This is a genomic window from Arthrobacter sp. 10N44_2 (genome assembly GCF_056394385.1).
On the sequence record NZ_JBFTHT010000014.1, the window covers coordinates 57,672 to 113,772 of the forward strand.

Below are 56,101 nucleotides of genomic sequence, written 5' to 3' on the forward strand. Positions count from 1 at the left end.
CAATGGCCGCGTGGCCGTAGGGCAGTCTCGCGATCAGGTCCGGCTCCCCCGTCGCCGAAGCCAGCCGGACGCCGTCGGACTTCAATGCCTCCTCAAGATCCGTCAGCGGCACCACATCCACGTGCGCCACGGACAGCGCCCAGCCGCGGTCGTCACGGTCCGGCTCGTCAAAGACCTGCAGCTGGCGCGGCACCCGCCCGGAGATGCCGGCCTTCTCCCGCAGACACCGCAGCACCGCGTCCGCGAGGGTCTCGCGTTCGCGCAGGAACGTGCCAGGCAGCGCCCACTTTCCGTGCTGATGATCCTCTTCGCGCCGCACCAGCAGCACGCACACGCTGCCGTCCGCCACCGTCAGCACGGCCGTATCCACCGCCACCGAGGGTCGCGGGTAGTCGAGCAGGGACGAGCAGGGACCGTTCATGGAATCCTTCACATAATCATTTAACGCAGTATTGCGCTAAAGATGCAAGCCGTGCATACTGAAGTTAATTAGCGCAGAAGTGCATTAAATCAACTGGAGGTCCATCATGAAGGTTCCACAGCTCCACGTCGGCGCCGGCAGCAGGCTCGGCCCGCTCAGCATCTTCCCCGTCTGGACCTCCGGCTCCGGCAGCCTCGGCATCAGCACCGGCACCCACGCCGACGTCGCCGTGACCGAACTCGCCAGCGGCCCCCAGGTCGCCCGGCTCACCGTCACCAACAACGGCCCGCACCCGGCGCTGCTGCTGGAGGGCGAGCTGCTCGAGGGCGGACAGCAGCACCGGACCTGCGCCCGCGACGTCGTCCTGGGCCCAGGCGAAACCCGCGACATCGACACCTTCTGCGTCGAGGCCGGCCGCTGGGAAGCCGGCAAATCCAGCCACCGCCGGCAGGCGCGGCGCGCACCACTGAACGTCTGGTCCGAGCTGGCCATCGGCTCGAACGGCCGGCGCGGCGGCGACCGGCAGGGACGGATCTGGGAGCGGGTCAGCCGCTTCGACGCCGCGCGGGGAGCCTCGGTGACCAGTTCACTGCTCGACCACATGGACCGGTTCAAGGAGGACGTGCACAACCGCTTCGACGCCTCCGACGCACCGGCTGCGCTGGAAGGCCAGCGCGGCGTCGTCATCGGTCTGGGCCAGCAGCCGCTGCTCCTGGAGGTCTTCGGCACGAACACGCTCTTCCGCCGCCACTACCGCCAGTTGATCGATTCCGCGCTGCTGGATCTGGAACTCCTCTCGCCCCAGGCACTAGCGTCGGGCCCCATGCCGGGCCAGCGGGCCCGCGACTTCGCAGCCCACGTCCAGGCGATGGACTTCGGCACGTTCGGCGACGGCGCCACGGCTGTCGAAGTCCGGAACCACGGCGCCCTCCGGAGCCGCAACGTCTCCCGCGCCGCCGGCAGCGTCTCCGCCGCCGGCGTCGCCGTCGAGTTCCCCACACGCCGCCCCCAGCTGGCCCACCTGACCGGCTGGAACACCAAACACCCCCTGATGGAGCTGGCATGAAACTGACCCCTTTGCAGAATGATCGCGCGGCCGGAGTCCTCGTCGCCCTGGCCGCCGGCGACGCCCTCGGAGCCGGGTACGAGTTCGGCGCACCGCTGCCGGACGGCGCCGAGGTCACCATGAAGGGCGGCGGGCCGTTCGGGTTCGCGCCGGCCGAGTGGACCGACGACACGTCCATGGCAATCCCGATCGCCCAGGCGTTGCTGGCCGCGGCGTCCGACGCCGGGTCCTCCTCCCCCGCGGCGCTCACCATGATTGTCCGCGCCTGGACGGCCTGGGCCGGCGAGGCCAAGGACGTGGGCGCACAGACCAGCTCCGTCATCGCGGCCGCCCGACGGCTCGCTTCCGCGGCCGGCCGGAGCAAAGTCCATGCCGCCGACTTCAGCGCCGCGGCCGCGGACCTCCACGCCCGCACCGGCCGCAGCGCCGGCAACGGCTCGCTGATGCGCACCGCGCCGCTGGGTCTGGCATGCCTGGACCGTGACCCGGCCTCCTCGATGGCTGCTGCCGGGGTGCTCAGCGCCCTGACCCACGCCGATCCCGACGCGCAGGAAGCCTGCGGCCTCTGGTGCGTTGCCATCCGAGAGGCGGTTCTAACCGGGCGGCTCGACGTCCGGGTCGGGCTGCCGCTGTTGCCCGCCGACCGGACGGCCCTGTGGCTGGAACGGATCGAGGTGGCCGAGCGGTCCCGGCCGCGGGACTTCAGCCGCAACGGCTGGGTGGTCGAGGCCTTCCAGGGCGCCTGGAGCGCGGTCCACTTTGCCGGCTTGTCATCCTTCGGCCCGGCGCACCTTCGGGCAGCGCTGGAAGAGGCCGTCCGAGGCGGCCGGGACACGGACACCGTCGCCGCTATCGCGGGCGGCCTGCTGGGCGCGGCCTACGGCTACACGGCGGTGCCTTTCGAGTGGAGGCGGCGCCTGCACGGCTGGCCCGGGCTGCGGGCACGCGACCTCATGATGCTGGGCATGGAGCTGGGCCGCGGCGAGGGCCGCCGGCCCGCTTCCTGGCCGCGCGCCGAGCACCAGGACTACAGCATGTGGAGCCGCACGGACGCACTTGCCCAGCACCCGCACGATGACGGCGTGTGGTTGGGCGGCGTCTGCTCGCTGGGGCGCGTGGCCGAGTTGGGGATCGACACCGTCGTCTCGCTGTGCCGGCTGGGGACCTTGGATATACCGTCAGTTGCGCCGGAAGACCACGCCACGTTCTGGATCATCGACTCCCCGGTCGATGATGACAACGCCCACGCCGCGTTTGTACTGCGGGACGCGGCAGCCGCCGTCGAACGCTACCGCGCGGAAGGCAAGACGGTGCTGCTGCACTGCGTCCGGGCCGAGTCGCGGACACCCACCGTGGCCGCGCTGTACGGGGCTCGGGTGGCAGGCATTACTCCGTTGGAGGCTCTGGAGGATCTGCGGCGGGTGCTGCCCGGGGCGAATCCGAACCCGCTGTTCATGGAGCTCCTCGGTGCTGCCGACGTGAACGCGCAACATTCCGGTAGTTGACTGGCAGTTACGGAATATTGTCGTCACCCACTGATAAGAATGTGATCGCGAAAGACGGCGGCGCGAGGGCCGAGGATTCGCGGAAGTTGTTAGGCACAGCCGGCTTGGACCGGGGAAAGAAAGGGGCGCGAGTATGCCGAAACGTCGGCGTCACCGCCAGCCTGTGCAGCCTCCGGCTGCAGGCGAATGCACCACCGGCGTCGTGTCGTCAGCTGCGCTGACCGATCTCGGCCCGCAGGATTTGGCCACTCTCCTGCTGGAACCGGCCCGTGTCCGGCCCATTGTTGTTATCTCCCGGCTCGCCGATGATGATCAACCGCGCTTGGACGGTGACAGCATTGCCGTCGAATTGAAGGGCGTCGCGGACGTCGTAGCCGTAACCAACGGCTCTTTCACCTATGAGCTTGAAACCCTCCTGCCGGCTGACACCAATGTCTTCGGCAATGCTGCGAGAGTCTACCCGCCTGGGCTCGGATGGACTGAGGACCCCTATAGCAGCCCGCTTCGGTTGGTGCGGAGCCGGGCCGATATCGAGACCGTCACGGCCAGAATAGTCTCCGACGCTGAATCGGTCGCGTTTGCTGGCGGGTGGAATACAGCAAGCCCGGCCGAGAATGCCACATCCGCAGAGTACGGGATCGTTACGAGCGTTGCTCCCGACGGTTCACGGGCCGTCGTTGAACTGGACACCGGACTGCAGGTTTTCCTGCCCGTGGAATCTACCGGCCTCGACGTACCGTTGCATTGGATGCTCCGCGCTGGCGCATCCGTCCCCGGTATGTACGACGGGGAAAAGCGCGTATTTTCGATCTCTGGCATCGAACTTCCAGCGCCTGGCAATGGGTATCCAGAAGGTTGCGTGGTGCCTGCACTTGTTCACGCGGTCGAAACGCGTTCAGCTGAACTTTCGCTGATACCAGGAGTTGCCCACACCGTTGAGCTCAGTGATATCTCGTCCAATGAGCTGGATTCAGCCGCCGACCTGCTGACCGTCGGTGAAGTTGTCCCCGTCAGGCTTTATCACAGGGTCGGTCAGGTGAGGTTGTCGCTGCTGGACGTCGACGACTCCGAACCCATCAGGGATGCCCCGGAACTCATTCCGGGTGGCGGGCCGTGGCTGCTGCTTGGCCGTGATCTTGCCCAGCGAACCCCGATCCCGGCGCTTCCGGTTCCTCCTGTGCGCGAAGCACCGGACCAGAGCACTGCGGCCGGCACCAAGGCCCTCGAATCAGTGCAACTTGCCCTATCCACTGAACGGGCCAGACGGCAGCAGCTTGAGACTGAACTTCAGGTGTTGCGGGCGGCCAACGAGCAGTACCTCGCCCACGCGGCGCAGCTGGATGCGGAATACATGCTCAGCCGCCAACAGGCGGCGGAACTGTCCGGCCTGCAACAGGAAGTGGACCGCCTCCGCCGCGATGTGGCAACCGCTAACGGGCAACTGTCAGATCTTCGCAAAAAATTGCGCTCCGTCCGGAAAGAGGAGGCCATGCCGGCCAACGTCTTCCTGGATCCGGCGGAGGACTTCGACTTCCGGCTCACTCAAGCATGGGCGCTCCAAATCCCGGCTTCCGAAAAGGGCAGGCTGGGCTTGGGCCACTACCGAATGGGCGAAGACTTCCTGAGAACTCTCAGGGATCAGCCGCACGAGAAGCAGAAGAAGGCCTTCAAGGCGATCGTTGACCTCCTCATCAATGACCCAGCCAGACTCAACGCTCGTGAAGCCCACCAGTTGCGCACAAGCGCTGCCGGAGGATCAGAGCCAGTCAGTCGCCACGGCGGGCAGGACTCCTGCTGGCGACTCGCCATCGAACAGAACGTCCCGGCCGCCCGCCGTCTTCACTACTGGAAGTGTTCCGACGGCGTCATCGAACTTTCCAGAGTGGCAGTGCATGACGAAACTCAGCCCTAGCAGCGTGAAACGAAATAGACGCTTTTCTAGATCGCCCGGGTCCGTTGAGCGCCAGCCACTGCTCCGTCTTGTGCGTGCCGGGCACCCACGACAGGCAGATCAGAAGCACCTGCGAGACGGCGTCGGCCAAGGACCGGGCCGGCTCCGGGAGAAGGTCATGACAGGCCATCAGACCAAACCGCGCTCCCTCGACTCGAACACCACTGGCTCTGTGGCGCGGCCAAACCCGTTCTTCATGGAGTTGCTCCGTTATGTCGAAGCAGCGCCCCCACGCAATTAGCATTCGCAGGCCACCCCCGTCACCCTCATCAAGGCGCCCAAGCTGGCGGACATCGAAGACAACTCGGCCCCGGCACCTATCGGGAATTCTGAGACACGAGCCGGGGCCATGAATACAACAATGCGGGCGCTGCTCGGCCAGTAGTTCCGGTCCAAGCCCCGCCTCAAGTCCAATACCGCGCAGACTACCATTGAGCGCTGATCAACATTCCGTCCTTGGGCAAGATCTCCCGGAACAGCTGATGCTCACCACCAGCAGTGGCGGCACTCCGGGTTGTGGTACGACCATTTGGGCGTACCGAATTCTTCTTTCCCGCGGCAGGGTTCTCGCGAACCTTCATTTCGATGACGCAGCCACCGAACTCAGACTTCGGCATCGCTTGGCGCGCGGACGACAAGATCATCCGTAGGCAACCCGTTCCCAGGAGGCAAGCACCTCATCGAGCGTGCGGACAGTCACAATCGTCCAGTGTCTGCGGCCGCGATATTCACCAGATGAAGATCTCAGAGCCTCTCAGCACCGCCAAAAGACCGTTGTGCGACCTACTTTTTCTTCGCCTTCTTCAGGGCAGCGTTCTCTTTTTTTAGCGCCGCGTTCTTTTCCTTGAGTTTGCCTAACGCAATGGCGAAAAGCCCGTCTTTCTTGATCTCTCGCGGGGTGCGGTTTGTTGCGCCAGGTGTTCGTCCCATGGAATGTCCTAACTTATTTCGGGGAAGGTTTTTTTATAATAGTTCAGGCGGCGGCGAATACGAACGGTTAAGTCCGCGTGGTGACCGCGCTGGTCGCCCGTGAAGCTTTTCGGGTGGTCCCGGTCAGATAAGTCGGCGCAAGCGTCGGTCGGCTACTTGCGGTTCCGGACACTGATCCTGGCTACACATGCATTGCGGCCGACGACACTCGGGGGTGTCAAGTTTTCTGTGTAAGGCACCGGTATGTTGTCCGTTAGGCCGGGTGGTCAGATCGGAAGTCGGTCGGGGAACTGACTGGCGATCACCAGATCCCGGAAAAAATCGTCCTCGAGTCCGTCGAATCGCGATGCGCTGAAAGCTCAAGACGCTGCGCCAGTCCACCCTCGACGCATCCACTCGATGTTGCCCAAAGCGCGAGTACTGGACGCGCTGCAGCTCTTGGGTCAGTCGGCCTTCACACACTCACCACCAGCGGTGTCGGCACTTCGGGTTCTGGCACGCCCACTTTGGTGTGCCACATTCGACCATGCCGGTGGCTGGGTAGATGCGTTCCGTGTGCACGATCATGCAGCCTGCGAACTCGGTTTTCGGCATTTTTTGGCGCTCCAAGGGCATGATCTCCCCGTACGCAATCCGCCATGCCTCATGGTGGCACACCGGGCACCACCTAGTGGCAGCGCGCTTCGTCGTCGGTCCGGGGGTCGTTTCATCGGAAGTCATGGAAGCACCGTAGGCCGCCGCTCTGACATCCGGCCGCATTCGGAGAGTTACAAAAAGTTCTCAAGGCCTAAGAACTTTTTGTAACTCCCCGGCGAGACGACAAGCAGGGGTCCGCACCGGGACTGTGCCCCTGGGCGGAGCCCTCCCTGACAGCCATGCGACGGCTGCTTACGCTTCAAGCCATCGCGTCCGACTCCACCGCGCCGCCCAACCCGGTTCCGGCGACCCCGGGCCCGCCCGGCGAACAAGTCGGCGAATCTGTCGGCGAACAAGCCCTAGTCAGCTAGCCCAGACCCCAAAAAACCACCACCCACAAACGGCGACAGCCGGCACTCCCCCGTGCCACCTGGCAACCCGCCGCGATTCCGCATGCACCAAACCACCCGCACCACGCACTCGCACTAAACCCAAAACAAGGAGCAACACATGAGGCAGCGCCGCCGCACCTGGCAGACTCTTCTCGCCACCACCGCATCCCTGACCGTGGCCGCCGTCGCCCTCACCGGCTGCGGCGGGACCGCCACGGACGCGAAGAGCGCCCCGAAGGCCGCAACGTCCTTCGAGGGCAAGGGCCCCATCAACTACGTCTCCAACCGCGATGCCTCCGGCGCCGCGAACAAGAGCATCGAGGAATGGAACGCCGCCCACCCGCAGGAGAAGGTCACGTTCATCGAACTGCCGGACTCCGCGGACCAGCAGCGCCAGCAGCTCATCCAGAACGCCCAGATCAAGTCGGACACTTTCAGCGTGCTGAACCTGGACGTCGTCTGGACCTCCGAGTTCGCCGCCAACAAGTGGATCATGCCGCTGCCCGCGGACGCCGTCCCCACGGACAAGATGATCCCCGCCACCGTCAACGCCGCGACGTACCGGGACACCCTGGTCGGCGCCCCGTACTACACCGACGGCGCGCTGTTCTATTTCCGCTCGGACCTGCTCAAGGCCGCCGGCATCGCCGCCCCGCCCAAGACCTGGGACGAAATGAAGACCGCCTGCAAGGCCATCCTGGCCCTCCCCCAGGCCGCCGGCATGTCCTGCTACGCCGGCCAGTTCGACAAGAACGAGGCCCTCACGGTCAACTTCTCCGAGGCCGTGGCCTCCGCCGGCGGCACCGTGGTGGACGCCGAGGGCAAGCCCACCGTAAACACCCCCGAGGCCAAGAAGGGCCTGAACCTGCTGGTGGACGGCTTCAAGGAAGGCCTCTTCCCCTCCGACGCCATCACCTACCTCGAAGAGCAGGGCCGCCGCGCGTTCCAGGACGGCAAGCTCGTCTTCCTGCGCAACTGGCCCTTCCTGCACGCCTCCCTGAGCGCCACGGACGGCTCCAGCAAGGTGGCCGGCAAGTTCGGCATCACCTCCATCCCGGGCACCGACGGCCCCGGCGTCTCCACCCTCGGCGGCCGCAGCCTCGCCATCTCGCCGTTCACCGCCAACAAGGCCACAGCCCTGGAGTTCATCAAGTTCTTCACCAGCGAGGAGCAGGCCCAGAAGCGCCTGGCCCTTTCCTCCCGCGCCCCGGCGTGCGCCTCCCTCTATGCGGATCCCGCCGTCGTCGCCAAGCGCCCCTTCTTCCCCACCCTGCTGACCTCGTTGAAAAACGCCCAGCCCCGGCCCAAGGTGGTCCAGTACGGCGCCACCACCAAGGCGATCCAGGAAGAGGCGTACGCGGCCATCACAGGCAAGAAGGACACGGACACGGCCCTGAACGACATGCAGGCCAAGCTCACCGAGCTGTCCGCCAAGTAATTCCGCCCCAGAGCACCAGCCGGGCCGGCCGGTTCACCCCTGCCGGCCCGGCAGCTGCAACCCCAGTGAGGTTCCCAGAATGACGACGACGACCGCCCCGCCCGCCGGCGCGCAGACCGGCACGCCCCAACCAGCCAGCCCGCGCAAACGCGGCCACCGCACCCCCGGCGAAGGCCGCATGGCCGCGCGGCTGCTGTCCCCCACCATCCTGGTGCTGGGGCTGGTGATTGTGTACCCACTGCTCGCCGCGGTGCACCAGTCCCTGTTCCGCGCCGAATCCGGGCTGGACGCGGACGGTTTCGTGGCCGACGTCGAGTCCTTCGTGGGCCTGGCCAACTACGCCGACCTCTTCGCCGGCGAAACCGGGCGGCGTTTCCTCAACGCCCTCGGCAACACCACGTTCTTCACCGTCACCACGGTGTTCCTCGAGACCGTCCTGGGCCTCTGCCTGGCCCTGGCCATGAACCGCGCCTTCCGCGGCCGGTCCTTCCTCCGCGCCAGCATCCTGGTCCCCTGGGCCGTGCCCACCGCGGTCTCCGGCCTGCTGTGGCGCTGGATCTTCCAGTCCGACGGCATCGCCAACACCCTGCTGGGCAGCGAAATCCTCTGGACCGCCGAGGGCAACGCCTCCCGCGCGGCCATCATCATCGCCGAAGTCTGGAAGACCGCCCCGTTTTCGACAACACCCTGCTGCCGGCCCCGTTCTCGCTGGAGAACTACGCCAAGGTGTTCGACGGCTCCACCATGTTCGGCCAGGCCCTGCTGAACTCGCTGATCGTGGCCGGCACCACCACGGTGTTCGCCCTGCTGCTCGGCGTGTTCGCCGCCTACGCGATCTCCCGGCTGAACTTCCGCTTCAAGTCGGTGATCCTGGGCGTGATCATCGCGACGTCGATGTTCCCCGGCATCTCCGTGGTGGTGCCGCTGCTGCGCCTCTTCACGGACCTCGGCTGGATCAACACCTACCAGGCGATGATCGTCCCCAGCCTGTCCTTCGCGATCCCGCTGGCGGTCTGGAACCTCACCACGTTCATGAAGGCCCTGCCGTTCGACCTCGAGGAGGCCGCCATGATCGACGGCTGCACCAAGTGGCAGGCGTTCCGCCGGGTCCTGCTGCCGCTCGCCGCGCCGGGCGTGTTCACCACCGCGATCCTGACCTTCATCCACAGCTGGAACGAGTTCATCATCGCGCTGTCCATGATCAACGACCCCAAGATCCAGACCGCCACGGTCGCGATCTCCAAGTTCACCGGCGCCACCGAATTCCAGGCGCCCTTCGGCGAGCAGATGGCCGCCGGCGTGATCGTCACCGTACCGTTGGTGATTATGGTGCTGATCTTCCAGCGACGAATCGTCGAAGGCCTGACCGCGGGCGCGAGCAAATGAGCCCTGTTCCCGGCCCGCTCGAGGAGACCACTCTCGCGCCGGCCCCCGAGTGGTGGCAGTCCGCCGTCATCTACGAGGTCTACCCGCGCTCCTTCGCCGATGGCGACGGCGACGGCGTGGGCGACATCGCCGGGCTGATCGCCCGGCTGCCGTACATCGCCTCCCTCGGCGTCGACGGCATCTGGATGACCCCGTTCCAGCCCTCCCCGCAGGTGGACCAGGGCTATGACGTGACCGACTACTGCGGCGTGGACCCGCTGTTCGGCACCATGGAACAGTTCGAGTCACTGCTTTCTAAGGCGCACGTGCTGGGCCTCCGGGTCCTGCTCGACGTCGTCCCCAACCACTGCTCCTCGGAACACCCGCTGTTCCATGCGGCCCTCGCCGCCGGGCCGGGCTCACCGGAGCGGGACATGTTCCACTTTGTGCCGGGTCCACTGGGCATGTCCGCCGACGGCGGTGCCGGCGCGTCCGACGCCGCCGCTGATGCCGCCGACGTCCCGCCGAACAACTGGCAGAGCGTCTTTGGCGGCCGGGCTTGGAGCCGCGCCAACCCGGAGTCGCAGACGGACACGGACTGGTATCTGCACCTCTTCTCGGCCGGGCAGCCCGACTGGAACTGGCGCAACCCCGCCGTCGGCGATTACTTCGACGGCGTGCTCCGCTTCTGGTTCGACAAGGGCGTGGACGGGCTGCGGATCGACGTCGCGCATGCGCTGTTCAAGGCCGACGGGCTGCCGGACTCGCCCTCCACGGGCGGGGTGGTGGACGGGCTGCGGTCCAACCCGCAGGTCTCGGACCAGGAAGACGTCCACGAGGTCTACCGCCGCTGGCGCACCCTCGCCGAGAAGTACGAGCCGCACCGGCTGCTGGTGGGCGAGGTCAACCTGGAACCGGCACGCGCCGCCCGCTACACCCGCGCCGACGAGATGCAGCAGGCCTTCGCGTTCGCGTTCGTAAAACTCGGCTGGGATGCCGAGGCCTGGGCCGTCGTCGGGAACGAGCTCGAGGCCGCCCGGCAGCTCCACGGTGCCGCCCCCACCTGGGCGCTGGAAAACCACGACATCGTCCGTTCCGTCACCCGCTTCGGCGGCGGCGAGCTCGGCAGCACCCGGGCTCGGGCTGCGCTGGTCGCTTTGTTCGGACTGCCCGGCGCCGCGTACCTCTACCAGGGCCAGGAGCTCGGGCTGCCCGAGGTCGACGTCCCGGTGGAGGCCCGGGTGGATCCGATGTGGGCCCGCGGCGGCGTCTGCCGCGACGGCGCCCGCGTCCCACTGCCGTGGACCGAGGAGTCGGCGGCGAACCATGGCTTCTCGATTGCGGGCACCGCCGCGGATAAACCGTGGCTGCCGATCCCCTCCGGCTGGGGAACCCACGCCATCGAGCGGCAGGACCAGGACCCGCAGTCAGCACTGAACCTGACCAAAGCAGCGCTGGAGCTGCGTCGGCAGTTGTGGAAAAACGAGGTGTTCACCACGGACGACGGCGGCAATTGGCGTGTCGAAGCCGGGAACCTGCTGGTCTGCGAATGCAACGAGCACTTCCTCATCGCCGTCGCAATGGGCACCGAGCCGGTGCAGCTGCCCACCGGCACGGTGCTGCTCAGCGCCGCACCCCTGGCCGAGGACGGCTGGCTGCAGCCGAACAACGCGGCGTGGGTGCTGAGGGGCTGAGGCTCTGTCCCAAGCAATTTTTTGAATTCTTGTTTGGGCATTGGACTTTCCCGAAAAGGGCCCCCGAGTGAACTCGGGGGCCCTGCCGTCATGATGCTTAGAGGGAATTAATCCAAGCGGCCCGATCGGAGAAGAATGAAAAGACCGGCTCGTAGAGGACGACGAACTGGCCTGCTTCGGCGTTCTTGTTGTCAAAGCACACGTCACCGCTGGCCTTACCGCCCGGAGCGATCTCACCGGAGTTGAGCGTGTTCTTGCTGCCTGTGAAGCCAGGATTCAGGATAGTGCCAGAAGGAGTCTGAAGCTTCCAGTCGAACGCATTGAAGGAAATCGTTTCATTCGATCCGTTGCTCAGGGTCGTTGCCGTGCAAATGGTCTTCCCAAATGTTGCGTCACCTTTCGCAATTGGGGCAGACGTAACAGTGGCGTCGCCGACCTTGAGGGCGGAACCCGCTTTTCCAACGACGTCACTGTCCTTGGCGCCCGGGAAAGCCGCTGCTGCCGGCGCCGCAGCTGCTGCCGCGGGCGGCGCAGCGGCTGCAGCGGGCGCCGCGGCCGAAGCGTCTGTGGAAGGAGAGATGGCAGCAGAGGAGTCTTTCTTTCCGCCATTGGCAACCGAGGTAATGATGATAATCACGAGAAGGATCAGAGGCAAAAGAAAGCGCTTCTTTTTGAACCAAGGCCGCGATGCCTTGCGATACGCCTTGTCCGCGGCGGCCTGAGCCTTGCCGTCACGCTTGGCGTCCGGAATAGTTTGATTCTCTGTCATGGCAGTTCCTGTCTTACTTATTTGGCTGATTCCCTGGGTGGCTTCTCCGCCATGCGGTGTCACTGAGATGTAGCCCTGTGTCATACCAGACAGATCAATCCCCCACGAGGAACTATAACCACATAAAAGGAAAACCTGAGTATTGTCTGGGAACTTCAGGAGAGGGTCCCCTGAAGGGGCGGGAAAGGGACACAGAAGACGAGGGATTATTACGCCTCTGCTTCGCACCGGAGGGCATGAGCGAAGGGAAGCCCACCCCAGTTCCAATGTGCTGCGCACACGGGTGCCGCCGAATAACTTGATGTCCCGAAGCGCGCCCAGAGGTCAAGAGCCAGATCAACAACTTATGCCCCCGATCGGTCAGCGAAGGTTGTTCCCTCAGCGTCAAACGGTGTGCCCCACGCATGGCGAGCCCTCCGCATCCTAGGCTCAGCCGACCCTAGGATTGGGTGTCAAATGTGCGCATTAACAATTGGGACCCCATGAAATTCCGCTACACGCTTCCACTTCTCGCCACCACCTCAGTGTTGTTGCTCTGCAGCTGCTCAAACAGCCCTCAATCCGGAGCTCAGCCATCCCTCTCCGTGGCCCCTGCCCAGGCAACGTCGACGCCGTCGCCCGCGACAGTGGCAAAGACTGCCCGCGGCAACGTCCATAAGAAGATCGGCGAAACGGCCATGGCCGGCAAATCGGCGGCCGAAGCAACGATGAAGTTCAAGGTCACCTCGATCGAACCCATCACTTGCGACGCACCGTACGGGACGCCGCCAGCCGGCACAGCTGTGGCAGTGGCAATCGAGGTCGAGACAACAGCTGATTTCGAAGGAGGCCTGAATGTTAACGGCGCCCCCGGTCTGACCAGCTTCGATGCGCACTACTGGAAGGGCTACGCCGCCAACGGGACCCGCATGAACAAGATCAACACGACTGCAGCCCAAAACTGCGTTTCGGACGAGAGCCGACTTCTGCCCAGCAGCCTCGGCAAGGGCGAGAAGGCCAACGGCATCGTGGTATTAGAGGTCACCTCGCCGACGGGCATCGTCGCCTACGACGGTGCCGGCGCAGTCAGCAACGGATGGGAATGGGACTACCCGGGCAAGTAATTCAAGCGTTGCCAACTGACGGCTCCGGCCACGGTTTCAGCTCCGCGGCCGGAGCCGCTCTTGTCTCCAGGATGTCCGACTGCCGCGTTAGGAGTGCGATATGTCGCCGGAAACAGCTGAGACCGTCCCCGTTTGAACCGGATGTCGTGGAAGGGCCGGCCGGGACGGCCCCCAATGTGCCGCGCCCCTCGGGGGCGTCCGCCCGCGTCTCTGAGTCAACGACTCCAGCGAGTCATCACATTCACCGAACCAACGTCCCTGGGCAGTACAGCTAGCCCCGCACCTTGCCGCCCATTAACCCCGGCGGTAGCCTGAAAAACAGATGACGGGCAGGCCTCCCACCACCGGTTCCGAGAGTGCCGGCTCCGGCAGCGCCCCCAGGCTCAGACCCGCCACCGGGAACGGGGAGATGCGATGTCTACACTCGCACACAGCCGGGAAGCCTACGCCGAACGGCGCTGGACGGACGCCGTCGGGCAGTACACCGCTGCCGACCACGACGCCGAACTTCCGGCCAGCGACCTGGAACAGCTGGCCACCTCCGTCATCCTCACCGGCCGCGGCTCCGAAGGAGTGGACATCCTGGCCCGGGCGCACCTGAAATACCTCGCCGACGGCGACTACTCCGCCGCCGCCCGCTGCGCCGTCTGGACCGGGATGAACCTCATCCTGCTGGGCGAACCGGCCCGCAGCGCCGGCTGGCTCGCCCGCGCCCACCGGATCGTCGACGACCTGCCCGAGCCCTGCCCCTTCGAGGGCCTGCTGTCCATCCCCGCCGGGCTGGGCGCCCTCTACCAAGGCGACGGCGCCACCGCCACGGAAGCCTTCACCCGGGCCGCCGACCTCGGACGGGCACGCGGCGACGCTGACTCGGCGGCCCTCGGTACGCTGGGCCTCGGGCAGGCAAAGATCATGCTGGGTGAGTTCGACGGCGGCCTGGCCCTGCTTGACGAAGCCATGGTCGCCGTCACCGTCGGGGAAATCTCCCCGATCCCCGCCGGGATCATCTACTGCGCAATGATCGAAACCTGCCATCTGGCCTTTGACCTGCGCCGCGCCCACGAGTGGACGCGGGCGCTGGACAGGTGGTGCGACTCGCAGCAGAACGTGGTGGCCTTCAGCGGCCAGTGCCAGATGCACCGGGCCGAGCTGTACCGGCTGCACGGCGCCTGGACCGAGGCGATCGACGCTGCCAAAACCGCGCAGGACATCGCCTTCCACGGCGACCATATGGCCACCTACGGCGGCTTCTACGAACAGGGCGAAATCCACCGGCTCCGGGGCGACTTCGACGCCGCCGAGGCCTCCTACCTGCACGCCCAGGAGACCGGTTTCCCGCCGCAGCCCGGGCTGGCGCTCCTGCGCCTGGCCCAAGGCAGGCCTGACCAGGCCCAGTCCCTGCTCCGGCAGGCCATGGACGGTGCCGCCCCCGACTACCGGCGCGGGATGCTCGCCGCCCGGGTGGAGATCGAAGTGGCAGCAGGCGACGCTCTGACAGCACGGACCGCCGTGGAGGAGCTGGCCTCGCTGTGCGCCTCGATCGACAGGCCCATGCTGCACGCCCTCGCCGAGCAGTCGGAGGCCTCTCTCCTGTTCCACGAAGGCGACCCCGCGGCTGCCTTGATCCTGGTTCGCCGCGCGTGGTCGCGCTGGCTCAGCCTCGATGCACCGTTCGAAGCGGCCCGCTGCCGCGCCCTCATGGCCAGGCTGTACACCGCGCTCGGCGATGAGGAATCCGCCCAGCTGGAGCGAGAGGCAGCCCGGGCAGTATTCTCCGAGCTGGGAGCCGCGCCGGCGCTATCGGAGCTTGAGCAATCGGCGCCCCTTGCGCCGGACGCCTGGACAACCCCGGTGCCAGCCTCCGAGAACGACGTCGGTCACGCCGCCGGCGCCGGGCCGCTCACCGCCCGCGAAACCGAGGTGGTCCGGCTCGTCTCCGCCGGACTAAGCAACCGAAACATCGCTGCCGAGCTGTTCATCAGCGAAAAAACGGTGGCCCGGCACCTGAGCAATATCTTCACCAAGCTAGGCCTGACCTCCCGGGCCGCTGTCACGGCCTACGCCTACCAGCACGGACTCGCCCTGACCTCCCGCCCTGCATGAAATTACCCATTCCCGATTTCTCCCACGGCAGACGGGAAATGGGTGATTCGCCCGATTCGCCGCGACGAGACGAAAAATAGCGTTAATGGCATGAACGTTTCAGTGCTCGCAGGAATGGTCTCCACCGGTATCTTCGCGGTGGGCTACCTGCCCATGCTGCTCAGGGCCCTGCTGGTACCTGCGCTTCCGGAGCGTTCATAACCCACCCGCACGTGCATCACTAAGGAGGCACACCATGAACACCACCCCAGCAACTGACACCCACGGCGCCGCCGGCACTGCCGCCGTCGACACCGTCATCATCGGCGCCGGACAGTCCGGCCTGGCGCTGGGCTACTACCTGGCGCAGCAGCACCGGGACTTTGTCATTCTCGACGCCGGCACACGGGTTGGCGACGCGTGGCGGAGCCGCTGGGACTCGCTGCGCCTGTTCACCCCCGCCAAGTACAACGGTCTGCCCGGCCGGCCCTTCCCCGGCGACCGCCTCGCCTTCCCCACCAAGGACGAGCAGGCGGACTATCTGGAGGACTATGCCTCCCGGTTCCACCTGCCGGTCCGGCCCAACACGGCCGTCACCCGGCTGAGCCACGACGGGCAGCGGTTCCATGTCACGGCCGGGACGCAGCACTGGACGGCGGCGAACGTTGTCCTCGCCACCGGCGCCTGCCAGCTGCCCAAGACACCGGGCTTTGCGGCGGAACTGCCGTCCGACGTCGTGCAGCTCCACTCCCACAGCTACAAGAACCTTGCCCAGCTCAAGCCCGGTCCCGTCCTGGTGGTGGGGGTGGGGAACTCCGGGGCGGAGATCGCCCTGGAGACCAGCCGCACGCATGAAACCTGGCTGGCCGGCAAGCCGAGTGCCGAGATTCCGTTCCGGCACGGCCGGACCGCGGCCCGCTTCTTCCTCCCGGTGGTCCGCTTCGCCGGGATGCAGGTGCTGAACACCAACACGCCGGTCGGGCGCAAGGTGCTGCCCAAGCTTGCTGGCAAGGCGTCACCGTTGATCCGCACCAAGCTCGGGGTCCTGGGGGCCGCCGGCGTCCACCTGGTGCCGCGGGTCACCGGAGTCCAGGACGGCGAAGTAATACTCGACGGCGGTCGGCGCCTTCCGGTGGCAAACGTCATCTGGTGCACCGGCTTCACCGAGGCCTACCCGTGGCTGGACATCCCGGCATTGCCCGCGGACTGGCGGGAGCAGCAGCACCGCGGGATCGTGGATGCCCTGCCGGGCCTGTACCTGCTGGGGAAGGATCTCATCTTCGCCGCAGCGTCTGAAACCCTCCCGGGCGTGTGCCGGGACGCCAAATACCTGGCGAAGCGGCTTGCCGCCACCCGGGCTCCGCAGCATGCAGCGGAGGTCCGGAGCGGGCTGGCGGCATAACGCAGTTGTCGGGATGTCGTTGTCGGATTCAAGGTCGGGGACAATCTCGCCATTGTCAGGTAGTGAGTGGCGGCCCGACGATCTCGATGTTGTGGCGTGCAGCGATCGCGGTTAGTGCCGCGCCGTCGATGGGTTTGGGTTCCGGCAGTTCCCTGCGCGCTGCCGGCGCTCCTACCTCGGCGGTGAAGGTTTCGAAGCCGGCCGGCACGGTGATCACCAGGCAGCGGAAGGGCTCGTGAGGGCCCGCCAAAAAAGAGTGGGTGGAACCTTGGGGAAGAAAGGCGAAATCACCCCTTTGCACGGTGAAGCGCTCACCGTCGCTCTCGAAGAGAGCCGTACCCGAAATAATGTAGAAGGATTCATCCTCAACCAAATGCCGGTGCATCGGCGGAGAGTAACCCGCCGGATGCAGAATCTCTACAACGGTCAGCCGCTGCTTCGTCTCCGGGCCGCCTGCCTTGACCAAGACCAATGCATTCGTGAACCACAGTGCGGTCCCTTCGTCGGCTGCAAGTTTGTACGCCCTGCCCTGTACGAGGGTGGCCGGCGCGGTCGTTTCGTCGAACCTGTCCATGACGCTCCTCAGCTTGGAAGTGCCTGCAATGCTACTCAGGATCCCGATCCGATCAATGCCGTGCAGCTTACTGGCGTCCGCACCACCACAGGACGGAACCGACATAGCACCGTCGGGACCAAACCTCACGATGGGTCCCGGTCTCCCAGAAGGGCTGCCAGCCAGGCACCAGGTCAGCCATCACCCATACGAGAGTCAACGCGGCACGTTGCCGCCTCCTAACCCCCGCGCCAGCGGGTGGACCGCTCCCGCTTCGAAATGACACTGCCACGCCGAGCTGACTCCGGCCACCACCCGTGGGTAACAGCAGCGCCCACCAGGCCGAACAGCGTCCCGGCCGCCAATGCAATGAGGGCACGCTTCCTGGTGGGATACAGCCGGCGCACTGCGAACACGGCCACTGCCATGATGACCCCGTTGACGACGCTCAGGATCACCGCGACCCATTCGGTACCGGTGGCCACGCCGAAACCTCCGCCGCTGCAGCCGCTGATCCCGCACCAGGCCAAACTCGCCACCATCCACTGCGGAAGACTCAGCAAAACTGCCAGCGGCACGGTCCACCAAAGCTTTCTGCCGTCCGGGGTTACCCCGCGCAGTTTCACGCCCGGGCAATGAGGCGAGGCGCCAGGCATGCCAGCGGCCGGCACCCGTGCGCGCTTCCGGGTGCTGAGGACAATCCTTCGGAAGACACCTGCGTTGACCACCGCAAGGAGGACGTATCCCAAATAATAGAGAACAGTAGTCAGGCCCAACTCACCCCCGGAGCCGAAAGTGCCGATGATGAAATAGCCAACCGAAACGGGCAGTGTCAGAACCACCATGGCGAGCAGCAGGCCTTCCTTGAACTTGGCATCCAGGGCCAGTTCGAAGCCTGCGGTAAGCAGCGCGGCGACAACAACGGCAACCACCACCGACAAATAGACGACGACGGCGGTTCTGGCCCAGCGCGGCAGCGAACTTTCATTCGGCCGAGATCCCCTCATCACAACGCTCCCCCTTGACGTCGTTCCGGCCCAGTCTGCGCGCGCGGACCGATACAGCCGGCACACCCATGGGCTGCGGCACTTTGATGGTCGCACGCTAGGCACCCAAAGTGCTCGCAATCGGACTCGGGGGTCTTCGAGCAACTGGGGCACCCGCCCGTCGGGGGCAATCCTGCGGGCCCGTTGCCCGGACCGTGTGGCTGCTCCCCAAATGGTGCCGCCTCTAAGATGAGGCATGGACTTCGAGGACACGCTCTGGACGGTTCTGGGAGCCGGGCTGGTTCTGCTGATGCTCGTTGACGTCTTTCGTACACTCCTTTATCCGCACGGTTCCGGTCCCCTGGGCCGGGCGATCATGCGCGGATTCTGGCTTGTATCGAGAAAACTGCGAGGCCGGGGCTCCTTCATCGCAGCACCCTTGGCGATGGCCGCTGTCATTGGTGCCTGGGCCGGCTTGGCGGCCATCGGCTGGGCTCTGCTATACCTGCCCCATCTGACGGACGGTTTTGTTTACGGAGCCGGAGTTCCAGTGCGGGCCGACTTTGCCGAAGCCCTCTACATCTCCCTGGTCACTCTTTCCACCGTGGGGTTTGGCGATATCGTGGCAACGCAACCACTGCTCCGGCTGGTTGTCGCCCTCGAGGCCGTCACCGGATTCGGCTTGCTGACAGCAACGGTCACTTGGATCCTGCAGACTTTCCCGGCTCTGAACCGCCGCCGGGCCCTGGCCCACCAACTGACCCTGTTCCGGGAGGCTGCAGGTCCGGCAGGTGTCTTGGCCATGGATCCCAGTCACGCTGCCGGGCTGTTGGAGGCAATTGCCGGAAACGTGGCCACGGTGAGCATCGACCTGCTTGCGTTCCACGAAACCTACTACTTCCGTGAAATTGAGCAGCGCGGCTCCCTCCCCGCCACGGTGGCTTACGCCCAGGAGCTGGCATCCCAGGCCCAGCGCAGCGAGAACCCTGAACTACAGTTCGCTGGACGGATGCTCCACGCGGCGCTGGAGGGACTCGCGGACGTCCTCCGAGGCAAATTCGGCCATTCCGGAGCCACATCTTCCGACGTGTTCGACAGCTACGAGCTGCACCACCGGCACCGGCGGCCGGGGGAACCGCATACGAAATAGCGTGCTGATAACTGCTACTGCGTACCCTGCCGTGCTGACCGCGCTCTGAGCCCTGTCCGAGCTGGTAACCACGGTCAACCCGGCTCCCGCTTTAGTGGCGGGAGCCGGTTCTCTCCGGCTTCGTAGCCGGCGGCAGCGATGCAATGAGCCGTTGGTCGGGTGCCAGACTCCGGCCTATGCGCGCTGCGAGATGTTGAAGATGTTGTCCTCGCTGTCCAGGAACCAGGCTGCCTTCCCCCAGTCAGCGGTGGCGACGCCGTTCTCCGTCTTCAGGCCGGGAAAATCGTAGTCTTCAAAGACGACGCCGCGGCCCCGCAGTTCTTCCATCTCGCGTTCGAGATTGTCCGTTTCCCAGCCGATCTGGGTGTTCTTCGCGGTCCCGGCATTCTCTGTCTGGTAGACAAGGAAGCGGGTTCCCTGCCCGCAGCTGTACATGACGCTGCCCTCCTCCATGGATTCGGAGGGTTCGATTCCCAGCTTGTCCCGGTAGTACTCCTTCGCCCTGTTGATGTCCTTCGCGGGGAGGACAGCGATGATGTTTGAATCCTTGAGCATGATGATTCCCTTCAGTGCGTTGATGACCGCAGCGATGGCGATGCTCCCCCCGGTTTCGGTCCCCGGAATACCTGTCCGGAGCCCGTGACTGCCCCTGCGCCGAGCCGGGGGCAGCCACCTGGGACTCTTCAACGCCGCGCCACCCATCACCAGCGTGAGGGGTCCCCGAAGTTATGTGGCCATTATGGACCGATTTGGTCTTGCGGAAACAGGGGTGACTGGCATTGAGCTGAAGCGACGCTCTTCGAACAGGGAGCTACAAGGCGCCGGTCCAACAGGGCGTGACGGAAGGCAAGCTGCTGACGCCTGCGGCGTGACGGGCGGGGGCCGCCGGTCCACTTCCGCCGGTGGCCACACGATGCCAGAGTTGAAGGATGAATGCGGAGTCCGTTAATGAAGCAACCGGGAATGAGGAAACTGGCGGCCTGGTCCTGAACCTGGAGTGCATGCTCGCTGCTCTTCCGGAAGAAGTCTTCAGGATGCTGACGGAATCGGCCGAACTGGTGAAGTGGTGGGGTCCGCACGGCTTCATCATCCCTGCAGCCGAACTCAATCTCACCGAAGGCGGCCGCTACCGCTTCGCCATGACACCACCGGACGGCGAACCGTTCCACCTCTCCGGCGAGTTCCTGGAGATCGATCCCCCTTGGCGCCTGGTGTACACCTTCCGCTGGGAGGAACCGGCGCCAGACGACCGGGAGACCGTCGTCGACCTTTCACTCGGGAGTACCGGCACAGGCACGCGCCTGGTGCTCTCGCAGGGACCGTTCCTGACGGACGAACGCCTCGAACTGCACCGCAACGGATGGACCGAGTCGTTCGTGAAATTGCAGGCGGTCCTGGGTGGCGGCACCTAGGGAAGCCTCACCCGCCGCGGAGTTCCTGCAGGGTCATGATCCGTCCGGAAAACGAACGGTTTTTCGCGTCTCCAGTCCGGTCACCCTGCCCGGTTTCCTCGTGTTCACTCCCGGTCCAGCTCCCCGCACACAACAGTCCATCTCACCTCCCTACGGTGGTCGGGTCGCCGGCACGACGCCGGTAACGTCACCCGGGAGGAACCATCACCATGCGCACACCCCTGACAGCCGTGGCCACCGCCGCGCTCATCGCCTCGCTGGCGAGCCCCGCCGTCGCCGCTTCAAACCCCGAAGCCGGCTCGCCGTCGTCGAACGCCGCCACAACAAAGGCCGCAGAGGCAACAACGGCAATCAAGACCAACGAGAGCAACGGCTCCTTTGACCTGCAGGCCCACCGCGGCGGCCGCGGCGAGTGGACCGAGGAATCGCTGGCCGCGTTCGCCAACTCGCTGAAGCTCGGCGTGTCCACGCTGGAGCTGGACACCCACCTGACCACCGACGGCAAAGTGATCGTCTGGCATGACGACACCATCCAGGCGGACAAGTGCCGCGACACCGCGCCGGCGACTCCCGGCGACGCGCAGTACCCCTACGTCGGTGACCGGGTCGCCGACCTGTCGCTCGCGCAGATCAAGACCCTGGACTGCGGGTTCACCCAGTTGAAGGGGTTCCCGGAGCAGGACGTGGTGAAGGGCAACCGGATCGCCGAGCTCAAGGACGTCTTCCAGCTGGTGCGCGACGCCGACGCCAAGAAGGTCCGCTTCAACATCGAGACCAAGGTGGAGGACGGGAAGTCCGGCGGCGAGGGCATGGTGGCCCTGACCAAGGCCGTCGTCACCGAGATCTACACCGCCGGGATGGCCGGGCGCAGCACCGTGCAGTCGTTCGACTGGTCCTCGCTGAACCTGACCAAGAAGATCGCCCCGCAGCTGCCCCTCGTCGCCCTGTCCAGCGGCGACGCCTGGCTCGAGGTCGGCAAGCCCGGCGCCAGCCCCAACCTCGGCGGCATCGACATCGACACCTACGGCGGATCGCTCGCCAAAGCAGCGACAGCCCAGGGCTACGACGTCATCTCGCCCACCTTCAGCTCCGTCACCCCGGGCATGATCAAGGAAGCCCACGAGCTCGGCCTGCCGGTCATCCCCTGGACCGTCAACACCACGGCGGACATGACACGCCTGATGGACCTCGGCGTGGACGGCATCATCACCGACTACCCCACGCGCCTGCGCACCGTTCTGGACGAGCGCGGCCTGAAACTCCCCAAGGCCTACCCGGCTGCGAGCTAGCACCTCGATAAACGGGGCGGCCACTGAAGTGGCCGCCCCGCCGTCGTCGAAACCCCTACGCCTGGACCCAGGCCGGGCGTAAGCTCCTCGCATGGAGACCTCCTCGGGCCAGCATTCTCCCGGGATCGCGCTCCTCGCGCTTGGTGTACTGATCGAGGTGGTGGGCGGAGATGGACGCTGAAGTGGACACGCTCGTTGTGGGCGGAGGCCAAGCGGGTCTGGCCATGAGCTACTGGCTCGACCTGGCCGGCGTCGCGCATCAGGTACTGGAGCGGCGCGCCGCCCTCGGCGGTGCCTGGCAGGACCGGTGGGATGGGTTCTACCTGAACACCCCGAATTTCTCGCTGTCGCTGCCGGGCATGCCCTTCTCCGGTCCGGACCCGGACGCCTTTATGCCGCGCGATGCCGTGGTGGACTATTTCCGGCACTACGCGGAGGCCATCGGCGCGCCGGTCCGCACCGGCACGGACGTCACGCGCATCGCCGCGGACAGCGGTGCCTTCGACGTGGAAACCACCCAGGGCAGCTGGCGGGCGCGCAACGTGGTGCTGGCCACCGGCGGCTTCCAGAAAGCGAAAATCCCCGCGTTGTCCGCACGGTTGCCGGGGCACATCGTGCAACTTCACACCGACGAATACCGCAACCCGGGCCAACTGCCGGACGGCGCTGTGCTGATTGTGGGCACCGGCCAGTCGGGCGGCCAGATCGCCGAGGAGCTGCTGGCGGCCGGCCGCGAGGTCCATCTGGCGGTGTCCACCTGCCCGGAGGCGCCGCGCCGGTACCGCGGCAGGGACACCTTCTACTGGATGATGCAGCTCGGACTGCACGGTCCCGAGCACGGGCTGAACGGACTTTCCGTGGAGCGGCTGCCCTCGCCCGCGGCTCGGTTTGCCTGCAACCCGCTGTTGTCCGGCGCCGACGGCGGCCATGACATCCACCTGCGGGATTTGGGCCGCCGCGGCATCCGGCTGCACGGCCACCTGGACGCAGCCGACGACGGCGACCTCGTCTTCAGCGATGACCTCGCCGAACGCCTCGCCACCATTGAGGCCGGCTTCAGCCAGCGCCTCCGACCGATGCTCGATGCGTACATTGCCGCTGCTGGGATCGAAGCGCCGGAGGCGGAACTCCGGCCGGCCGACGACTGGCTTCCCTCAGAGCCGGCGCGGCTGAACCTGGCAGCGGAGGGCGTTACGTCCGTCCTGTGGGCCACCGGATACCGGCTCGACTTCGGCATCCTCGACATCCCCGTACTGGACGAATGGAACTACCCGCGCCACAGCCGCGGCGTCACGGACTACCCGGGCCTCTACGCCGTGGGCCTGCCGTGGCTCACCGGGCACAGCTCGGCGGTCGTGGCCGGTGTGGGACGCGATGCCGAGTACGTTGCCGGGCACATCGCCGGGCGCTGACAGCCCCTCTGATCGAACCGCCGTCGACGTCGAACGGCTGTCCGCGTTTCCCTGTGGGGAACGTGGACAGCCTTTTTATTGAGTGCTGATATTGCGTGTTCCGGCCGCGATCGCGCCGGCCCTGTTGTTTGTCGCCTGGTTCAGGCAACGGCCACGGCACCAATCTGCTGCATGAGGCCCAGGTTGTCCGTCGTGCCCCAGTGCTCGGCCACTTTTCCGTCCTCGACACGGATGATGTCAGTGCAATCGAACTCGACGCTCTTGCCCGTTGCCGGGATGCCGGCCAGGTCCCCGCGATGCGTACCCGTGAGAATCACATGGCATGCCTCCAGGTTTCCGGCCATCACCTTGGGCTCGATCTCTTTGACCTTGATGTCCGGGAAAGCCGACCGCATCGTGTTCACGAAGAACTTGACGCCGTCCTTGCCCGGCGGTTGCCCGGGCAGGGCCTCTTCGTGATCCACATAGCTGTCCGCGGCCAACTCATCAACGAGGGCGAGGTTTCCGCTCTCAATGACGTCCCTGTAGAACCGCTCAATCAATCCAACACCTTCAGACATTTCCGACTCCTTGTGGGCGCGAGACCGAATTTTGATCCCCCCAGCGCAGTGCCCCGGCAGCATGCGCAGACCACCCCGGAGGGACCCCCCGTTTTGACTCAGCAGGCAGGTCTGGCTCCGCAGGCAGGCATCAGCGATCCGCGTAGAGCGCCGAGCAACAGTGTGAAAATTCGAGTGAGGAACGGGCGAAACGCCTCGTTAAGGCAGAAGATATTCCGGTGCTTCGAGGGTGTCAAGATGCCTTGGGCTGCCGCCGCTCCCAGCCCTGCCGACGCCGTCACCCAAGAGCAACGCGGGGTCACTTTGCGCCCATCCCAGCTGCCGGGATGGGCCGTAAGTGACCCCGTGTTGCTGTTGGAAGGCAGCAGGCGCCGCACGCCACGTTCCAACCGTCCGTTGCACCTTCCCGTAGTATGCGCACGCCCGGAAAATACTCGGCGCCTAATCGTCCCGGGCCAGCGAGAACATGGCGCCGGCTGTTATTCCGGCAGGGCTCCGATCTGCTGCATGAGGCTCATGGTGTCCGTGCTACCCCAGTGCTCGGCGATCTTACCGTCCTGGACGCGGACGATGTCGGTCCCGCCGAATTCGACCGTTTTGCCGGTCGCCGCAATACCCATCAGGTCGCCCTTGTGGGTGCCGGTCATCACAACATGGGCAGCCTCAAGGTTTCCATCGGAGAGAGTCGGTTCGGCTTCCTTGACCGAGATGTCGGGGAATGCGTTTCGGATGGCACTGGCGAAGAACCGTGCGCCCTCTTTGCCGGGCGGCTGTCCGGGGAACGCCGGTTCATGGTCGATGAAGTCGTCCGTGATCATTTCATCGACGAGGGCGAGGTTGCCGCCGGCGAGAACTTCCGAGTAGAAGCGATTGATCAACGTGCTGGACATTGTGGGCTCCTTCAGGTGCAAGAGACCGTTGTGGCTGTCCGCCGGCACTATCCATGGGCCCCGGCAGATGCGCCCGGGCTGAGCGCTGAAATTGATGGGAAACGGGGCGAATTGCCTCGTTAAGGCAGAAGATATTCCGAGGCTTCAAGGGTGTCAAGATGCGCTGATTACCCCCGTTTGTTGTGCCCGCCCCAGCCCCGCCGAATATTGTCACACCGGCCACGTAGTCTGCCTTCACGAGCATGAACCGTCCGGCAGGGGATGACATGGCTGACCCAATCCACGGGGTAATCGGCAGGGCACCGTCCCTGCCCGCGGCAGGTGCTTGGGTCCCTGAAGCGTTCGATTCGGATGACGCTGGCCGGGCGCAACATCTGCAAGCCGGTGGCGGGTTGACCGATGACGCCGTCGCTGACTACCTGCGCCGCCTGGGCCAATACGATTTGCTCACCGCCGAGCAGGAAGTGGAACTGGCGCAAGAAATCGAGGCGGGGCTATTCGCGGAACGGCTCTTGGTGGATGGCACATCGCGGCCCGGCCAGGATACAGCCGACCTTCGGACCATCATCCTTCTGGGCCAGCGTGCCGCCGACACGTTGTTCCACGCCAACCTCCGGCTCGTCGTGTCGATCGCCAAGCACTACACCCACCGGGGCCTCGACTTTGAGGACTTGATCCAGGAAGGAAACCTGGGACTCCACACGGCTGTCTGCAAGTTCGACTTCACCAAGGGTTTCAGATTCTCCACCCACGCCACATTCTGCATCCGCGGCGGCATCCTCAAGGCGCTGACTGAACAGGCACGCCTGATCCGGCTGCCGGGCAACGTCGTCGACCAGCTGCAGAAGATACGGTCAGCGCAACGGACGGCCGCCATGACAGGGACCGTCTGCAACAAGGAAGATCTCAGCCAACTGACCGGAATTCCAATCGGAAAGGTTGAGTGTCTGCTTTCCGTGGACCGGCCGGCCTGTTCCTTGGACTCGTGGGTGCCCGACGGCCGGGGCGGGACCGAAGCCCTCGCCGAACAGCTGTTGGTTTCCTCCGACCACGACGCAACCGATGCGCTCTTCCATCAACAGATGAATACACAGGTACATGCCGTACTCAGCACGCTCGAGGTCCGGGAAGCCCAGGTCATTGCGATGCGCTTCGGCATCACGGGCGGCGGAGCGAAAACCTTAGCCGCGGTAGCGGAAACCTACGGCATGACCCGAGAACGCATCCGCCAGATCGAGGTCACCGCGATGGAGAAGCTCAGGCACCCGTCCCGGTCCGACGCCCTGCGGCAGTATCGGATTGAGAGTCAGGGCATATCCGGCAGGGAGTAGACGTTGGCTCGCGCAGCGCCGGACCTCAGGCCCGCCGCTCCCGCCACTGCAGCGACACGACAAGCACCACCGAGCCCAGCCCCAGCATCACGAACACCATCAGCCCCCAGTTCGCCTGCGTCACGCCGCTCCCATAGAAGATGCCGATCAGCACGGTGGCCGTGATGGCGCCGAGGTAGCGGCAGGTCTGGAAGATCCCGGCGGCCACCCCCCGCTCCTCCGGCCGGGTGGACACGTACATGCCCTGGCTCGAGGAAATGGCGACCACGCAGTACGGCACACCCAGCAGGGCGGTCAGCGCGAGCACCAGCGGGGCTGCGAGGGACACCGTCAGCAGCCACATCGCCGCAGACGCGACGAGGAGCAGCACGACGCCGGCGATCAGCACCCGCCGCACGCCGAACCGGTCGATCGCGCGGACCGCGAACGGCGTCCCGACCACGGAGATCGCGGCGAGCGGCAGCATCAGCAGGCCCACGACGCCGGGATTGTAGCCGCCCGCGGTCTGCAGCAGCTGCGGCAGCCCGAAGAACGCGAAGTAGTAGACGCCGTTGAACAGCGCAAAACCCAGGTAGACCAGCAGCAGCGGCCGGTTGCGGCCCAGCAGCCGCAGGTCAAGGAAGGGCGGGCTGAACCGCAGCTCCCGCCACGCGAACAGCGCCGCAAGGGCCAGCCCGCCGCCCAGCAGCCACCACCGGTAGTCGGGCAGCACATTCAGCATCGCCATCATCACCAGCACCAGGGCACCGATGAAGGCCCCAATCCCGGGCAGGTCAGAGTCGCGCACCAGTTCCGACACCCGGCCGCGTTCCCGGGCACCGTCGGCCGGGGCAAAGCGCCGGACCACAAGGATCGCCAGCAGCGAGAGCGGGACGTTGATCAGGAACAACGCCTGCCAGCCCACCAGGCTCACCAGCAGGCCTCCCACCACGGGCCCGACGGCGGCCGCCGACGTGTTCGCCATCTGGATCCGGCCCAGCGGCCGGGTGGACTTCACGTTCGCCTCCCGCGCCAGCGCGGCGACCATGACGACGGCGCTCGGGTACGCCGTCGCGGTGCCGAGGGCCATGAACGCCCGCGCTACGCAGAGCAGCGCGAAGTTGGGCGCAAAAGGCGCGAGCGCGCAGGTCACTGCCACCAGGGCCATGCCCAGCAGGAACAGACGCCGCGGGCCGAAGCGGTCCGCCAGCCGGCCCATCAGCGGCTGGCCGGCCGCGGAGGTGAGGTAGAACGCCGTGATCACCCAGGTGACCGTGGCGACGTCGAGCCCGAAGTCCTCGCGCAGCACCACCAGGGCGACAGCGATCATCGACGAATTCAACGGGTTCAGCGACGTGCCGAGGCTGAGGCCGGCGACGGCCAGGCCTGCACGGGGAGAGTTGCTCACGGCAACAGTCTGTCCTACGACGCCGGCCGAAATCGAACCGGACGACGCATGCCGCCGTCGTCGTCGATCTGGCGCCAGCCCTCCATGTCTAGCCGTTGTTCCCCGCGCTGACCGCCGAGGTGATGAATGACGTGACCATGCTGAGGACCGGGCCGGCGGGAACCAAGGTCTGCCCGTGGTTGCGGCCAGGCAGTGCCTGAAATTGGGCCCTGGGCATGAGCTGGGCCGCCCGTTCCGAGTCCGCATACCGAAGCGGGTCTTCCGTGCCGGCGAGCAGCAAGGTGGGGGTGTCCATTGTCCGAAGAACGGCCTCCGGGATTCCGGGCTCGTCCTCACTCCGCCGGAAGTAGGCGCGCAAGGCCGCGGGGTCGTTGGCCAGCAGCGCGGCGGCCGTCTGCGGATCAAGGTCACGGCCCGTGGCGATACTCCACTGGCGCAGAAATTCCGGCATGCCGCCCCGGTCCAGGGCCTGGTCATATCCAGGGAAGAAGATCGATTCGATTTGCCCGGCCGGGGAGCGGTACGTGCCGCCCGCAGCCGTAAATGTCTTGACACGCTCGGGGCTGCTGGCCAGCAGTGAGAATCCGACTCGCGAGCCGGCAGAATACCCCACGTAATGGGCTGCCTGCGCGCCGGCGGCGTCCAGGACTGCCACAACATCCCCGACGAGCAGGTCCATGCTGTAGGCATCTTCGTGCTGCGGCTTGTCGCTGCGGCCGTGTCCTCGCAGATCCAGAGTCACCACGTGAAAGCGCTCCTGCAAGGCCTTCGTGTAGCCCAGTCCCCGCCAAATGGCACGGGAGAGCCCTGAACCGTGCACCAGAACGATAGTGGGGCCGGCGCCCTGCTCCTGAAAGGAAATTCGGACACCATCCACGGCGTTGAAGGCATCACCCATAACGTACTGCTCCTCTCGGAGACCTCTTCGGTCGATCAGGTCGGGCGGAAGTCCTGCCGGATAAGGGTCTTGCCCGGCGTCAGGGTTTCCGGGCGATGACGTCGAAAATGTGCCAGTGCTTGGGACCGCGGAAGGATTGGCCGTCGGCGTCGTAGATCTCGAACGTGAGGATATCCAGTCCCTCGAACAAGGCCCTGGCCTCAGCTTCGGTGTGGAAGTTCCATTCGGGAATGGCGGCCCAGGAGTCCCGCTCGCCGAACAGATTCACGGCAATGACGCCGGAAGGGCCCAGCGCCCCCAGCAGCATCCGCCAAAGGCGGGCGAAGTTTTGGGGGTGGACGAAGGGCAGCGAATAGCTGGCCAGGATGAGCCCCGCCTCCGGGAGCGGCGGAAGGTCCTCGAACGGGCTTAGCTCGACGTCCAGCTGTTCGGCGAGCGCCGCGGGCACAGTTGCGAGCAGCTTGTCCCGGGTGTCCGGCTGTGAATCGACGGCGAGGACCCGCCAGCCGCCGTCGAGCATCGCCAGTGTTTCCTTGCCCGCGCCGCAGCCCAGATCTATGGCGCGGCGGCCGTTCCCCGGGCCGGCGAAGGCCATGGCGTCGAGGCACAGCGTGCGCACCCCGCGGGTTGCCTGGGCGGCGTTGTAGTCCGCCCAGATCTTGCTGTCCGCGGGGCTGTCCACGGATTCAGTTTTGCACTGGCGCGGCGGTGATGCCACTGCCCCCGAGAGGCCAGGGCTCACCGCCGCGCCGTCAACCCTCGGCGTCACAGCACCTTGGAGAGGAACGCCTTGGTCCGGTCGTGCTGGGGATCGCTCAGGATCTGGCGGGGAGCCCCGGCCTCCACCACCACGCCGTCGTCCATGAAGACCAGGGTGTCGGCCACCTCGCGGGCGAACCCCATCTCGTGGGTCACTACAATCATGGTCATGCCGCTCTTGGCCAGTCCCTTCATGACATCGAGCACCTCGCCCACCAGCTCCGGGTCCAAAGCACTGGTCGGTTCGTCGAAGAGCATCAGCTTGGGGTCCATGGCCAACGCACGGGCAATCGCCACCCGCTGCTGCTGGCCGCCCGAAAGGTGCGCCGGATAGGCATCGCCCTTGTCCCCCAGCCCCACGCGCTCCAGCAACTCCATGGCCCTTGCCGTGGCAGCGGCCTTGGAAATCTTCTTCACCCGCATGGGCGCAAGAATGATGTTCTCCACCGCGGTCAGGTGCGGGAACAGGTTGAACCGCTGGAACACCATTCCGATTTCCTGCCGCTGGAAAGCAGCTTCCTTGAGCTTGAGTTCGTAGAGCTTCTCGCCTTTTTGACGGTAGCCGACCAGCTGTCCGTCGACCGACAGCCGGCCGCCGTCAACCACTTCCAAGTGGTTGATACAGCGCAGGAACGTCGACTTGCCCGAACCGCTGGGCCCCACGATGCAGAGGACTTCCCCGGGGTCGACCTCCAGGCTGATCCCACGCAGGACTCTGTTGGATCCGAAATTCTTGGAAACCTTCTCCGCAAGAACCATTGGCACGCCCGTCATCCCTTACCTCCAAAATCTGTGCCGAGCGGTGCACCCGGCGCGCCAGGTCCGGCCGTCGGCGCCGGTTCGGGCGCGGCGGGTGCCTTGCCTGTCTTGATCCGTCCGGTTCCGCGGGAGAACCGCTTTTCGATGAAGTGCTGCCCGACCATGAGGACGGAGGTGAAGAGCAGGTACCAGAGCGAAGCAACAATCAGCAGCGGGACGGGGGTGAACGTCACGGCTGAAATGCCGCGGGACACCCCGTAGAGGTCGATGCTCAATGGGATCGCGGCCACCAGGGATGTGGTCTTGAGCATTGAAATGACTTCGTTGCCGGTCGGCGGAATGATGATCTTCATGGCCTGCGGAACCACCACATACCGCATGGTCTGGCCCCAGGACATGGCCAGGGCCGTTGAAGCCTCCGCCTGGCCCTCGTCCACGGACAGCAGGCCGGCACGCACGATTTCAGACATGTAGGCGGCCTCGTTCAAGGCCAGACCGATCACGGCGGTAATGAACAGGTTTGTGAAGATCTCGTTCGGGACGGTGACCCACGGCGTCGTGAACGGAATCCCCAGCGTGAACACCGGGTAGATCAGGGCCACGATGCCCCAGAACACCAACTGCACGTAGACCGGGGTTCCGCGGAAGATCCAGATGTACAGCCAGGCAATGCTCTTGAGTACCGGATTCGGTGAGAGCCGCATGATGGCCAGCAGCAGGCCGATGACGATCGCGCCGATCATCGAGTAGATGGTCAGCCACAACGTCACCCACGCGGCCTGGCTGATCCGGCGGTCAAAAATGTACTTCCCCACATCCGGCCAGCCATAGTCCGAGCGCTGGGCGGCGTCCAGGACAAATACCGCCAACCCAAGCAGCAGAACCACGGCAATCACGATCCGCCACGGGTGCCGCAGCGGGATCGCCACGATCGCCTCCGCCGGCGAGGTGTCCGTGTCCTGCCCGCCCCGGTCCCGAGGCTTCCTGTCAGGCTCCGACTCAATCATCCTGTCGGATTCCGGCTCGCTCATTTGCTATCACCCTTTGGCTGCCACGTTGAGAGTTGCTGTCTTGACGCCACCGGACTCGACGCCCCACTTGGACAGGATCTTGTTGTACGTACCGTCGTCGATCAGTGCCTGCAACGCCTTCTGCAGGACCGGGGTAAATTCGCTGCCCTTGGCCACGGGCATCCCGTACGGCGCCACCTCAAAGGCGTCGCCGGCGGTCTGCAGCTTGTCCTTGGTCTTGGAGATCGCATACAGAGTCACGGGCGAATCGGCGCTCATCGCATCGACCTGCCCCACCACGAGGGCGTTGGTTGCCTGGTCCTGCGCGTCGTACTTGAAGATGGTGATCGCCGGCTTGCCTGCATCCGTGCACGCCTTCGACTTGGCCGGCACCTCATGCGTGTCCTCATAGGTGGTGGCCTGGACGGCGACCTTAAGCCCGCAGGCGTTGTTCGGGTCCACATTCTTGCCCTTGGGCGACGCCCACTGGATACCGGCCGAGTAGTAGTTCACGAAATCGACCTGCTTTTCGCGTTCCAGTGTGTCGGAGAAGGACGACATTCCCATGTCGTCCTTCCCTGCCTTCACCGCCGGCAGAATGTTATCGAAGGTGCCGATGTCGAAGTTGACCTTCAACCCCATAACCTTGCCCAGGGCATTGGTGAGGTCCACGGACCAGCCTGCCGGTTCGCCGTTATCGTCCTTGAACTCGTTGGGCGGGTAGTTGTTGGCCATGCCGACGTTGAGCACGCCGGAGCTCTTCATTTTTTCCGGGAGCGAGGCAGCAATGGAGTCATTCTTTTGCACGTCGATGGCGTCAGCGGTACCGGATGCCGAGCCGGTGGCGGCGGGTTCGCTGTTGTTGACACAGCCCGAGAGCGAGAGCGCCGTGGCTATGGTCAGAACTGGAAGAAGGTATCGGGTGCGCATGGCTTCCTTATCTGTTCAGGGATTCTCTAGGCTCCCGCAACGCTGCGGGAGGGCACTGCATGACTGCTTATTCAAAACTCAAGAATTTGTGTTTTCCGACGCTCTTGTCTCAAGAAGTTCTCCGGAATGACGAATATCCCGAAGAATTTCCCCGCCCCGGGCCTTCAACTCGGAAATACTGGAGACGCCCACTAACGTCATCGTACGCCGCAGTTCATCCCCGAAGATGTCGATGATGCGTCCGACGCCCGGTGAGCCGGCCGCTACCAATCCGTACAGGTAGGCCCGGCCGATCGAACAGGCATCGGCTCCCAGCGCCAGCGCCTTGAGGATGTCGCTCCCCCGTCGGATGCCCGAGTCCACGTAGATCTCGATCGAATCGCCCACCCGTTGCCGCGATTCCTGGAGGACGTCCATGGGGCTCAGCATGTGATCGAGCTGGCGGCCGCCATGATTACTCAACTGGACGGCGTCCAGGCCAATCCGGGAGGCCTTCGCGACGTCGGCCGGGTTGACGCAGCCCTTGAGCACGATTTTGCCGTGCCAGGCCTGCCGCAGGGCCTCAAGTTCCTTCCAGCCGCTGCTGGCATCCGAGTGGCCCAGGATGTGCTGCCACATGGTCGGGGTCACCACGGAGGATGCGGCGGGGCTCTGCGGATCCAGGTTCGGGAAGCTGATGCCGTCCGACTTCAAAAAGTTGATCCACCAGGAAGGGCGCCGGGCGATGTCCGCGATGGTTGACAGTGTGAGCGCGGGAGGGGCGGTGAATCCGTTGTGGAGGTCGCGTTCCCTGGAACCCAGTGCCCGCGTGTCGACGCCGACAATCAGGGTGTTGAATCCGGCTGCCTTGCAGCGGGCCAGTTTGTTCTTCATCGCCTGGGCGTCGGAGGTGAGGCCAAAGTTGAACCAGCGGTCAAGGGACGGGTGGTGCTCTGCGATGGTTTCCATGGGCACGGTGCTCAGCCCGGCCAGCCCATAGGGGATGCGGGCCCGGTCCGCGGCGGCCGCGACGGCCAGCTCGCCCTCGGGATGGAACAGCCGGGTCGCCCCGGTGGGGGTCAAGGTCAGCGGCAGCGCGCTTTCTTTTCCTAGCAGGGTCGTCGTCGTATCGGGTCCGGACACCGGGCCCCAGCTGGGCATGAGGGCCCAGGCGTCGAAGACGGCCCGGTTGCGGCGGAGCGTCACTTCATCTTCGGATCCGCCGTCGAGATAATCGAAAATCCCGGCCGGCAGGACCTTGCGCGCCGCTTTCCGGAATTCCTCGACGTTGTAGGCGCCCGCCAGCACGCGCCGTTGGCGGGACAAGACGGGGGCCTTCACCTGGACGAGTTGCCTGGCTTCGCTGATTTTCAATGACGGCCTTCCGTTGAACTGTGCTGCGTTATGGTTCAGCGTAGGAAATGAAGCTCCGCATCACCATGGAGTTATCGACAAATTGAGGGGCCAATCATTAGTAGCGAATACCAAACAGCTTCTTGGGTGTCCCGGTGACGGCATCGGAGGTGAAGACGCACGCGCTGCCTACCCTGGCCGACGTCGCCCGCTCGGCGGGCTCGGAAATTCTCAGCCTCGTGGAAATGCCGTCAGATGACCGGCAGATTGTCGCCGGCTCGGTTCTCTACGACTCGACGGCGCGGCCCGCCAAGTTCCCGGGTGCCGTTGCCCTGGCCATTGGTTTGTCCCTTTCCGGGAAGCGTCTGGGCGCGAAAGTGCGGGAACTCAGCGACGCCGGGTACGTGGCGATCGTCTACAAATCCAACGGCACCTCGGACGAAGTCCTGCGGGCAGCCGCCCGGGACAATGGGATGGCGCTGTTCCGGGCCTCCGACTCGGTGCCCTGGAACCAGCTCGCGGAGATCATGGACGCCGCAGTGGTCCCGCACCGGCAATCGGGCCGGACCCTGGTGGACATCCGGCCCGGAGACCTGTTCGACCTCGCCAACACGGTGGCGGCCCAGGCCGGCGGTGCCATCGCGATCGCCGATCCCGAGCAGACGATCCTGGCGTATTCCACCCTCCCGGACCAGCCCATTGACGAGACGCGCCGGAGCTCCATCCTGAGCCTGCAGGTGCCGCATTCGTTGGAAACGGACAACGATTACCGCCGTGTCCATGCCTCCACCGATGCGCTGGATGTGGCCACGCAGGATCCCTCGCTCCGGCGCACGGCCATAGCGATCCGGGCCGGCGACTCCGTTCTGGGCTCGCTCTGGCTCCTTGAATTGGCGGACCACCACAACGAGGACGCCAACCGGATCCTGCGCGAAGCCGCCAACGTGGCCGCGCTCCACATCCTGCACAAACGGACCACCTACGTCTCGAACCTGACCCGCCAAATCGATCTCGTCCAGCCGCTGCTGTTCGATCCGAAACGCGCCGAACTGGCCGCCATCAGGCTCGGGATCTCGGCGCCGTCGATCCGGGTTGCGGCCCTGGGCGTCTGGCCGTCCGAGGCCATCGCGGCCGAAACGCTGCAGTCCCGCCTCCGGCTCTTCGACACCATCCGGACCGCCTGCGCCATCCGGCTGCCCTCGGCCGTCTGCGGGCTCTCGGACAACATCGTGTACATCGTCCTGCCGCAAACCACCGAAACCTCACGCCAATTCCAGCGCACCGCGCTTCTGAAGATTGTGCAGAATGCGCGGCGGCTGCTCGCACGCCCGGTCCTGGCCGCGCTCGGCGCCGCGGCGACGATCGACCGGCTGGAGGACTCCAGGGTCAACGCGGAACTGGTCTTGTCCGAACTTGTGCGCAACGTCGCAGAGGGGCGCATCGCCGCCGATTCCGATGACATCGTGGCCGACGACGACTCCCTCGGCTCGCGTCTGCTGCTGCGCCAGTTCGTCTCGGCGCTGACGGCCGCAGGCCAACTGCCCGGGGCGCACGCGCTGAGCATCGCGGCGTACGACGAACAGCACAGGAAGTCCTTCGAGGAGACGATCTACGCCTACCTCAGCTGCGGCGGAAACGCGATCGACGCCGCCAAGTCGCTGGATGTGCACGTCAACACGGTCCGGTACCGATTGTCCCGGGTGGAGCCGCTCTTCGGCATAGACCTCGACGACGCCGAAACGCGCCTGCTCGTGTGGCTGCAGTTGTGGGCACGGCACAACTAGTCGCCGTCGTACACGGTTCAGGCCAGATCTGCCGAGCCTACGATCCCCCGCCGGCGTGCGGAGGAACGGCGGACGACGGCGCAGACGGCGCAGACACGTGCCGGCCCCACGCCAGCTCGCGGAGCCGGACCAGATCCAGCGCCGGTTGGGCCGGCGGGACGCCCGGACGGTTCCGCGGAACCAGTACCCGCAGTGCGCGGGGTTCGATGGTGCACCGTACCGGTGTGCTCATCAGCAGAGCCTCACCGTCCACTCCGACGGGGATATCGGGCACGTCGGCGTCGACCACCACCTCCGCCGCGGTGCGTTGGATCAGGCCGCGCTTCGTGGCACGGCGCAGCAGGCCAACCGCTTCCCGGGTGTTGGCGGCGGAAATCGCCACCGCGCCGAGCACGCCGCGGTCCAGCCGGGTTCGGCGGCCCAGGCCGGCGAGGTCATTGCTGCCGTACGGACCGTTGCTCACCAGCACCGCCTGCGGGCCGTCCACCGTCTCCCCGTCAGCCTGCGCCCGCAGCCGCGCACCCTTATCGCCCCTGATCAGGTCCGGAAGCATCTCCAGCACGGTACCGGCCTTGTCGTCCCTGTACGCAGGGCTCTGCACCACCTCGGCGTACACCCCGAAGGATGCGTTGTTGACGAAGGTGCGGCCGTTAATCTTGCCGAGGTCGACGTGAAGCTCCACCCCGTCCCGGAGGGCATCGAGGCAGCCTGTCGGGTCCTCGCGGTCCAGCCCGAGATCCAGGGCGAAATGGTTGCGCGTGCCGGCGCTGATCACCAGGAACGGAAGGTTGTGCTCGGCCGCAATGCCGGCCACCAGCGCCTGGGTGCCGTCCCCACCGGCGACGCCGAGCAGATCGGCCCCGCGCTCCACGGCCTGCCGGGCCAACGCGTCGACGTCGACCGGCCCCGGTCCCTCAAGAAGCGCCACCTCGGCGCCGAGTTCTTCCGCCTTCCGCTGGAGGTCGAACTTCACCACCTTGCCCCCGCCGGAACGCGGATTCATCACCAGGAAAGCATGCTGCCAGGCAGGGGCGGGGTGCTCGGGCATGGCTTTGCCCTCACCCCTTTCCCGGAGCGCGGCGCGGGCACAGACCAGGGCAACGAATGCCAGCGCAACGGCAATAGCCACCTCCCGGAGGAGGCTCCCCTGGATGTAGAGGGCCACGACCACAAGGGGTGCGAGTACCGCCAGCGCCAGCGCAAACCAGCGCAGAAGACCCCGGCTGATGAGGAACCAGTAGATCGCTGCCACGGCCACCAACACGGCGCCCAGGCCGGTCGTGACCAGCGCAATAGTGCCTGCCAAACCCGCCGCCACCAACGGGACAGCCACCGCGAGGATAACTGCGGCGAAGGCCCCCCTGGCCCACCACCGCCGGGTCTTTGGGACCTCGTCGAAAGGGATGACAGTCATGTCCTGCTCCTTGCGGTAATCCGGCCCCTGGAGTGGCTTCGACCGGTCTCGCCGCCTGCGGCTGGGCCGTCAGGTCTTGATTTTCGCCACGGTCATGAGGATCGCCGAATCTTCCTCGGCCTCCAGGCTGTGCAGCCCCTCGGGCACGATCAGCAGATCGCCGGTCTTGCCCTGCCACGATTCGTTGCCGGCCCGCAGGCGCACGCAGCCGCGGAGCACAAACACGGTCGCCTCGCCGGGGTTCTGGTGCTCGCTCAGCTGCGTCCCCGCCCTGAACGCCATAACGGTCTGGCGCAGGACTTTCTCATGCCCGCCAAACGCAGTGTCCGCAGCCCGTCCGCTGGGTGCCGCAACCGCGGCAGCCAGCTGCTGCCGGGCAAGGGCATCGAGCGATATCTTCTGCATGGGGCCACCCTACTCAGAAACCGGGCCCCTGCCGAGGGTCCTTCGCCCCGGACCGGCCCCGGACCGGCCCCGGACCGGCCACCGGAAAGCTGCAGCCCTAGTAGGCCACGTCGAATCCGCCGAACTCCCCCGTCGCGGCCGAGACCGATTCGTCGACGTCCTCCACCCGGCCGGGCGCCTCCGGCGAGCGCAGCCAGCGCCGCAGTTCCAGCACCACGGACTGCGGCCCCTCGGCCACGATGCCCACGGAGCCGTCGGTGTTGTTCCGGACCGTGCCGCTGAGCCCCAGTTCCTCGGCCTTCCGGACCGTCCAGTAGCGGAAGCCGACCGCCTGGACCACACCGGACACCCGCGCGTTCAGCCGCACCGGCTCGCCGGAATCCGCCGGAAACTGCACAGGATGTTTGCCCGCCATGTTCCCAATGTAGCGCCCATCCGGGCGCCCGGTTTCGGCACACAGGGTTTGGTACTGCCGGCCCAGTCTCATCCGCCAGACACCAAGGGACCTTTGCCTCTTTCCCGGGGACGCCGTCCACGAAAGGGTGGCTACCGGCACTGCAGCGATTTGTCGAAGACCCGGCAACAGCACAAAGAAGTGCTCTTACCCTCCACCGGCGGTCACCACCGCTAGACAAGGACAAGACAATGGCTGGACAGTTCGAAATCTTCACCGACGCGGAATCCAATGTACGGTTCCGGCTCCTTGCCGCCGACGGGACCGTGTTGGCGATTTCCACAGCATTCGACGACAAGCGCCAGGCGGCGGACGGCATCATGGCCGTGCGCGAGTGCGCCGGCACCGGGCTGATCCGGGAGGTCAGCAGCAACCCGTGGACCGGGCAGCGCGGCGGCAGGAACGCCTCGCCGACACCTGCGGTCCGGGAACACCGTCACCGCCACCGGCACCTGCCTGCTGTCTAACCCAGCGTCGTCTAACGCAGCTACTTCGCCGGTTCCGTCGCGGCGCCAGTCCCCGTGCCCGTGGCCGCGCCGTTGCCCGCCGGACGCAGCGACGTGATCATCTTCCGGACGTCCTGGTACTCCGCCGTGCTGGCGTAGAGCTTCGCCTTCTCCAGGTACGGCAGCCCGGGGTCCCCCGGCGTCGTGTTTTTCCCGGGGTCATACGCCTGCCCGAACAGCGCGCCGCTGGGCGGCCAGAGGAAGAGCTGAAACATCGGACACGACGTGGGCCCGGTCTCCTCCGGCATCATGGTGATGCCGTACGACGCGTAGGTGGGCGGCGAAGCCTCCGCCGCCCCGAAGTCGCCCCGGGCCTCGAAGACGTAGCGCGGCGGGCTCTGGTCCGCCGCACCGGGTTCGGCGAGCGCCTGCATCGGCTGAGAGTCGATGAGCAAGTAGGGCTGTTGATCGCCGCATTCGGCGCCCGTGACGATGTTCGTGCGCAGCGCGGCCATCTGCTTCCCGGCGGCGTTCACAACGTCCACGAACTCACCGCCCAGCGGCGCCTCCCCTGCAGGGTCCCGGATCTCCCACTCGGCCGGGTAGTCGAAACTCAGCGTCCCGTCCGACGTCGTGAACGTCTTCCAGCCGGACGACGACGGCGGGAGGGCCGACGTCGTCGGGGTTGCCGCCGCGGTGCTCCCCGGAGCCGTTCCCGATGCTGTGTCCGTGGCTGACTCCGACGGCGTGGTTCCCTGTGTCCCCTGCGAAGAGTCTCCCGACTGGGTGTTTCCCGGCTGGTCATTTCCCGGTTGGGTGCCTCCGGCAGGCGGACCTGCGGACGTTGCCTCCGGCGCAGCGCCGGATGTCGCAGGGGGCGCCGCCGGTGAGCCGCAGCCGGCCAGCAGCAGGACCGCGAGCACCAGCGCCGAAACAAACGGAGCCGGAACCGCAGCCGCTGTGAGCCGTCGCCTCGCCATGAGCCCGGGCCGGCCCTACTGCCCCGCCGGGCGCAGCGAGGTGATCATCTTCCTGATGTCCTGGTATTCGGAGGTCTCCAGATAGGCCTCCGGGGTGTCGACAAAGGGCTCGTTGCCCGGGGTGGTGTCGAAGGGGTTATAGACGCCCCCGAACGACGCTCCGCTGGGCGGCCAGGTGAAGAACTGGAAAATCGGGCAGGCATCGGGCCCGGACGGCTTGGGCGCGGAGCTGATGCCGTAGGCCATGACGTTGGCCTTCGCTGGGTCCTTCTCGGCCGGATACAGCCGCAACTCAAAGATGAAGTGCGGCGTGACGCCCTGCTGGGCCAGGGCCGGAACCTGCACCAGATCGAGCACCTGGTAGGGGATCCGCTGCGTGCATTCCGCACCCGGGGCGACGTTGGTCTTCAAGGTGGCCAGCGACTTGCCGCCCGCGTTCAGGACCTCCAGGAACACGCCGCCGGGTGCCGCCTCGGCGCCGCGGTCCTTGACGGTCCACTCGGCGGGGTGATCGAACTCGAGCTTCCCGTCCGGGGTCTTAAGGCTCTGCCAATCCGCCGCCGTCGGCGCCGGAGTGCCCGGCGCCGACGGCGGCTCGGTCGGCGGGACATCGACGGCGCCGCTACTGGCCGGCGCGGACGTCAGTGGGGGCACGGTGGGCATCGACGGCGACGTCGGCCCCGGGCCCGCGGGCGCACCGCAGGCGCCCAGCAGCGCCGCAACCAAGAAGCCGGCCGACGCTGCCGTGCCGAACGCCGCGAGTCGACGCATGTCACCCTCCCCCTGGGATTCAAGTGGTTCGACCATTCTGGAGCGTCCGTCGGCAAAATCAAGAGGCAAAAGTCCCGGAGTGGCGGGCCGAACTCTGTCCGGGCCCGCGGCCGGACTGCGCTGGACTGCGATGGTCCGCGCCGGAACCTGCCGAAGACTTGCCGTGCCCGCCGGCTCCTGCAGCGGCGTGAGGAGACCCACGTTGACATCCCGGCGATTTCAGTTGCCCGTGGAAGCTTGCTAGAGCTTAAGTAATGCAAGAGTTCCTCACCCAAGCAATGCCGTTCCTGGCCATGGCCCTCGCCGTGGTTGCCGGGCTCGTCCTGTCCTGGCTGGTGCGCAAGATTGTGCTCCGGCTCAACCGCAGCAAGCCCGAACTGCGCGAGACCTCCCGCGTGGCCCGGCTGCCGTTGCGCTTGTCGCTGTGCCTGATCGCCGTCCGGATCGCGCTCGCCACGAGCGGCGGGGATCTTGAATGGCGCCACGGCCTGGACCATTTGCTGCTGATTGCGCTCATCGGTTCGCTGGCCTGGCTGGCCATCGCCATGCTGCTCATCATCGAGGCAATGGTGCTGACCCGGTACCGGGTGGATGTCGCGGACAACCGGCGCGCCCGGCGGCTGCGCACCCAGGTGATCCTGGCCCGGCGGATCGGCGTCGCACTGATTGCGGTGGTGGCCCTGGGCAGCATGATGCTGACGTTCCCCGCGATCCAGGCGCTCGGCGCCGGGCTCCTGGCTTCCGCAGGCGTGATCTCGATTGTCGCGGGCCTCGCCGCGCAGACCTCGCTGGTCAACGTCTTCGCCGGCATCCAGCTCGCCTTCACGGACGCGATCCGGGTGGACGACGTGGTGGTGGTCCAGAAGGAATGGGGCCGGATCGAGGAGATCACCCTGACCTACGTGGTGGTCCACATCTGGGACGACCGCCGGCTGATCCTGCCCTCGACGTACTTCACCACCACCCCCTTCGAGAACTGGACCCGGCGGCAGTCCGAGGTTATGGGCACCGTGGAGTTCGACCTCGACTGGCGCGCTCCCGTCGAGGCAATGCGCGGCGAGCTGAAGAAGGTCCTGGCCGATACGCCGTTGTGGGACAAGCGTGTGGGGATCCTGCAGATCACGGACGCCACCGCCGGCTTTGTCCGCGTGCGCATTCTGGTCAGCGCCGCGGACAGCGCCTCCCTGTTCGACCTCCGCTGCCTGATCCGCGAGGAACTGGTGCTGTTCCTGCAGCAGGACCACCCGACGGCGCTCCCCCACGTCCGCCTCGAATCGCTGCCGTCGGCACTGGCGGCGTCCACTTCCGGCAACGCGTCCGACGCCGTCACGGGCTCCAAGCGCCCCGGCAAGGCTACGGCCGAGCACCACCGGCACCCGGATCCCCACGACTCCCAACTGTTCACCGGATCCATCGAGGCGATCCAGCGCTCCAAGGCCTTCTCCGGACCGGGCGAGGACGTCTTCGAGGACCGCGACAACGCCATCGCCTCGCAGAACTGAAATGCAGGGGTTCCTTGTCAAGAGGGGCCGGGCGGCCGCGCCTGGACAGCACGACAGCACAGCCGGACCGGGCAGGTCTTCCCAGCCCCCGCCAACTGGTCAATAATCAGACGTTGGCGGGTCAGCAACGCGCTGCCCCCTTGTCTGCCGGACCAGCTGAGGAGTCCCCATGACGGTCGAAGAAGCCCCCACGGAAACACCCAAGGCGACTGCCGGCGACTGGTTCCAACGCGCCGTCGTCTATCAGATCTATCCGCGCAGCTTTGCCGACTCCAACGGCGACGGCATCGGCGACCTCCGCGGAATCATCGGCAGGCTGGACTACCTCCAGCGGCTGGGGGTCGACGTCGTCTGGCTCTCCCCGATCTACACCTCCCCGCAGGACGACAACGGCTACGACATCAGCGACTACCGGAACGTGGACCCGCTGTTCGGTACCCTCGAGGAGCTCCGGGAACTGACCGACGGGCTGCACGCGCGCGGCATGAAGCTGGTGATGGACCTGGTGGTCAACCACACCTCGGACGAGCACCCCTGGTTCGTGGAATCCCGGTCCTCGAAGGAGAACCCGAAGCGCGACTGGTACTGGTGGCGGCCGCCGCGGGACGTCGACGCCGGCGCCTCCCCGCGGCGCAAGGCGGCGGAGCCAACCAACTGGGGCTCGGCGTTCTCCGGGCCCGCGTGGGAGTTCGACCAGGCCACCGGGGAGTACTACCTGCACATCTTTTCGAAGAAGCAGCCGGACCTGAATTGGGAGAATCCGGAGGTCCGCGCCGCGGTCTACGAGATGATGAACTGGTGGCTGGACCGGGGCGTGGACGGGTTCCGGATGGACGTCATCAACTTCATCTCCAAGGACACCTCGCTCCCGGACGGCCCGGTGGCCGACGGCAAGCTCTTTGGTGACGGCTCCCCGTTCTACATCGACGGCCCCCGCATGCACGAGTTCCTGCAAGAGATGCAGCGGGAAGTCTTCGCGAAGCGCACCGGCGAACTGCTCACCGTCGGCGAAATGCCCGGCGTGACCGTGGACGACGCCATCCTGTACACCGACCCAGCCCGGGCCGAGGTGGACATGGTGTTCCAGTTCGAGCACGTGGCGCTGGACCAGGAGGACGGCGACAAGTGGCGGCCCAAGAAACTCCTGCTCACCGAGCTGAAGCGGACCCTGGGCCGCTGGCAGGACGGGCTGGCCGAGACGGGCTGGAACAGCCTGTACTGGGGCAACCACGACCAGGCCCGCGCCGTGTCCCGCTTCGGCGACGACAGCCCCCGATACCGCGAGCTCTCCGCCAAAATGCTGGCCGGCGTCCTGCACCTGCACCGCGGCACGCCCTACGTCTACCAGGGTGAAGAACTGGGCATGACCAACATGACGTTCGGCGCGATCAGCGATTACCGCGACATCGAGGTCCTCAACCACCACCGCGAAGCCACCACGCACCTGGGCCACACCGACGCCGAGGTCCTCGCCGCCCTCGCGCCGCTGAACCGGGACAACGCGCGGACCCCAGTCCAGTGGGACGCCTCCCGGCATGCCGGCTTCACCACCGGGGCACCCTGGATCGCGGTGAACCCGAATGCCAACCACATCAACGCCGCCGCCCAGGTGGATGATCCGGATTCGGTCTACAGCTTCTACCGCCAGGTGATAGCGCTGCGGCATGCGGAACCGGTGGTCTCGCACGGGAACTTCACCATGCTGCTGCCGGATGACCCGCACGTCTATGCGTTCACCCGGGCCCTGACCGGGCCCGGTTCAGCCGTTTCTTCCGGCAGTCCCGCAGACGGTCCCACGGACGGCGCCGGGATTCCGGAGCTGCTGGTGCTGGGCAACTTCTCCGGCGAGGTGCGCGACGCGGACCTCGGGGACGAGGCCTGGGGTGACGCGGAGCTGGTCCTGGGCAACTATCCGGCCGACGCCGACGCCTCCGACGGCGGCTCCGGCCCGGGTTCAGCCGCGGGTGGGGTGCGGGAGGGCCTTTCCGCGGGCGCGGTGCGCCTGCGGCCCTGGGAACTGCAGGTGTTGCGCCTGCGCCGCGGTGCCTGATCGACGATCCTGAACGCCAGCCCACGAAAGGAAGCCACGCATGACTATTCCACCACCCCCCGGCCCCGATCCGTTTCCGCCAGAACCCGGCCCCACGACGCCGCCGCCGGAGCCCGGAGACCCATTTCCGCCGGAACCCGGTCCGGTCACGCCACCGCCGGTTCCGGGGCCCGAGCCGGTACCCGGTCCCGCGCCCACTCCGTCACCGGAACCGGGTCCGTTCCCGACGCCGCCCGGCCCCCTCCCGATTCCGGATCCCGGCCCGGTGCCGCCGCGGCCGGACCCGACCCGGTTCTAGCGGGCGTCACCGCGCGGAGAGTCCGTGCAGGAACCGGCGCACCTCCGCGTTGAAGGCAGCCGGCGCTTCGACGGCCGCCATGTGCCCGACGTCGGGAATCATCACCAGCGTCGAACCAGGGATCCGCCGGTTCATCTCGCGGGCCACGCTCTGCGGCGAGCGGACGTCGTCCGTGCCGTACAGCAGCAGGGTGGGCACCGCGATGGTGGGCAGCACATCGCGGTAGTCGGCGTGGGCGTTCGCGTTCAGCAGTGCCCGCATGCCGCCCGGGTGGAAGTCGGCCATGATGGCGCTGGTTTCCTGCACCGCCGCCTTATCAGCGTGTTCCGTGAACAGCGTGGGCAGCCATACGGGGATGAATTGTTCCGCCGGCTGATCGAGTTCGGCGAGCACCTGCGCATAGCGGCGCTCGACTTCCTCGGGCGGCAAAGATCCGGCCCAACCGGCGTACGCCGAGACCAGCAGCAGCGACGCAGGCACTGACGGATGTGCCCGGTAGAGCTCCAACGCAATGCCGGAGCCCATGGACAGCCCGAGGACGTGCGGCCGGCCGGGAACCGCTTCCCGCAAAAAACCTGCCAGGGCGTCGCCCAGGTCCTGGCCGGTGAAGTCCGGCGGCGGATCGTCCGAGCCGCCGCACCCCGGTGCATCCCAGGCGAAAACCGTGAAGTCAGCCGACAAATCCTCGAGCTGCCGCCGCCAGATGCGGCTGTCTTCGTAGGCGCCGTGCAGCAGGACCAGCGGCGGACCCTGGCCCGCACGCCGGTACCGGATGCGCAGGCCCGCAACCTCGACGGTCTCCATGAGGCAATGCTAGGCCGGGCCGCCGTTCCTCGGCAGGGTTAGGCGGGGCAGACCCAGGCTTGGCGGACTCAGGATGAGCAGGCTCAGGCAGGGCAGGGCAGGGCAGGGTCAGGATGGGCAAACCCGCCCGCGGCGCGCAAATGGCCCTGCAAACACCCGATTTCGGGTGTCGCAGGGTCATTTGCGCGTCGGCAGGACGGTTGCGCGTCGGTGCTACGGCTGGACGATGTCCCGGGTGCGGTGATCGTACTGGATGACCAGGAGGCCGCCGCCGTGGTGGACTTCGTGGTTGGGTCCGTCGAAGACGCCAAATGCACCGTAGTTTTCGTCCCAGGACCGGTTGAGGGCGATCTTGAAGGAGTAGAAGCCGGCGGGAATGTCCGCGGCGATCTTCCAGAGCTGATCCACCTGGTCCAGTTCCATCTGGACTTCGTCGTACTGCGGCGCCCAGTTGGCGGGCGCGCCCAGCAGAATGCTGAAGTCGCCGGCAACCGCGACTGCGTCCGGCTGCTCGATGGTGTCGACGCTGACAGCAGAGGCCGCCGCCGCCGGGGCTTCTGCCGGAGCTGCCGCGGGCTGTGCGGCCTTCGCTGCGGGCTTGCGCTTGCGCACCGCCTTGGCCACGGGGGCCACGGCCTCCTCGATGAGCTTGGCGGCCTTGCCGGCCACCTTGGATGTGGTCGACGGCGCTTCCTCAGCCGTGGCGGCCGGCGCCGTTTCTGCCTTTGCTGCTGTCTTTGCTGCCTTCTCCGGCTTCGCCGGCTTTCCCGCGGGAGCAGTCGGCAGCGGGGTGCCCGCCGGAACGGGAGTGCCGGCGTCGATCGCTGTCGCGAAGATGGCAGGCTCGGCGAAAGCCACCGTGGCGCGCTGGCCGTCGTCGGTGATGGACCAACCGGAGCGGCCCTTAACCAGCCAGCCGGCCTTGACCAGCTTGGCCGTGGCGGTGGTCAGCGTCTTGTGGCCGCGGGGAATGCCGCCACTGAGGAGTTCGCGTTCGTGGTCGTTGAGCGGCACCCGTGCGATTGCCTCGCCCAGCACGGCTCCGGCGTTCAGCTTCTCGCCCGTCCATACCTCCTCTGCCAGAACATCCAGCACGGCCTTAAGCCGAAGGTTGGTGTTTTCCGCGGTGTTCGCGCCCATGGGTCTCCTTTAGAAGCAATTGATCCACCTGCATTTTGCCAAGGAAACCATGGTTTTTGCGAGCGGATCCGGTTAACTCTGTGTGTCGTGACCCACTATGACAGGGCTGGGCGGGGGGCGCGAGGGACCAACTCGGCCCTACCCGCGAGTAGAAAAACAACGCGGGGTCACTTACGGCCCATCGAAGCGCCTCGGACCGGCCGTAAGTGACCCCGCGTTGTTCTCGTGATGCCAGCGGAACGCCGGCTGCGGTCCGCGGAGGGTGCCCGTTTCGGCATTGCTGGATTCGGGGGCGCCCGCGGGCGGACAATGAGCCGTATCCGTCCCTGCTCCCCAGGAGCCGTCATGCCGCGTTTCAAGGTCTGGCTGCAGCGTCACCGCCTCCCGGCGTTCTTTGTCCTGGCGTTCGCGATCTCCTGGTGCTCCTGGCCGCTCTATGCGGCCGGGCTGATGCCGCAGTTCGAATTCCTGCCGATCGGTCCGCTGGCTGCGGCCCTGATGGTCATTGGGCTCGCCGAGGGCAGGGCCGGCTTCCGGGCGTGGGGCCGGCGGCTCATCCGGTGGCGGGTGGGCTGGGTCTGGTACGCCGTGGCCCTCTTCCTCCCGCCGTTGATGGCCTTGGTCACTGGATTCGCGAACATGGCACTCGGCGCCCCTGCACCGGGGCTGGCCCAGGTGACGTGGTCCGGGCTCCTGGCCGTTTTTGCCGTGCGCCTGGTCAATCCGCTGGACGGACCTCTGGGAGAGGAACCCGGTTTCCGCGGGTATGCCCTGCCGCTGCTCCAGGCGAGGTGGGCGCCGCTGCGGTCCGCGGCACTCCTGGGCGTTGTGGTGGCCCTCTGGCACGTTCCACTGGTCGTGTTCGGGCAGCTCAGCCTGATCGGGCTGCCCACCACCTTCGCCATCACTTTCCTCTACGTGTGGCTGTTCAACCGCACTGGCGGAAGCGTACTGCTCACATACCTCTTCCACGACAGTCAAGGCACGTTTACGGTGGGTTCCTTCGGTTTCTCCGGTGCCGAGGCTGGCCGGGCGGAACTGATCTACTTCGCCGTCGTGGTTCTGGCAGTCCTGACCACAGTGGTCCTGGACCGGGGTGCATGGCGTGCGGCGCCTGCCTCCGCCGTCGACTCCGTGCTGCTCACTTCAGGGTCAGATCGTATTCACCGCTAAGGAGGAACCACGTCTGCTCCCCTGCCGTTACTCTTCGGCGCTCCATTGGGCGCCGGTCTGGGCCATGTAGGCGGCAACCGCTGCTTCGGTGGTGGGATAGAAATGCTCCGGCTCGATTTCGCGGGTCAATCCGTACTTTTCGATCTTCTCCCGGGTCCTGTGCTTGACCTCGGCGAACACCAGGGAGATACCCTGCGCGTTCAGTTCGACATCCAGATCGAGCAAGACGTCCGCGGCGGTGGTGTCAACGTCCGTGATCGGCTCGGCCGCGATGACGATCCACCGCGGTTTGGGTTCCGTTCGTGCCAGGTGCCGGATGTTGTCGCGGAACGGCCGGACGTTGGCGAAGAACAACGGGGCGTCCCACCGGTAGATCACCAGGCCGGGCAGGTGCTTCGCATCCGGGTGGACGCGGATGTCGTGAAACCCCTCATAGCCGGGCACCCGCCCGATCACGGTCTCGTACGGCCACCACGCCCGGCGGAAGATGTTCAGGATGGACAGCCCCACCGCAATGCCGATGCCGGGCAGGACGCCCAGGAACGCGACCCCAAGGAAGGCGGCCATGCACAGGTAGAACTCGGTGCGCCTCTGGTGCCAGAGCCGAACCGTTCCGGGAATGTCGGCGAGGGAGATCGACGCCGTCATCACCACGGCCGCCAGTGCCGGCTGTGGCAGGTTCCGGAACAGCCCCGGCAAAAACACCAGCATGAGGAGAATCAGCACGGCGCCCGTCACGCCCGTGAGCTGCGACTTCGAGCCGGAACGTTCAGCGACAGCGGTCCGGGATCCGCTGGTGCTGACCGGGAAGCCCTGGAAGAGGCCCGCGGCCAGGTTCGCGGCACCGATCCCGATCATCTCCTGGTTGCCGCGGATTTCCTGCCCGGTGCGTGCGGCGAACGCCGTCGACGTCGAGATCGTGTCCGTCAAGGACACCAGCGCAATACCGAGGGCCCCGGCGAACATCAGCCCGAGGTCCGCGAAGTCCACCTGGGGAATGGTGAACGGCGGGAATCCCCGCGGGAGTTCCCCGACCAGCGAGACGCCCTTTGCGGCCAGATCGAAGACCGCCGTGGCCGCGATCGCGGCGACCACCATGACGAGTACCGCCGGGACCTTGGGCAGCCACCGCTGCAGAACCAGTATCAGCACAATCCCGCCGATGCCGACCGCCGCCGCGGCGACCACAGTCTCGCCATTGGCCACGCCCTCGACGAATCCGACCAGGTCGCCAATGAAGTTTTCGCTTTCGATCTTGAACCCGAAGAGCTTCGGGAGCTGGCCCACCAGGATGGTGATCGCGAGACCATTCATGTAGCCGATCATCGTCGGCTTGGAGATGAGGTCGGCGATGAAGCCGAGCTTGGCCACGGACGCCAAGACCATGATGGCGCCGACCATGAGGGCAAGCATCGACGCGAGCGCGATCGCCTTCTGCGGGTCGCCGTCGGACGCGACAAGGGGCAGGACCGTCGCGGCGATCATGGGCCCGAGGGCAGAGTCGGGCCCCAGGACCAGGATGCGGGACGGGCCAAAGACCGCGTAGGCGAGCAGGCAGAGGATGCTCGTGTACAGCCCGGTGATCGGCGGCAGCCCCGCCAGCTCGGCATAGGCCATGCCCTGCGGAACGAGCAACGTCGTCAGGACAACCCCGGCAACGATGTCCTTGCCGAACCAGTCCTTATGGTACGTAGCCACGGCATTGAGTCCGGGCGCCGCCTGGCGCAGCCAGCCCTTGCGCTCGCGGGTCTTCGTCATATCTGCACTCTGCCGCCCGCCCCCGCCCCGCGCATCCCCCGGCAAGGGTGAGCCGGGGCCAGCCGTGGCGGCGTCTACTGACAACGCGGGCGTGCACGCACAACTCTTCCACCCTCGGATCCCCCCGGAACAACTCCAGAGGCTGCCATCCAAACGGTAGTGTTGATGCCTCAGCACCGGCCGGCGGCCCGGCCGGGCATCTTGATGCCGTCGAGGCGTCGGGTGCTTCAGTTCCCCGGGATTTCTGCGCCGCTGAGTGTGTGCAGGGCGGCGCGGAGCCGGGTGTCGGCGTCGTTGGCGACGTCGCGGACGGCGGGGCTGTTGCTGAGCTTCACCATGGTTTGCGGGTCGATGGCCTGGATGGTGGTCTCGGCGGCGTCCTTGCCCCGGCGGACGACGACGTTGCAGGGCAGCAGCGCGCCCATGTCCGGTTCCGCGGAGAATGCCCGACTGGCCAGGGCCGGGTTGCAGGCGCCCAGGATCATGTAGTCGCCGAGCTCCTCGGCGGCACCGGCGCCGAGTTTGGCCTCAAACGTGGCTCGGACGTCGATCTCCGAGAGAATGCCGAAGCCTTGTCCGGCGAGGGCCTCACGGGTGCGCTGCACAGCCTCTTCCCAGGTCAGCGGGACCGTGACGGTATGCGTATAGCTCATGGCTGCTCCTGCGGTAATAGTGGCGGCATCAGGCAAGGGACAGGAAGAGCTTTTCCAGATCCTTGGTATCCATGCTCGTGTCCCCGCGGAGAAGGCACTGCTCGAGGCCGCTCGCGATGATGGCGAAGCCTGCCCGGTCCAAAGCCTTCGAGACAGCGGCGAGCTGGGTGACGATGTCCTTGCAGTCCTTCCCCTCCTCGAGCATGCGCGTGACGCCGGCGAGCTGTCCCTGGGCGCGCTTGAGCCGGTTGATGATCGGGGTGAGTTCGGTCGAATCAAGTTCCATGGCGGGCTCCAAAGGTGGGCGGTACTTTGCCAATTGTATACCCCGGCGGGTATAACGGCCAGCAGTGGGAAGCCGGCAGCCAGCCTGCCGCATGCCGGTTGCAAGATACCCCCAGGGGTATTATCGTTGTGGGTAGACCGACGGAGAATCCCCTCCCGGAAACTCCCCCGCCCAGCGAAAGAGAGCCCCATGCTTATCGAGCGTATTTACGACGAAGACCTCGCCCAGGCCAGCTATTTCATTGGCTGCCAGGCCAAGGGTGAGGCGGTCGTTGTTGACCCGCGCCGCGACATCGCCGTGTACCGCTCCCTGGCCGCGGCCAACGGGATGAAGATCGTGGCCGTCACCGAGACCCACATCCACGCGGACTTCCTGTCCGGCACCCGCGAACTCGCCGCCGCGACCGGCGCCACCGCCTACGTCTCCGGCGAGGGCGGGGACGACTGGCAGTTCGGCTTCCAGGCCGAACGCCTCAACGACGACGACGTGATCACCCTGGGCAACATCACCGTCAAGGCCCTGCACACTCCGGGCCACACCCCGGAACACCTGTCCTTTCTGATCACCGACGGCGCGTTCGCCGACACCCCCGGCTATCTGCTCTCCGGTGACTTTGTCTTCTCCGGGGACCTGGGGCGCCCGGACCTGCTGGACGAGGCCGCGGGCGGCATCGACACCCGCTTCGCCGGCGCCAAGCAGCTGTTCGCCAGCCTGCGCGATAAGTTCCTGACCCTGCCCGACCACGTCCAGGTGCACCCCGGCCACGGGGCCGGCAGCGCCTGCGGCAAGGCCCTCGGCGCCATCCCCTCCAGCACGGTCGGCTACGAACGGCTCTACGCCTGGTGGGGACCCTACCTGGCCGCCAACGACGAGGAGGGCTTCATCGCCGAACTCCTCGACGGCCAGCCCGACGCGCATGCCTACTTCGGCCGGATGAAGCGCGAGAACCGGGAGGGCCCGGCAGTGATGGGCGAACGCGCCCCCCTGAGCGAACTCGCCACCGAAACTGTTGCCCAGGGCCTCGCCGCTGACGCCATGACGTTCGTGGACACCCGCTCGAACGCAGAAGTCCACGAAGGCACCGTCACCGGTTCCCTGAACATCCCCTTCGGCAAGTCCACCGCCAGTTTCGGCGCCTGGGTGGTCAACCCCGAAACCGACAAGAACCCGCTCGTACTCCTGGCCCCCAGCCAGGCCGCCGCGCAGGAAATGTGGGACCACCTGGTCCGCGTCGGCATCGACGACATCGCCGGCTACGTCACAGGCCTCGAAGGCCTCCCCGCCAGCACCCCCAAGCTCATCCAGCCTGAAGAACTGGATGGCTTTGAGGCCGCGATGGTCCTGGACGTCCGCAACCGCACCGAACACGCCGCAGGACACATCCCCGGCTCCCACCAGCTCAGCGGCGGCCGCGTGATGTGGAACCTGGACCAGCTCCCCTCCGAAGGCACCATCGTGTCCTACTGCCAGAGCGGGGTCCGGAACTCCGTCGCGGCCAGCGCCCTGCGCCGGGCCGGCTACGACGTCGTCGAACTCGACGGCAGCTACGCCGGATGGGCCGCCTGGCAGCAGGCTCGGGAATCTGTTTCCAGCAACTGATCGCGGCACGACCCGAAGTAATTAATTGACAGCGTTGGCGGCGGCCGGGACACCCGGCCGCCGTCGACGCATGTCCCGGACAACTGGAGTTCAGAGATGACGCCCGGCAACACCCCGTCACCGCAAGGCCGCGCAGTCCGGCGGGAACGCCCACAGCGCACCGGCATCACCCTGGGCCTGCGTCAGAACCTGGCCCAGTTCATACTCCTGGTCGCCGTCAATGCCCTAGTCGGCGGCACCCTCGGCCAGGAACGCACCGTGCTGCCGCTGCTGGCGGACCAGGTCTTCCACCTTGACCTCTACACGTCCGCCCTGACCTATATCGTGGCCTTCGGACTCGCCAAGGCCGGCACCAATTACTTCGCCGGCACCCTCTCGGACCGTTACGGCCGAAAACCCGTCCTTGTGACCGGCTGGCTCATCGCCATCCCCGTGCCGCTACTGCTGATCTTCGGAACCTCCTGGGGTTGGATCGTTGCCGCCAACGTGATCCTCGGCATCAGCCAGGGCCTCACCTGGTCCACCACTGTGGTCATGAAGATGGACCTCGTCGGACCCTCCCGGCGCGGCCTGGCGATGGGCCTGAACGAGGCTGCCGGCTACCTCGGCGTCGCCGGGACCGCCCTGGCCACCGGCTACATCGCCACCAACTACGGGCTCCGCCCTGGGCCGTTCCTGCTCGGCGCCGCCTACATCGCCCTGGGACTGGGCCTGTCCGTTCTGGCCGTGAAGGAAACCCGAGGCTACGCCAGAGTGGAGGCCGCCAACCACACGGCCGCCCACGCTGCCGCCCACGGGGAACTAAGCAACCGGGAGATCTTTACCCTCACCAGTTTCCGGGACAAGTCCCTGTCCTCGGTCAGCCAGGCCGGCATGGTCAACAACCTCAACGACGGCCTCGCCTGGGGCCTGTTTCCGCTCCTTTTTGCCGCCGCCGGGCTGAGCATCGAGAAGATCGGCATCCTGGCCGCCGTCTACCCTGCCGTCTGGGGCGCCGCGCAGCTCGTCACCGGAGCCATGTCGGACAAATACGGCCGTAAAAGGCTGATCGTCGGGGGCATGCTAGTCCAGGCCGTAGCGCTCGGCATCGTTACCCTCGGCACCGGCTTCGGGGTCTGGTTCGCCGCCGCCGCTCTCCTCGGTCTCGGAACAGCCATGGTCTACCCCACCCTGCTCGCCGCCATCGGCGACGTCGCCCATCCGCAGTGGCGCGCACGCTCGGTGGGAATCTACCGGCTCTGGCGCGACGGCGGCTTCGCCGTCGGCGCCCTGCTCTCCGGCATTCTCGCGGACGCCTACGGCATCCCCGCTGCCGTCGCCGTCGTCGCGGCGCTCACCGCGTTGTCGGGAATCCTCGTGGTCGTCCGGATGCGCGGCACCGACCACAAACCTGCAATCTAAGGAACCGCCCTGGCACCGGTACGGACCACCAGCACAGGACAATGGGCATGGTGCACCGCATGGCTCGATACCGACCCCAGCCGCATTTCGGCGAAGCCGCCACGACCCCGCGATCCGACCACCAGGAGATCGGCCCCAGCCGCAGCCTTCAGGAGCACCTCCGCGGTATGCCCCTCCTTCACTTCACCGGTGACCGCAACACCGGACCCGGATGCCCGCCGCAGCGCATCAGCGTGCACATTCCGGGCGTTGTCGCCGAAGGCTTCATGGTCCTCAGCCTTGCCAGCGGCATCCCCGAGGAGGGGGTAGTGCCATGCTGTGACAACGTGAACCTGCCCGGCTCTCAGCCGGGCTTCCTGAAGGGCCCATTCCAGAGCTGCCAGTGACGAGTCCGACCCGTCGACCCCAACAACAACCCGGAAGACCGCCTCTGCCGCCATCGAGCCTCCCGCTACGCGTCTGCCTGGCACAACGTCGTGCCGCACGGCCCACGATCCTCCCGCTGCGCAGTGGAATCAAGGGGATAACTCGGCTGGAGCCGGACGCGGTGGCGATGCTGCGCCCAGACCGTTGGCGGCCTCAAAAACACTCCCTCGAAGGCTGCCTTGGCGCCGGCCCGCGGGGCTGCCGCTCTATCTCGCGGTGAAGTCGTCAGCCGCATAAATACCCTAGGGGGTATACTGATGAGACTATCCACCTATGCAAGGGAGCAACCAGATGTGCCGTGCGGTGACATGTAAGAAATGCCAGAAGACCACATGGGCAGGCTGCGGCCAGCACGTCGACCAGGTCATGCGCGGGGTTCCGAGCTCCCAGCGTTGCCGCGGGCACGAGCAGGAAAAGTCGACGGGCAAGGGCTTCTTCGCGAAGCTGTTCGGGCGGTAGGTCGACCCTGCCGGCGCCCAAGCACAGGCGTTGAGGAAGGGAAGGCGCCGGAGGACATGTCCTCCGGCGCCTTTTTTCACGTTCCCTGGCGCCCCTCAGGACAGGAGCGCCTGCACAGCGACGTAGGCGGCGATCACCAGCACCAGGATTCCAAAGCCACGCTTGAGGATCCTGTCCGGGATGCCGGTGCCGATCCGCCCTGCCGCGAGTGAGGCGGCCATCGCGGTGACGGCGAAGGCCGCCGTGACGGCCCAGTCGATCTGCAGATCACCCAGATGGGCGGCGAAGCCGGCGGCCGAGTTGATCACGATGATCACGAGGGAAGTTCCAACAGTCAGCGCCATCGGGAGTCCGAGAGCCAGGGTGAGTGCCGGGACGATCAGGAAGCCGCCCCCGACGCCGAGTAGACCGGTCAGGAACCCGACGACGGCGCCGGTGGCGATCGCCTTGGGCAGGCAGCTGCGCCAGTTGACGCCGCCGCCGGGCAGCGCGCAGGCGCCGCCGACGGATGTCGACGGCATCAGCATCCGGATGCCGGCGAAGACCATGATCGCGGCAAAAGCCAGCAGCAGGACCTTCGGGTCCAGCAACCTGTTGACCATCGCGCCGAGGTAGGCCGTCACGGTGCCTGCGGCGCCGATGATCAGCGCCAGTCTCCAGTTCACCCCATTCCGCAGCCGGGGCAGCACCGCGACGGCGGAGGATGCGCCGACGACGACCAGCGACGTCGGGATCGCCGCCGCAAGCGGCAGCCCCACGCCATAGACCAGGGCGGGCACGGCGAGGATGGATCCGCCGCCTCCGACCAGGCCCAGCAGGCCACCGACGATCAGCCCGAACGCCGCCGCGGAAATGATCATGCCTTCGCGTCCAGGCTCTTCAGGGCCTGGTGCGCGGTGGGCTCGTTCGCGGAGCGGTTCCACGGCATCTTGGAGAGCATCTGACCCATGGCACAGCTGTTAGTGGCCGCGGAGAACGTCAGGCCGGCACCGATGCCGCCGGCAATTAGGCCTAGTTTGGGCGAGATGAACTTGCTGCCGAGCATGCCGGCAAGGACAAGGGAGCCGGCGGTCATCCGGACCTGGCGTTCCAGGGCCCAGGTGCCACGGCCGCGGACGACGTTCCCGCCGGCGGCCGCGTAGGCGGGGACCCCGCCAGACAGAACGCTGGCACTGGCCAGGCCTACGGCGTCCAGGTGCTTGCGGGCCTGCTCGGCCCGGTTACCGGATTGGCAGACGAGGACCACGCGGGTACCCATTTTTGCCGCGAATTCTTCCGCGTGTTCGCTGAGCATGGACAGCGGCACATGGTACGAGCCATTGATGTGCATGGCATCGAACTCTGCGCCGCTGCGCACATCAATGACCATGAGATCGTCGTGGTTATCTTCCCAGGCCTTCAGGGTCGAGGCATCGATTGACTTGGGAGCGCTAAGAACAGGGGTGGTCGTATTCAAGGAATTCATGATCTCTTTCGGTATTTCTTGGAGCATTTCTTGTGGCGGCCCGCTACTACGCAAAGCCGCCCTCCACCGCCCGGTTCGCCACGTCAGGGACACGGTCCGGGCAAATGGAAGCCCGGGCGGCGCTTGGGGGCGTGCCGCCCGGGCAGTCTGGTGGGGTCAGGCGGTCGGGAATCCCGCGGCAGTCCAATCAAGCATTCCGCCGGGCACGGTGTAAGCCGTGTAGCCTGCGGCCGCCAGCTGGTCAGCCGCTGCCGCACTGCGGCGTCCGCTGCGGCACACGGCGATGACCGGACGGGACTTGTCCAGGTCGCTGAGGCGGCCGGCCAGTTCGCCCAGGGCAATGTGCGTGGCACCGGGGATCATGCCTTCGGCGATTTCAGCGGGTTCGCGCACATCCACGATCTGGGCATCGCTGCCGGTCTTGAGCTGTTCCGCGAGCTGCTGCGGGGTGATTTCCATGTGCTGGACCTTTCGGTAGGACTGGCCTGTTGAGCGGAAAAATGTTGAGCGGCAAAATGCGGGACCAGGGGTTGCCCGGGAAAGACCCGCGCCGGCGTAGGTCAGGCGCAGGAAAAGTGTGCGGATATCCTCCCGGGCGGCCATCTTTCCCTCTCCATCATGATACCCCCTGGGGTATAAATGCAAACCCGGTGCCGCGCTTGCTGATATACCCCCGGGGGCACAATATTTTGCCATGGCAACCATCGACATTTCCGAGAAAACCTTCAACGACACCATCACCGGCAACGGCATCGTGCTGGTGGACTTTTGGGCAGCCTGGTGCGGCCCGTGCCGGATGTTCGCCCCCACGTTCAGCAAGGCGTCCGACAACCACACGGACGTCGTCTTCGCGAAGGCGGACACGGAGGCCGAGCCCGGCCTCTCCGCCGCCGCCCGCATCACCTCCATCCCCACCCTGATGGCCTTTAGGGACGGGATCCTCGTCTTCTCGCAGCCCGGGGCAATGAACGCGGCCGGGCTGGAACAGCTCATCACCGCCATCAAGGACCTGGATATGGACGAGGTCCGGGCGAAGATGGCAGCCGCCCCGGCGTCGTAGGGATCAAGCGGCCCCCAGCCATTGCCTGGGCGATCGCCCTCGCATGCTCGTACTGACGATCCGCGGGTCCGGAAGTCTACAGCCGTTCTGGCTGGGTCGGATGGCATACGCCGTTTTCGCTCCCGGGCCGGACCGGCATTACGCGAGCCATTGAGCACCGAGCCAAAGCGGGCCTCCCGTTGTGTCCCCGGGCCGATGGGCCTAAAGTTGCGGTCTGCCCACTGCGCGCCGGCCCGCCGCTGAACATGCGCCGGATCAGGTGCCGGACAAGGCGTCCCACCGTTCCCGTTGAGGAGATATCTATGGAAACCCGCACACTCGGTTCACTCACCGTCTCAGCCCTGGGATTGGGCTGCATGGG

53 protein-coding genes (2 of these 53 only partly in view) are annotated in these 56,101 nt (G+C 66.3%); 24 read left to right on the forward strand and 29 right to left on the reverse strand.

The features are described from left to right. A protein-coding gene (locus tag AC1DBX_RS14970; protein ID WP_476932109.1) for an NUDIX hydrolase crosses the window boundary here: on the reverse strand, positions 1-433 show its 5' portion. Its footprint begins 257 nt before the window's first position; only the first 433 of its 690 coding nucleotides appear in the window; it begins with the start codon at positions 431-433; its stop codon lies beyond the left edge, outside the window. Positions 434-527: 94 nt separating this feature from the next. Between AC1DBX_RS14970 and AC1DBX_RS14975 the strand changes: the two genes are divergently transcribed. The 3 genes from AC1DBX_RS14975 (at position 528) to AC1DBX_RS14985 (ending at position 4,904) form a co-directional block, all read left to right on the forward strand. Next, positions 528-1,487, forward strand: coding sequence for an ARPP-1 family domain-containing protein (locus AC1DBX_RS14975; RefSeq protein WP_476932110.1), 960 nt, complete (start codon positions 528-530; stop codon positions 1,485-1,487). Beyond that, positions 1,484-2,992 carry an ADP-ribosylglycohydrolase family protein gene (locus tag AC1DBX_RS14980; protein ID WP_476932111.1) on the forward strand — a complete coding sequence of 503 codons (1,509 nt, stop codon included), beginning with the start codon at positions 1,484-1,486 and terminating at the stop codon, positions 2,990-2,992. The genes AC1DBX_RS14975 and AC1DBX_RS14980 overlap by 4 nt, the downstream gene beginning before the upstream one ends. Positions 2,993-3,125: 133 nt before the next feature. Then, positions 3,126-4,904 carry a hypothetical protein gene (locus AC1DBX_RS14985; RefSeq protein ID WP_476932112.1) on the forward strand — a complete coding sequence of 593 codons (1,779 nt, stop codon included), beginning with the start codon at positions 3,126-3,128 and terminating at the stop codon, positions 4,902-4,904. An 822-nt stretch (positions 4,905-5,726) separates the two neighbouring features. Here AC1DBX_RS14985 and AC1DBX_RS14990 read toward each other — a convergent pair. After that, positions 5,727-5,873 (reverse strand): hypothetical protein, encoded by a 147-nt coding sequence (locus AC1DBX_RS14990; protein ID WP_476932113.1) that lies wholly within the window; start codon positions 5,871-5,873, stop codon positions 5,727-5,729. 1,146 nt (positions 5,874-7,019) lie between these two features. Here AC1DBX_RS14990 and AC1DBX_RS14995 point away from each other — a divergent pair. From AC1DBX_RS14995 to AC1DBX_RS15010, 4 genes are all read left to right on the forward strand, one after another. Next, the gene (locus AC1DBX_RS14995; protein WP_476932114.1) at positions 7,020-8,339 is read left to right on the forward strand and encodes an ABC transporter substrate-binding protein; all 1,320 of its coding nucleotides are present in this window, start codon (positions 7,020-7,022) and stop codon (positions 8,337-8,339) included. Between the two features lie 79 nt (positions 8,340-8,418). Beyond that, positions 8,419-9,105 (forward strand): carbohydrate ABC transporter permease, encoded by a 687-nt coding sequence (locus tag AC1DBX_RS15000; RefSeq protein ID WP_476932115.1) that lies wholly within the window; start codon positions 8,419-8,421, stop codon positions 9,103-9,105. Further along, a complete protein-coding gene (locus tag AC1DBX_RS15005) occupies positions 9,066-9,725 on the forward strand; it encodes a carbohydrate ABC transporter permease (RefSeq protein ID WP_476932116.1) in 660 nt (219 codons plus the stop codon). The genes AC1DBX_RS15000 and AC1DBX_RS15005 overlap by 40 nt, the downstream gene beginning before the upstream one ends. Then, positions 9,722-11,398 carry an alpha-amylase family glycosyl hydrolase gene (locus AC1DBX_RS15010; RefSeq protein WP_476932117.1) on the forward strand — a complete coding sequence of 559 codons (1,677 nt, stop codon included), beginning with the start codon at positions 9,722-9,724 and terminating at the stop codon, positions 11,396-11,398. The genes AC1DBX_RS15005 and AC1DBX_RS15010 overlap by 4 nt, the downstream gene beginning before the upstream one ends. Before the next feature lie 97 nt (positions 11,399-11,495). Here AC1DBX_RS15010 and AC1DBX_RS15015 read toward each other — a convergent pair whose 3' ends face one another. Then, positions 11,496-12,167 (reverse strand): DUF4352 domain-containing protein, encoded by a 672-nt coding sequence (locus AC1DBX_RS15015; RefSeq protein WP_476932118.1) that lies wholly within the window; start codon positions 12,165-12,167, stop codon positions 11,496-11,498. Positions 12,168-12,793: 626 nt separating this feature from the next. Here AC1DBX_RS15015 and AC1DBX_RS15020 point away from each other — a divergent pair. The 3 genes from AC1DBX_RS15020 to AC1DBX_RS15030 all read left to right on the forward strand — a co-directional run bounded on the left by AC1DBX_RS15020 (position 12,794) and on the right by AC1DBX_RS15030 (position 16,754). Beyond that, on the forward strand, positions 12,794-13,270 hold the full coding sequence (locus AC1DBX_RS15020; RefSeq protein WP_476932119.1) for a hypothetical protein: 477 nt from the start codon (positions 12,794-12,796) through the stop codon (positions 13,268-13,270). A 414-nt stretch (positions 13,271-13,684) separates the two neighbouring features. Continuing rightward, a complete protein-coding gene (locus AC1DBX_RS15025) occupies positions 13,685-15,373 on the forward strand; it encodes a helix-turn-helix transcriptional regulator (RefSeq protein ID WP_476932120.1) in 1,689 nt (562 codons plus the stop codon). A 235-nt stretch (positions 15,374-15,608) separates the two neighbouring features. Further along, positions 15,609-16,754, forward strand: coding sequence for a flavin-containing monooxygenase (locus tag AC1DBX_RS15030; protein ID WP_476932121.1), 1,146 nt, complete (start codon positions 15,609-15,611; stop codon positions 16,752-16,754). Positions 16,755-16,809: 55 nt separating this feature from the next. Here the strand turns inward: AC1DBX_RS15030 and AC1DBX_RS15035 are convergent, their stop codons facing one another. Together AC1DBX_RS15035 and AC1DBX_RS15040 are read right to left on the reverse strand one after the other, a co-directional pair. Next, positions 16,810-17,328, reverse strand: a complete 519-nt coding sequence (locus AC1DBX_RS15035; RefSeq protein ID WP_476932122.1) for a cupin domain-containing protein — start codon at positions 17,326-17,328, stop codon at positions 16,810-16,812. Between the two features lie 218 nt (positions 17,329-17,546). After that, complete coding sequence (locus tag AC1DBX_RS15040; RefSeq protein ID WP_476932123.1) at positions 17,547-18,317, reverse strand: hypothetical protein; 771 nt, start codon at positions 18,315-18,317, stop codon at positions 17,547-17,549. 232 nt (positions 18,318-18,549) lie between these two features. Between AC1DBX_RS15040 and AC1DBX_RS15045 the strand changes: the two genes are divergently transcribed. After that, the gene (locus AC1DBX_RS15045; RefSeq protein ID WP_476932124.1) at positions 18,550-19,443 is read left to right on the forward strand and encodes a potassium channel family protein; all 894 of its coding nucleotides are present in this window, start codon (positions 18,550-18,552) and stop codon (positions 19,441-19,443) included. A 174-nt stretch (positions 19,444-19,617) separates the two neighbouring features. Here the strand turns inward: AC1DBX_RS15045 and AC1DBX_RS15050 are convergent, their stop codons facing one another. Then, positions 19,618-19,998: a VOC family protein gene (locus tag AC1DBX_RS15050; RefSeq protein ID WP_476932125.1), complete on the reverse strand. Its 381-nt coding sequence runs from the start codon at positions 19,996-19,998 to the stop codon at positions 19,618-19,620. A gap of 374 nt (positions 19,999-20,372) precedes the next feature. Here AC1DBX_RS15050 and AC1DBX_RS15055 point away from each other — a divergent pair, with 374 nt between their 5' ends. The 3 genes from AC1DBX_RS15055 to AC1DBX_RS15065 all read left to right on the forward strand — a co-directional run bounded on the left by AC1DBX_RS15055 (position 20,373) and on the right by AC1DBX_RS15065 (position 23,556). Next, the gene (locus tag AC1DBX_RS15055) at positions 20,373-20,855 is read left to right on the forward strand and encodes an SRPBCC family protein (protein WP_476932126.1); all 483 of its coding nucleotides are present in this window, start codon (positions 20,373-20,375) and stop codon (positions 20,853-20,855) included. Positions 20,856-21,064: 209 nt separating this feature from the next. Further along, positions 21,065-22,144, forward strand: a complete 1,080-nt coding sequence (locus AC1DBX_RS15060) for a glycerophosphodiester phosphodiesterase family protein (protein ID WP_476932127.1) — start codon at positions 21,065-21,067, stop codon at positions 22,142-22,144. A 170-nt stretch (positions 22,145-22,314) separates the two neighbouring features. Then, complete coding sequence (locus tag AC1DBX_RS15065; protein ID WP_476932128.1) at positions 22,315-23,556, forward strand: flavin-containing monooxygenase; 1,242 nt, start codon at positions 22,315-22,317, stop codon at positions 23,554-23,556. A 140-nt stretch (positions 23,557-23,696) separates the two neighbouring features. Here the strand turns inward: AC1DBX_RS15065 and AC1DBX_RS15070 are convergent, their stop codons facing one another. After that, positions 23,697-24,116, reverse strand: a complete 420-nt coding sequence (locus tag AC1DBX_RS15070) for an ester cyclase (RefSeq protein ID WP_459384038.1) — start codon at positions 24,114-24,116, stop codon at positions 23,697-23,699. Between the two features lie 479 nt (positions 24,117-24,595). Continuing rightward, the gene (locus AC1DBX_RS15075) at positions 24,596-25,006 is read right to left on the reverse strand and encodes an ester cyclase (RefSeq protein WP_476851623.1); all 411 of its coding nucleotides are present in this window, start codon (positions 25,004-25,006) and stop codon (positions 24,596-24,598) included. A 266-nt stretch (positions 25,007-25,272) separates the two neighbouring features. Here AC1DBX_RS15075 and AC1DBX_RS15080 point away from each other — a divergent pair, with 266 nt between their 5' ends. Next, positions 25,273-26,337: a sigma-70 family RNA polymerase sigma factor gene (locus tag AC1DBX_RS15080; protein ID WP_476873572.1), complete on the forward strand. Its 1,065-nt coding sequence runs from the start codon at positions 25,273-25,275 to the stop codon at positions 26,335-26,337. Between the two features lie 25 nt (positions 26,338-26,362). Here AC1DBX_RS15080 and AC1DBX_RS15085 read toward each other — a convergent pair whose 3' ends face one another. From AC1DBX_RS15085 to AC1DBX_RS15115, 7 genes are all read right to left on the reverse strand, one after another. Then, complete coding sequence (locus AC1DBX_RS15085) at positions 26,363-27,724, reverse strand: MFS transporter (protein WP_476887506.1); 1,362 nt, start codon at positions 27,722-27,724, stop codon at positions 26,363-26,365. A gap of 88 nt (positions 27,725-27,812) precedes the next feature. After that, complete coding sequence (locus tag AC1DBX_RS15090; protein ID WP_476932129.1) at positions 27,813-28,622, reverse strand: alpha/beta fold hydrolase; 810 nt, start codon at positions 28,620-28,622, stop codon at positions 27,813-27,815. 79 nt (positions 28,623-28,701) lie between these two features. Beyond that, positions 28,702-29,304 (reverse strand): class I SAM-dependent methyltransferase, encoded by a 603-nt coding sequence (locus AC1DBX_RS15095; RefSeq protein ID WP_476932130.1) that lies wholly within the window; start codon positions 29,302-29,304, stop codon positions 28,702-28,704. 83 nt (positions 29,305-29,387) lie between these two features. Further along, the gene (locus AC1DBX_RS15100) at positions 29,388-30,155 is read right to left on the reverse strand and encodes an amino acid ABC transporter ATP-binding protein (protein WP_275959779.1); all 768 of its coding nucleotides are present in this window, start codon (positions 30,153-30,155) and stop codon (positions 29,388-29,390) included. After that, the gene (locus AC1DBX_RS15105; protein ID WP_476932131.1) at positions 30,152-31,171 is read right to left on the reverse strand and encodes an amino acid ABC transporter permease; all 1,020 of its coding nucleotides are present in this window, start codon (positions 31,169-31,171) and stop codon (positions 30,152-30,154) included. The genes AC1DBX_RS15100 and AC1DBX_RS15105 overlap by 4 nt, the downstream gene beginning before the upstream one ends. Before the next feature lie 6 nt (positions 31,172-31,177). Beyond that, positions 31,178-32,080 (reverse strand): ABC transporter substrate-binding protein, encoded by a 903-nt coding sequence (locus tag AC1DBX_RS15110; protein WP_028277463.1) that lies wholly within the window; start codon positions 32,078-32,080, stop codon positions 31,178-31,180. 78 nt (positions 32,081-32,158) lie between these two features. After that, positions 32,159-33,433: an alpha-hydroxy acid oxidase gene (locus AC1DBX_RS15115; RefSeq protein WP_476932132.1), complete on the reverse strand. Its 1,275-nt coding sequence runs from the start codon at positions 33,431-33,433 to the stop codon at positions 32,159-32,161. 134 nt (positions 33,434-33,567) lie between these two features. On the opposite strand from AC1DBX_RS15115, the gene AC1DBX_RS15120 reads away from it, so the two are divergent. Further along, positions 33,568-35,196 (forward strand): PucR family transcriptional regulator, encoded by a 1,629-nt coding sequence (locus tag AC1DBX_RS15120; protein WP_476932133.1) that lies wholly within the window; start codon positions 33,568-33,570, stop codon positions 35,194-35,196. Between the two features lie 37 nt (positions 35,197-35,233). On the opposite strand, the gene AC1DBX_RS15125 is transcribed toward AC1DBX_RS15120, so the two are convergent. From AC1DBX_RS15125 to AC1DBX_RS15135, 3 genes are all read right to left on the reverse strand, one after another. Next, positions 35,234-36,610 (reverse strand): diacylglycerol/lipid kinase family protein, encoded by a 1,377-nt coding sequence (locus AC1DBX_RS15125; protein WP_476932134.1) that lies wholly within the window; start codon positions 36,608-36,610, stop codon positions 35,234-35,236. Positions 36,611-36,679: 69 nt separating this feature from the next. Further along, complete coding sequence (locus AC1DBX_RS15130) at positions 36,680-37,015, reverse strand: cupin domain-containing protein (protein WP_026538519.1); 336 nt, start codon at positions 37,013-37,015, stop codon at positions 36,680-36,682. Between the two features lie 97 nt (positions 37,016-37,112). Then, complete coding sequence (locus AC1DBX_RS15135) at positions 37,113-37,430, reverse strand: acylphosphatase (protein ID WP_476873565.1); 318 nt, start codon at positions 37,428-37,430, stop codon at positions 37,113-37,115. Positions 37,431-37,660: 230 nt separating this feature from the next. On the opposite strand from AC1DBX_RS15135, the gene AC1DBX_RS15140 reads away from it, so the two are divergent. After that, positions 37,661-37,936 carry a YegP family protein gene (locus AC1DBX_RS15140; RefSeq protein ID WP_243182192.1) on the forward strand — a complete coding sequence of 92 codons (276 nt, stop codon included), beginning with the start codon at positions 37,661-37,663 and terminating at the stop codon, positions 37,934-37,936. A 20-nt stretch (positions 37,937-37,956) separates the two neighbouring features. Here AC1DBX_RS15140 and AC1DBX_RS15145 read toward each other — a convergent pair whose 3' ends face one another. Both AC1DBX_RS15145 and AC1DBX_RS15150 read right to left on the reverse strand, forming a co-directional pair. Continuing rightward, positions 37,957-38,895, reverse strand: a complete 939-nt coding sequence (locus tag AC1DBX_RS15145; RefSeq protein ID WP_476932135.1) for a hypothetical protein — start codon at positions 38,893-38,895, stop codon at positions 37,957-37,959. Positions 38,896-38,910: 15 nt separating this feature from the next. After that, on the reverse strand, positions 38,911-39,702 hold the full coding sequence (locus AC1DBX_RS15150) for a hypothetical protein (RefSeq protein ID WP_476851633.1): 792 nt from the start codon (positions 39,700-39,702) through the stop codon (positions 38,911-38,913). A 218-nt stretch (positions 39,703-39,920) separates the two neighbouring features. Between AC1DBX_RS15150 and AC1DBX_RS15155 the strand changes: the two genes are divergently transcribed. After that, complete coding sequence (locus tag AC1DBX_RS15155) at positions 39,921-41,168, forward strand: mechanosensitive ion channel family protein (protein WP_476851634.1); 1,248 nt, start codon at positions 39,921-39,923, stop codon at positions 41,166-41,168. A 169-nt stretch (positions 41,169-41,337) separates the two neighbouring features. Continuing rightward, complete coding sequence (locus AC1DBX_RS15160; RefSeq protein WP_476932136.1) at positions 41,338-43,218, forward strand: alpha-glucosidase; 1,881 nt, start codon at positions 41,338-41,340, stop codon at positions 43,216-43,218. A 304-nt stretch (positions 43,219-43,522) separates the two neighbouring features. Here AC1DBX_RS15160 and AC1DBX_RS15165 read toward each other — a convergent pair whose 3' ends face one another. Both AC1DBX_RS15165 and AC1DBX_RS15170 read right to left on the reverse strand, forming a co-directional pair. Beyond that, the gene (locus AC1DBX_RS15165; RefSeq protein ID WP_476932137.1) at positions 43,523-44,320 is read right to left on the reverse strand and encodes an alpha/beta fold hydrolase; all 798 of its coding nucleotides are present in this window, start codon (positions 44,318-44,320) and stop codon (positions 43,523-43,525) included. 213 nt (positions 44,321-44,533) lie between these two features. Beyond that, a complete protein-coding gene (locus AC1DBX_RS15170) occupies positions 44,534-45,460 on the reverse strand; it encodes a pullulanase X25 domain-containing protein (RefSeq protein WP_476932138.1) in 927 nt (308 codons plus the stop codon). Positions 45,461-45,805: 345 nt separating this feature from the next. Between AC1DBX_RS15170 and AC1DBX_RS15175 the strand changes: the two genes are divergently transcribed. After that, positions 45,806-46,633, forward strand: coding sequence for a CPBP family glutamic-type intramembrane protease (locus AC1DBX_RS15175; RefSeq protein ID WP_476932139.1), 828 nt, complete (start codon positions 45,806-45,808; stop codon positions 46,631-46,633). A 27-nt stretch (positions 46,634-46,660) separates the two neighbouring features. Here AC1DBX_RS15175 and AC1DBX_RS15180 read toward each other — a convergent pair whose 3' ends face one another. From AC1DBX_RS15180 to AC1DBX_RS15190, 3 genes are all read right to left on the reverse strand, one after another. Beyond that, positions 46,661-48,391: a SulP family inorganic anion transporter gene (locus tag AC1DBX_RS15180; RefSeq protein WP_476851639.1), complete on the reverse strand. Its 1,731-nt coding sequence runs from the start codon at positions 48,389-48,391 to the stop codon at positions 46,661-46,663. 227 nt (positions 48,392-48,618) lie between these two features. Further along, positions 48,619-49,044, reverse strand: coding sequence for a DUF302 domain-containing protein (locus AC1DBX_RS15185; protein WP_476859734.1), 426 nt, complete (start codon positions 49,042-49,044; stop codon positions 48,619-48,621). A 28-nt stretch (positions 49,045-49,072) separates the two neighbouring features. After that, a complete protein-coding gene (locus AC1DBX_RS15190; protein WP_476932140.1) occupies positions 49,073-49,330 on the reverse strand; it encodes a metal-sensitive transcriptional regulator in 258 nt (85 codons plus the stop codon). A gap of 189 nt (positions 49,331-49,519) precedes the next feature. On the opposite strand from AC1DBX_RS15190, the gene AC1DBX_RS15195 reads away from it, so the two are divergent. Together AC1DBX_RS15195 and AC1DBX_RS15200 are read left to right on the forward strand one after the other, a co-directional pair. Then, a complete protein-coding gene (locus AC1DBX_RS15195; protein WP_476932141.1) occupies positions 49,520-50,929 on the forward strand; it encodes an MBL fold metallo-hydrolase in 1,410 nt (469 codons plus the stop codon). Between the two features lie 96 nt (positions 50,930-51,025). Continuing rightward, entirely contained in the window at positions 51,026-52,330 is a 1,305-nt protein-coding gene (locus AC1DBX_RS15200) for an MFS transporter (protein WP_476932142.1), read from the forward strand. On the opposite strand, the gene AC1DBX_RS15205 is transcribed toward AC1DBX_RS15200, so the two are convergent. From AC1DBX_RS15205 to AC1DBX_RS15220, 4 genes are all read right to left on the reverse strand, one after another. Continuing rightward, positions 52,327-52,770 carry a universal stress protein gene (locus AC1DBX_RS15205; RefSeq protein ID WP_230007318.1) on the reverse strand — a complete coding sequence of 148 codons (444 nt, stop codon included), beginning with the start codon at positions 52,768-52,770 and terminating at the stop codon, positions 52,327-52,329. The two genes, AC1DBX_RS15200 and AC1DBX_RS15205, sit on opposite strands and share 4 nt — an antisense overlap. Before the next feature lie 540 nt (positions 52,771-53,310). Next, on the reverse strand, positions 53,311-54,075 hold the full coding sequence (locus AC1DBX_RS15210) for a sulfite exporter TauE/SafE family protein (protein ID WP_476932143.1): 765 nt from the start codon (positions 54,073-54,075) through the stop codon (positions 53,311-53,313). Continuing rightward, positions 54,072-54,680: a rhodanese-like domain-containing protein gene (locus AC1DBX_RS15215; RefSeq protein WP_476851645.1), complete on the reverse strand. Its 609-nt coding sequence runs from the start codon at positions 54,678-54,680 to the stop codon at positions 54,072-54,074. Before AC1DBX_RS15215 ends, AC1DBX_RS15210 begins: the two co-directional genes overlap by 4 nt. Before the next feature lie 156 nt (positions 54,681-54,836). Beyond that, entirely contained in the window at positions 54,837-55,139 is a 303-nt protein-coding gene (locus AC1DBX_RS15220; protein ID WP_476851646.1) for a rhodanese-like domain-containing protein, read from the reverse strand. 235 nt (positions 55,140-55,374) lie between these two features. On the opposite strand from AC1DBX_RS15220, the gene AC1DBX_RS15225 reads away from it, so the two are divergent. After that, a complete protein-coding gene (locus tag AC1DBX_RS15225; protein ID WP_476932144.1) occupies positions 55,375-55,740 on the forward strand; it encodes a thioredoxin family protein in 366 nt (121 codons plus the stop codon). Positions 55,741-56,042: 302 nt separating this feature from the next. Then, positions 56,043-56,101, forward strand: partial view of an aldo/keto reductase gene (locus AC1DBX_RS15230; RefSeq protein WP_476932145.1) — the start only. Its footprint extends 916 nt past the window's final position; only the first 59 of its 975 coding nucleotides appear in the window; the start codon lies at positions 56,043-56,045; the stop codon falls past the right edge of the window.

Coding starts and splice junctions, on each gene's coding strand:
- AC1DBX_RS14975 (WP_476932110.1), top strand. CDS start 528: ATGAAGGTTCCACAGCTCCACGTCGGCGCCGGCAGCAGGCTCGGCCCG.
- AC1DBX_RS14980 (WP_476932111.1), top strand. CDS start 1,484: ATGAAACTGACCCCTTTGCAGAATGATCGCGCGGCCGGAGTCCTCGTC.
- AC1DBX_RS14985 (WP_476932112.1), top strand. CDS start 3,126: ATGCCGAAACGTCGGCGTCACCGCCAGCCTGTGCAGCCTCCGGCTGCA.
- AC1DBX_RS14990 (WP_476932113.1), bottom strand. CDS start 5,873: ATGGGACGAACACCTGGCGCAACAAACCGCACCCCGCGAGAGATCAAG.
- AC1DBX_RS14995 (WP_476932114.1), top strand. CDS start 7,020: ATGAGGCAGCGCCGCCGCACCTGGCAGACTCTTCTCGCCACCACCGCA.
- AC1DBX_RS15000 (WP_476932115.1), top strand. CDS start 8,419: ATGACGACGACGACCGCCCCGCCCGCCGGCGCGCAGACCGGCACGCCC.
- AC1DBX_RS15010 (WP_476932117.1), top strand. CDS start 9,722: ATGAGCCCTGTTCCCGGCCCGCTCGAGGAGACCACTCTCGCGCCGGCC.
- AC1DBX_RS15015 (WP_476932118.1), bottom strand. CDS start 12,167: ATGACAGAGAATCAAACTATTCCGGACGCCAAGCGTGACGGCAAGGCT.
- AC1DBX_RS15025 (WP_476932120.1), top strand. CDS start 13,685: ATGTCTACACTCGCACACAGCCGGGAAGCCTACGCCGAACGGCGCTGG.
- AC1DBX_RS15030 (WP_476932121.1), top strand. CDS start 15,609: ATGAACACCACCCCAGCAACTGACACCCACGGCGCCGCCGGCACTGCC.
- AC1DBX_RS15035 (WP_476932122.1), bottom strand. CDS start 17,328: ATGGACAGGTTCGACGAAACGACCGCGCCGGCCACCCTCGTACAGGGC.
- AC1DBX_RS15045 (WP_476932124.1), top strand. CDS start 18,550: ATGGACTTCGAGGACACGCTCTGGACGGTTCTGGGAGCCGGGCTGGTT.
- AC1DBX_RS15050 (WP_476932125.1), bottom strand. CDS start 19,998: ATGCTCAAGGATTCAAACATCATCGCTGTCCTCCCCGCGAAGGACATC.
- AC1DBX_RS15055 (WP_476932126.1), top strand. CDS start 20,373: ATGAATGCGGAGTCCGTTAATGAAGCAACCGGGAATGAGGAAACTGGC.
- AC1DBX_RS15060 (WP_476932127.1), top strand. CDS start 21,065: ATGCGCACACCCCTGACAGCCGTGGCCACCGCCGCGCTCATCGCCTCG.
- AC1DBX_RS15065 (WP_476932128.1), top strand. CDS start 22,315: ATGGACGCTGAAGTGGACACGCTCGTTGTGGGCGGAGGCCAAGCGGGT.
- AC1DBX_RS15070 (WP_459384038.1), bottom strand. CDS start 24,116: ATGTCTGAAGGTGTTGGATTGATTGAGCGGTTCTACAGGGACGTCATT.
- AC1DBX_RS15075 (WP_476851623.1), bottom strand. CDS start 25,006: ATGTCCAGCACGTTGATCAATCGCTTCTACTCGGAAGTTCTCGCCGGC.
- AC1DBX_RS15080 (WP_476873572.1), top strand. CDS start 25,273: ATGGCTGACCCAATCCACGGGGTAATCGGCAGGGCACCGTCCCTGCCC.
- AC1DBX_RS15090 (WP_476932129.1), bottom strand. CDS start 28,622: ATGGGTGATGCCTTCAACGCCGTGGATGGTGTCCGAATTTCCTTTCAG.
- AC1DBX_RS15100 (WP_275959779.1), bottom strand. CDS start 30,155: ATGACGGGCGTGCCAATGGTTCTTGCGGAGAAGGTTTCCAAGAATTTC.
- AC1DBX_RS15105 (WP_476932131.1), bottom strand. CDS start 31,171: ATGAGCGAGCCGGAATCCGACAGGATGATTGAGTCGGAGCCTGACAGG.
- AC1DBX_RS15110 (WP_028277463.1), bottom strand. CDS start 32,080: ATGCGCACCCGATACCTTCTTCCAGTTCTGACCATAGCCACGGCGCTC.
- AC1DBX_RS15125 (WP_476932134.1), bottom strand. CDS start 36,610: ATGACTGTCATCCCTTTCGACGAGGTCCCAAAGACCCGGCGGTGGTGG.
- AC1DBX_RS15130 (WP_026538519.1), bottom strand. CDS start 37,015: ATGCAGAAGATATCGCTCGATGCCCTTGCCCGGCAGCAGCTGGCTGCC.
- AC1DBX_RS15135 (WP_476873565.1), bottom strand. CDS start 37,430: ATGGCGGGCAAACATCCTGTGCAGTTTCCGGCGGATTCCGGCGAGCCG.
- AC1DBX_RS15140 (WP_243182192.1), top strand. CDS start 37,661: ATGGCTGGACAGTTCGAAATCTTCACCGACGCGGAATCCAATGTACGG.
- AC1DBX_RS15145 (WP_476932135.1), bottom strand. CDS start 38,895: ATGGCGAGGCGACGGCTCACAGCGGCTGCGGTTCCGGCTCCGTTTGTT.
- AC1DBX_RS15150 (WP_476851633.1), bottom strand. CDS start 39,702: ATGGTCGAACCACTTGAATCCCAGGGGGAGGGTGACATGCGTCGACTC.
- AC1DBX_RS15155 (WP_476851634.1), top strand. CDS start 39,921: ATGCAAGAGTTCCTCACCCAAGCAATGCCGTTCCTGGCCATGGCCCTC.
- AC1DBX_RS15160 (WP_476932136.1), top strand. CDS start 41,338: ATGACGGTCGAAGAAGCCCCCACGGAAACACCCAAGGCGACTGCCGGC.
- AC1DBX_RS15165 (WP_476932137.1), bottom strand. CDS start 44,320: ATGGAGACCGTCGAGGTTGCGGGCCTGCGCATCCGGTACCGGCGTGCG.
- AC1DBX_RS15170 (WP_476932138.1), bottom strand. CDS start 45,460: ATGGGCGCGAACACCGCGGAAAACACCAACCTTCGGCTTAAGGCCGTG.
- AC1DBX_RS15175 (WP_476932139.1), top strand. CDS start 45,806: ATGCCGCGTTTCAAGGTCTGGCTGCAGCGTCACCGCCTCCCGGCGTTC.
- AC1DBX_RS15180 (WP_476851639.1), bottom strand. CDS start 48,391: ATGACGAAGACCCGCGAGCGCAAGGGCTGGCTGCGCCAGGCGGCGCCC.
- AC1DBX_RS15185 (WP_476859734.1), bottom strand. CDS start 49,044: ATGAGCTATACGCATACCGTCACGGTCCCGCTGACCTGGGAAGAGGCT.
- AC1DBX_RS15190 (WP_476932140.1), bottom strand. CDS start 49,330: ATGGAACTTGATTCGACCGAACTCACCCCGATCATCAACCGGCTCAAG.
- AC1DBX_RS15195 (WP_476932141.1), top strand. CDS start 49,520: ATGCTTATCGAGCGTATTTACGACGAAGACCTCGCCCAGGCCAGCTAT.
- AC1DBX_RS15200 (WP_476932142.1), top strand. CDS start 51,026: ATGACGCCCGGCAACACCCCGTCACCGCAAGGCCGCGCAGTCCGGCGG.
- AC1DBX_RS15205 (WP_230007318.1), bottom strand. CDS start 52,770: ATGGCGGCAGAGGCGGTCTTCCGGGTTGTTGTTGGGGTCGACGGGTCG.
- AC1DBX_RS15210 (WP_476932143.1), bottom strand. CDS start 54,075: ATGATCATTTCCGCGGCGGCGTTCGGGCTGATCGTCGGTGGCCTGCTG.
- AC1DBX_RS15215 (WP_476851645.1), bottom strand. CDS start 54,680: ATGAATTCCTTGAATACGACCACCCCTGTTCTTAGCGCTCCCAAGTCA.
- AC1DBX_RS15220 (WP_476851646.1), bottom strand. CDS start 55,139: ATGGAAATCACCCCGCAGCAGCTCGCGGAACAGCTCAAGACCGGCAGC.
- AC1DBX_RS15225 (WP_476932144.1), top strand. CDS start 55,375: ATGGCAACCATCGACATTTCCGAGAAAACCTTCAACGACACCATCACC.